The organism is Ponticaulis koreensis DSM 19734 (assembly GCF_000420665.1).
Classification (GTDB): Bacteria; Pseudomonadota; Alphaproteobacteria; order Caulobacterales; family Hyphomonadaceae; genus Ponticaulis; species Ponticaulis koreensis.
The window spans coordinates 1-44,675 of sequence record NZ_ATVJ01000004.1; the positions used below are offsets into that span (position 1 = coordinate 1).

Annotated in this window: 39 protein-coding genes, 3 tRNA genes, 1 rRNA gene and 1 riboswitch; of the genes, 24 read left to right on the top strand and 19 right to left on the bottom strand. The window is 55.5% G+C overall.

All coding sequences use genetic code 11. The annotated features are described in order from the left end of the window. From G523_RS19870 to G523_RS19875, 4 genes are all read right to left on the bottom strand, one after another. The coding region (locus G523_RS19870) for a GTP-binding protein (protein ID WP_022695278.1) at window positions 1-457 on the bottom strand (457 nt) is incomplete at its 3' end. A 262-nt stretch (window positions 458-719) separates the two neighbouring features. Continuing rightward, complete coding sequence (galU, locus tag G523_RS0116960) at window positions 720-1,589, bottom strand: UTP--glucose-1-phosphate uridylyltransferase GalU (protein WP_022696262.1); 870 nt, start codon at window positions 1,587-1,589, stop codon at window positions 720-722. A gap of 204 nt (window positions 1,590-1,793) precedes the next feature. Continuing rightward, window positions 1,794-1,867 (bottom strand) — tRNA-Gly (locus tag G523_RS0116965). 101 nt (window positions 1,868-1,968) lie between these two features. Further along, entirely contained in the window at window positions 1,969-2,577 is a 609-nt protein-coding gene (locus G523_RS19875; RefSeq protein WP_022696263.1) for an energy transducer TonB, read from the bottom strand. Window positions 2,578-2,928: 351 nt separating this feature from the next. On the opposite strand from G523_RS19875, the gene G523_RS21375 reads away from it, so the two are divergent. Continuing rightward, on the top strand, window positions 2,929-3,279 hold the full coding sequence (locus G523_RS21375; protein ID WP_022696264.1) for a hypothetical protein: 351 nt from the start codon (window positions 2,929-2,931) through the stop codon (window positions 3,277-3,279). A 92-nt stretch (window positions 3,280-3,371) separates the two neighbouring features. Then, entirely contained in the window at window positions 3,372-3,983 is a 612-nt protein-coding gene (locus G523_RS0116980; RefSeq protein WP_022696265.1) for a hypothetical protein, read from the top strand. A gap of 562 nt (window positions 3,984-4,545) precedes the next feature. Here the strand turns inward: G523_RS0116980 and G523_RS0116985 are convergent. Then, window positions 4,546-4,630: transfer RNA gene (locus G523_RS0116985), tRNA-Tyr, on the bottom strand. Between the two features lie 94 nt (window positions 4,631-4,724). Here G523_RS0116985 and rlmB point away from each other — a divergent pair. The 3 genes from rlmB to G523_RS19885 all read left to right on the top strand — a co-directional run bounded on the left by rlmB (window position 4,725) and on the right by G523_RS19885 (window position 8,195). Continuing rightward, on the top strand, window positions 4,725-5,504 hold the full coding sequence (gene rlmB, locus G523_RS19880; RefSeq protein WP_022696266.1) for a 23S rRNA (guanosine(2251)-2'-O)-methyltransferase RlmB: 780 nt from the start codon (window positions 4,725-4,727) through the stop codon (window positions 5,502-5,504). Window positions 5,505-5,586: 82 nt separating this feature from the next. After that, on the top strand, window positions 5,587-6,504 hold the full coding sequence (locus G523_RS0116995) for an SDR family NAD(P)-dependent oxidoreductase (protein WP_022696267.1): 918 nt from the start codon (window positions 5,587-5,589) through the stop codon (window positions 6,502-6,504). Between the two features lie 284 nt (window positions 6,505-6,788). Further along, window positions 6,789-8,195, top strand: coding sequence for a DEAD/DEAH box helicase (locus G523_RS19885; protein WP_022696268.1), 1,407 nt, complete (start codon window positions 6,789-6,791; stop codon window positions 8,193-8,195). A 44-nt stretch (window positions 8,196-8,239) separates the two neighbouring features. On the opposite strand, the gene G523_RS0117005 is transcribed toward G523_RS19885, so the two are convergent. Both G523_RS0117005 and G523_RS0117010 read right to left on the bottom strand, forming a co-directional pair. After that, complete coding sequence (locus tag G523_RS0117005) at window positions 8,240-8,836, bottom strand: HD domain-containing protein (RefSeq protein WP_022696269.1); 597 nt, start codon at window positions 8,834-8,836, stop codon at window positions 8,240-8,242. Window positions 8,837-8,907: 71 nt separating this feature from the next. Beyond that, window positions 8,908-9,198, bottom strand: a complete 291-nt coding sequence (locus G523_RS0117010; protein ID WP_022696270.1) for a putative quinol monooxygenase — start codon at window positions 9,196-9,198, stop codon at window positions 8,908-8,910. A gap of 161 nt (window positions 9,199-9,359) precedes the next feature. On the opposite strand from G523_RS0117010, the gene G523_RS0117015 reads away from it, so the two are divergent. Continuing rightward, the gene (locus G523_RS0117015) at window positions 9,360-9,767 is read left to right on the top strand and encodes an MAPEG family protein (RefSeq protein ID WP_022696271.1); all 408 of its coding nucleotides are present in this window, start codon (window positions 9,360-9,362) and stop codon (window positions 9,765-9,767) included. 24 nt (window positions 9,768-9,791) lie between these two features. On the opposite strand, the gene G523_RS0117020 is transcribed toward G523_RS0117015, so the two are convergent. Then, window positions 9,792-10,763, bottom strand: a complete 972-nt coding sequence (locus G523_RS0117020) for an alpha/beta fold hydrolase (protein ID WP_022696272.1) — start codon at window positions 10,761-10,763, stop codon at window positions 9,792-9,794. 101 nt (window positions 10,764-10,864) lie between these two features. Here G523_RS0117020 and G523_RS0117025 point away from each other — a divergent pair, with 101 nt between their 5' ends. Next, the gene (locus tag G523_RS0117025) at window positions 10,865-11,191 is read left to right on the top strand and encodes a PilZ domain-containing protein (protein ID WP_022696273.1); all 327 of its coding nucleotides are present in this window, start codon (window positions 10,865-10,867) and stop codon (window positions 11,189-11,191) included. 63 nt (window positions 11,192-11,254) lie between these two features. Here the strand turns inward: G523_RS0117025 and G523_RS0117030 are convergent, their stop codons facing one another. Both G523_RS0117030 and G523_RS0117035 read right to left on the bottom strand, forming a co-directional pair. After that, window positions 11,255-12,454, bottom strand: coding sequence for an acyl-CoA dehydrogenase family protein (locus G523_RS0117030; RefSeq protein ID WP_022696274.1), 1,200 nt, complete (start codon window positions 12,452-12,454; stop codon window positions 11,255-11,257). A 14-nt stretch (window positions 12,455-12,468) separates the two neighbouring features. After that, window positions 12,469-13,584, bottom strand: coding sequence for an acyl-CoA dehydrogenase family protein (locus tag G523_RS0117035; protein WP_022696275.1), 1,116 nt, complete (start codon window positions 13,582-13,584; stop codon window positions 12,469-12,471). A gap of 190 nt (window positions 13,585-13,774) precedes the next feature. Between G523_RS0117035 and G523_RS0117040 the strand changes: the two genes are divergently transcribed. From G523_RS0117040 to G523_RS19895, 5 genes are all read left to right on the top strand, one after another. Further along, a complete protein-coding gene (locus tag G523_RS0117040; RefSeq protein WP_022696276.1) occupies window positions 13,775-14,344 on the top strand; it encodes a hypothetical protein in 570 nt (189 codons plus the stop codon). 58 nt (window positions 14,345-14,402) lie between these two features. Beyond that, window positions 14,403-14,867 carry a DUF6265 family protein gene (locus G523_RS20565; RefSeq protein ID WP_022696277.1) on the top strand — a complete coding sequence of 155 codons (465 nt, stop codon included), beginning with the start codon at window positions 14,403-14,405 and terminating at the stop codon, window positions 14,865-14,867. An 88-nt stretch (window positions 14,868-14,955) separates the two neighbouring features. Beyond that, window positions 14,956-17,595, top strand: coding sequence for an aminopeptidase N (pepN, locus tag G523_RS0117050; RefSeq protein ID WP_022696278.1), 2,640 nt, complete (start codon window positions 14,956-14,958; stop codon window positions 17,593-17,595). Between the two features lie 95 nt (window positions 17,596-17,690). Continuing rightward, complete coding sequence (locus tag G523_RS0117055) at window positions 17,691-18,212, top strand: response regulator (protein WP_022696279.1); 522 nt, start codon at window positions 17,691-17,693, stop codon at window positions 18,210-18,212. Between the two features lie 125 nt (window positions 18,213-18,337). Beyond that, window positions 18,338-20,764: a PAS domain-containing sensor histidine kinase gene (locus G523_RS19895; protein WP_155802888.1), complete on the top strand. Its 2,427-nt coding sequence runs from the start codon at window positions 18,338-18,340 to the stop codon at window positions 20,762-20,764. Here G523_RS19895 and G523_RS0117065 read toward each other — a convergent pair whose 3' ends face one another. Together G523_RS0117065 and G523_RS0117070 are read right to left on the bottom strand one after the other, a co-directional pair. Beyond that, the gene (locus tag G523_RS0117065; protein WP_022696281.1) at window positions 20,765-21,469 is read right to left on the bottom strand and encodes a hypothetical protein; all 705 of its coding nucleotides are present in this window, start codon (window positions 21,467-21,469) and stop codon (window positions 20,765-20,767) included. A 31-nt stretch (window positions 21,470-21,500) separates the two neighbouring features. Next, window positions 21,501-23,504, bottom strand: a complete 2,004-nt coding sequence (locus G523_RS0117070) for an acetyl-CoA carboxylase biotin carboxylase subunit (RefSeq protein ID WP_022696282.1) — start codon at window positions 23,502-23,504, stop codon at window positions 21,501-21,503. A gap of 281 nt (window positions 23,505-23,785) precedes the next feature. Between G523_RS0117070 and purB the strand changes: the two genes are divergently transcribed. The 6 genes from purB to G523_RS0117100 all read left to right on the top strand — a co-directional run bounded on the left by purB (window position 23,786) and on the right by G523_RS0117100 (window position 30,449). After that, window positions 23,786-25,090 (top strand): adenylosuccinate lyase, encoded by a 1,305-nt coding sequence (gene purB, locus G523_RS0117075; RefSeq protein ID WP_022696283.1) that lies wholly within the window; start codon window positions 23,786-23,788, stop codon window positions 25,088-25,090. 43 nt (window positions 25,091-25,133) lie between these two features. Continuing rightward, on the top strand, window positions 25,134-25,628 hold the full coding sequence (locus G523_RS0117080) for a thioredoxin domain-containing protein (RefSeq protein WP_022696284.1): 495 nt from the start codon (window positions 25,134-25,136) through the stop codon (window positions 25,626-25,628). Window positions 25,629-25,651: 23 nt separating this feature from the next. Continuing rightward, window positions 25,652-25,831, top strand: a riboswitch (cobalamin riboswitch). A 149-nt stretch (window positions 25,832-25,980) separates the two neighbouring features. Then, window positions 25,981-27,861, top strand: coding sequence for a TonB-dependent receptor plug domain-containing protein (locus tag G523_RS0117085; protein WP_022696285.1), 1,881 nt, complete (start codon window positions 25,981-25,983; stop codon window positions 27,859-27,861). Between the two features lies 1 nt (window position 27,862). Next, window positions 27,863-28,699: an ABC transporter substrate-binding protein gene (locus G523_RS0117090; RefSeq protein ID WP_022696286.1), complete on the top strand. Its 837-nt coding sequence runs from the start codon at window positions 27,863-27,865 to the stop codon at window positions 28,697-28,699. Next, window positions 28,696-29,691 (top strand): FecCD family ABC transporter permease, encoded by a 996-nt coding sequence (locus G523_RS0117095; RefSeq protein ID WP_022696287.1) that lies wholly within the window; start codon window positions 28,696-28,698, stop codon window positions 29,689-29,691. The genes G523_RS0117090 and G523_RS0117095 overlap by 4 nt, the downstream gene beginning before the upstream one ends. After that, entirely contained in the window at window positions 29,688-30,449 is a 762-nt protein-coding gene (locus G523_RS0117100; RefSeq protein WP_022696288.1) for an ABC transporter ATP-binding protein, read from the top strand. The genes G523_RS0117095 and G523_RS0117100 overlap by 4 nt, the downstream gene beginning before the upstream one ends. On the opposite strand, the gene rfbA is transcribed toward G523_RS0117100, so the two are convergent. The 4 genes from rfbA to G523_RS0117120 form a co-directional block, all read right to left on the bottom strand. Continuing rightward, window positions 30,446-31,321 carry a glucose-1-phosphate thymidylyltransferase RfbA gene (rfbA, locus tag G523_RS0117105; protein WP_022696289.1) on the bottom strand — a complete coding sequence of 292 codons (876 nt, stop codon included), beginning with the start codon at window positions 31,319-31,321 and terminating at the stop codon, window positions 30,446-30,448. The two genes, G523_RS0117100 and rfbA, sit on opposite strands and share 4 nt — an antisense overlap. Continuing rightward, a complete protein-coding gene (rfbD, locus tag G523_RS0117110) occupies window positions 31,314-32,174 on the bottom strand; it encodes a dTDP-4-dehydrorhamnose reductase (RefSeq protein WP_022696290.1) in 861 nt (286 codons plus the stop codon). Before rfbD ends, rfbA begins: the two co-directional genes overlap by 8 nt. After that, complete coding sequence (gene rfbB / locus G523_RS0117115; RefSeq protein WP_022696291.1) at window positions 32,171-33,211, bottom strand: dTDP-glucose 4,6-dehydratase; 1,041 nt, start codon at window positions 33,209-33,211, stop codon at window positions 32,171-32,173. Before rfbB ends, rfbD begins: the two co-directional genes overlap by 4 nt. An 83-nt stretch (window positions 33,212-33,294) precedes the next feature. Further along, window positions 33,295-34,296 (bottom strand): NAD-dependent epimerase/dehydratase family protein, encoded by a 1,002-nt coding sequence (locus G523_RS0117120; RefSeq protein WP_022696292.1) that lies wholly within the window; start codon window positions 34,294-34,296, stop codon window positions 33,295-33,297. Window positions 34,297-34,624: 328 nt separating this feature from the next. On the opposite strand from G523_RS0117120, the gene G523_RS0117125 reads away from it, so the two are divergent. Beyond that, on the top strand, window positions 34,625-37,264 hold the full coding sequence (locus G523_RS0117125; RefSeq protein ID WP_022696293.1) for a M14 family metallopeptidase: 2,640 nt from the start codon (window positions 34,625-34,627) through the stop codon (window positions 37,262-37,264). Between the two features lie 50 nt (window positions 37,265-37,314). Here G523_RS0117125 and G523_RS0117130 read toward each other — a convergent pair whose 3' ends face one another. Further along, a complete protein-coding gene (locus G523_RS0117130; RefSeq protein WP_022696294.1) occupies window positions 37,315-38,196 on the bottom strand; it encodes a LysR family transcriptional regulator in 882 nt (293 codons plus the stop codon). A gap of 114 nt (window positions 38,197-38,310) precedes the next feature. On the opposite strand from G523_RS0117130, the gene G523_RS0117135 reads away from it, so the two are divergent. From G523_RS0117135 to G523_RS0117155, 5 genes are read left to right on the top strand one after another with little or no spacing between them, the layout of a single operon-like run. Then, window positions 38,311-39,462: an isovaleryl-CoA dehydrogenase gene (locus tag G523_RS0117135; protein ID WP_022696295.1), complete on the top strand. Its 1,152-nt coding sequence runs from the start codon at window positions 38,311-38,313 to the stop codon at window positions 39,460-39,462. After that, the gene (locus G523_RS0117140; RefSeq protein WP_022696296.1) at window positions 39,459-41,060 is read left to right on the top strand and encodes a carboxyl transferase domain-containing protein; all 1,602 of its coding nucleotides are present in this window, start codon (window positions 39,459-39,461) and stop codon (window positions 41,058-41,060) included. The genes G523_RS0117135 and G523_RS0117140 overlap by 4 nt, the downstream gene beginning before the upstream one ends. Window positions 41,061-41,064: 4 nt before the next feature. Then, entirely contained in the window at window positions 41,065-42,969 is a 1,905-nt protein-coding gene (locus G523_RS0117145) for an acetyl/propionyl/methylcrotonyl-CoA carboxylase subunit alpha (protein WP_022696297.1), read from the top strand. Between the two features lie 2 nt (window positions 42,970-42,971). After that, on the top strand, window positions 42,972-43,424 hold the full coding sequence (locus tag G523_RS0117150; RefSeq protein WP_022696298.1) for a MaoC family dehydratase: 453 nt from the start codon (window positions 42,972-42,974) through the stop codon (window positions 43,422-43,424). A gap of 1 nt (window position 43,425) precedes the next feature. Next, window positions 43,426-44,277, top strand: a complete 852-nt coding sequence (locus G523_RS0117155) for an HpcH/HpaI aldolase/citrate lyase family protein (protein ID WP_022696299.1) — start codon at window positions 43,426-43,428, stop codon at window positions 44,275-44,277. A gap of 71 nt (window positions 44,278-44,348) precedes the next feature. Here G523_RS0117155 and G523_RS0117160 read toward each other — a convergent pair. Both G523_RS0117160 and rrf read right to left on the bottom strand, forming a co-directional pair. Further along, window positions 44,349-44,425 (bottom strand) — tRNA-Met (locus tag G523_RS0117160). 146 nt (window positions 44,426-44,571) lie between these two features. Continuing rightward, window positions 44,572-44,675, bottom strand: a 5S ribosomal RNA gene (gene rrf, locus G523_RS0117165); the annotation flags it as partial.

Sequence of the window (44,675 nt, forward strand, 5' to 3'; positions counted from 1 at the left end):
CCATTTCTACGAGCTCGAGAAGCTCTTCGTCGTCAACCTGGTCAACTTTGTTCATGAAGACAACAAGCGCTGGTACACCAACCTGACGTGCGAGCAGAATGTGCTCACGTGTCTGTGGCATTGGACCGTCAGCTGCGTTCACAACCAGGATCGCGCCGTCCATCTGAGCCGCACCCGTGATCATGTTCTTCACATAGTCAGCGTGGCCCGGGCAGTCGACGTGTGCGTAGTGACGGTTAGCCGTCTCATACTCAACGTGCGCGGTGTTGATCGTGATACCACGCGCTTTTTCTTCCGGCGCGGAGTCAATGTCAGCGTATGAACGCTTCGCGCCACCTGTTACTTCCGCAAGTACCATAGTGATCGCCGCTGTAAGCGTCGTCTTGCCGTGGTCAACGTGACCAATCGTGCCAATGTTTACGTGAGGCTTATTGCGCTCAAACTTTGCCTTAGACATGTCCGCAGTCCTTAATTTGCAGTCTGTATCGTTGGATCAGTCGGTTCCGATGCGGACTCGCCCGGGGCCTCCCGATCTACGACTCTGTTTCCAGTCGAACCGGCCACATACACGGCACTGCCCCTATTGAGCAAGACCGAAAACACGCAGATTTGCGGTTAAATGCGGTTCACAGGCAGAATTTTTCAGTGAGATGACCGGGACGACACGAACTCTCCTCTTTTCTATGAGGAAAATCCCTGTCGCCCCGAACTTTCAGGCCTCAGGAAAGCGCCTTGCGCGCAAGCGCCTGGACGAGCGCTTTTGTTTCCGGATGATCCATAGCGTGCGCGAACACTGCCTCGAAATACCCCGGAATAGATCCGCAGTCGAAATCCTGTCCCTCATACTCAAAGGCATAGAATTGCTGCGTCTTCATGAGACGTTCCATGGCGTCCGTCAGCTGGATCTCGTTACCGGCGCCCGGCCCCTGATCTTCAAGTAGATGGAAGATTTCAGGCTGAAGAATATATCGCCCTGTAATTTTGAGATTTGACGGTGCATCCTCACGAGGCGGCTTCTCGACCATGCCGCTCATTTCGATCAGCTTACCGTCGCGGGATTTCGGCGCGATCACACCATATTTAGAAACCTCTTCTTCAGGCACCGCATCAACCGCAATAATATTGCCGCCGACGTTATCATAGGCCTCAACCATCTGAGCGAGACAGCCCTTGCCTGCCTTGATGATGACGTCTGGCAGCAGAACCGCAAACGGCTCATTGCCCACTACAGCGCGGCCACACCAGACGGCGTGGCCAAGGCCAAGCGGGAATTGCTGCCGCGTGAAGGTCGACTTGCCTGCAGGGATACGCAGCTTCTCCAGCTGCTCTTTGATCTCGATTTTGTTCTTCTTCTCGAGCGTGTCTTCCAGCTCATACGCAGAATCGAAATAGTCTTCGATAGCGCTTTTATTCCGCCCGGTGATGAAGACAATGTGCTCAATGCCAGCTTCAAATGCTTCGTCGACAACAATCTGCAGCGCCGGACGGTCTACAATTGGCAGCATTTCCTTAGGAATAGACTTGGTCATCGGCAGAACCCGCGTACCAAATCCCGCCACCGGAAGAATTGCTGTTTTAATAGAACCCATAAGACGCCCCTTCTGCAGTCGCGACAATTTACGCGCATATGGCAAACGCGTCATTGTCTAAGCAGTTCAGAAATACATTGCCAAGTGCCAACACCTTCGCAAGCCAAAGCCTGACGCTTCAGATTGCGAAACCAGCAGCTCTGCTTAAGCAGAAGCCAGAACACACTTGCGTCGGCAAAAAAAGTTCAGAATTTTCAGGAAGATTGGAGCGGGTAGACGGGATCGAACCGACATATGCAGCTTGGAAGGCTGCCGTTCTACCATTGAACTATACCCGCTGAGAGGCGCAGTTACTGCCCAAAACATATGGGAACGTCAAGTGACTCTGTGAAGCGGGCGCAAGATATTTTGCCTTAAAGCGCGCCCGCCATCGGTAAGCCTATTCAGGGCCGTGAATATCCACCGTCTCCGGCGCGCCCTCATGATTGGACCTCAACTCATAAACAAGCGGGTAGACGACATTCTCGACGCGCTTCGGGGTTCCGTCATCGCCAGTCACATCAAAACGGATCGCAGAAACCGCCGTTACAGCCGACTCAGCGAATCCCGGGTGCGTGCAATTGGCTTGAATATCTGCTTCCACAACGCCGGCTTCGGTAACGCTGAAGGTCACATTGCAGCGTGCGCTCAAACCCTCCGCCATCATGTCAGCCGGATAAACCGGGCTTGGCAGGTTAAGCGGTCGCAAGGTCGCTTCAGAGACGGCAGGCGCCGCAAACACTAGCGACGCCGCAACAATGCCCGCGCCCACACTGCTTGCGCTCACGGTCGCCTTCACCGGATTTTTGATCAGTTTCATCGTGATATCCTTCACAATCTGTTTGAGTTTCTCAGACCGTGAACGAGCAAGATAAGCGTCGACAAAAGTGCGAACCGCGTCACTGGCCGTCGTGCCATTGCGCTCACACTCCCGCATGAAGGCATCTTTGGTTGCAGGAGAAATCCTGACTTCCAGATGAGTTGTCTTCTTGTCGCGTCGTCGGCTCATGCCTGTTTTCCTCGTTATCAGGTCTTCAGATTGGATATCGGGACGTGAGACACAAGATGAAGCAAAACCGTGCTCATGCGCCAGAACTTTCGTGTCCGGCCATGGAAGACGCTGATTTTATGTAGAAATGTTTGGAGTTGCGAACAAGCCTAGGTTGTTCGTTGAGGTGGCGCAAACGCAGAAACTCTCGGATGTATTCAATCAAGTAAACAAACGTGCTCGTCACCAGCCCCATAGCCGTACATCGTCCAAAGGCATTTTTTCTGGTGCATTCGCTTCGCTTAATGCACCCTACCTCGGAACGGAGACCTGCTTTCCATTATTCCTTGGTATCATTTTTGAGAATTAGAAATGTTAGTTGTGCCTCCTATCTATTCGACCCAGCAGATTGACAAATCGAAGATTGTTTCTCTCGAGACTTTGAATAAAAGCGCATCTGCGCAGATGGTGGTCCAGTGCCCTTTGGTAGATCATCTTTTTATTCGCGAAGGAGAATGCTACGAGTACCAGACGTTTGCTCTGGGGTCGGACAACCAAGGATGGCAAAAAGCTACAGAAAAACATTACGTTAAGCTGCATGGCCATGATGTGCGCTCGTGTCAGAGAAAATGTTTGGAACATCAGATTGAGATTGCCCAAGAACAATATTCTGAGCACAGTTGGTTACAACTTCTCAAAAAGAGACTCAAAGAGCTTGAATAATCCAATGCCTCGCACTGGGTAGGGTGTACTGAGGGACGAAGCGCACCAGAAAACTTATCCCACCGCACCACTCACCACCCTAAACTTGGCGCATGATCCCCGCGCCATCATCTGCCCCTGATTATACATCGCTGACCATTGGTCAGCTGATCGGGCTGAACCTTGCGCGGCTTTATGCCTGGTGCATGCGGCTTCAGGCCTCACGTGAAACACGCGCGCCGCGTGACCTCACGCAGATGGTGATCTCAACCGACGCTATGGTACATGCTTATGTGCGCATGCTGGCTTCGAACCAGCTGGAGAGGGCCGGTTTCGCCTATGCTGCAAACGCCATGCGTACGCCCGTCTGGCAACGGGCTGATAGTCTTGTTTGCTCTCGCGCCCCTTCGGCACGCATAGAGCGCGCTCAGGGCTGTCGTGTTGGCTCTCATGAAGCAGAGGTTCACACAGAACCCGCTCAGGGCTGTGACCTCAATTCAATGGCCGAGCTGTCTGACCGGCTTCAGACGACTATCGAGAACTTTGAACGCGCCGAAATACTGGCGAGCCATCTGGCCCGTGTCATCGTCTGCGCGCTGGCGTATCTTGAGCCTGCGGAACGCACATCCCCCGTGTTCGATGAGCAGACGGAACCGGCAGTCCCTGCTTCTCCTCACATCGCGACACTGCAAGAGCCGTGGCCACCGCCTGTCGGTATCCCGTAGCGCCAACGTGCATTCGAGAACCATTAAATCTTAAACGCCATTCATTCGTGTGAATCACAAGCGACCGCGCTGGGTTCGGAGGATATGGAATTAATCCAGTGAGTTAATTCCCCGACGAACGGTGCGAGAGCGTAAGCTGACACAGCACCGAGCAATCAAAAGCAAGAACGCGGCAGGGAATTCCTTGCGGCGATAGAAGTGTATGTACTTTTTTGCTCGCCTTCGCGTTGCTCGTGGGACCAGCTTCTTCCCACGAAGGCGGGAAACTGGACCAGCCATGTCGCACCAGATCCCTGCCTGCGCGGGGATGAGCGAAAATCCGTCAACTCCGCAGATGCCCACGAAGGTGGGTATCCAGGCTTAGATTGATCAACTCAAAACGTAGCCAGATTTAAGCATGGGTTCCCGTCTTCACGGGAACCTGCGCACCGCGTGACCTAGCTTCCAATGAGAGAATGAACAGCCTTGAGCGCGCTCTATGTGAGCGAAGCGACACGAGAGCCAAAAAAAAACACGATTTGCGTGGAAAATTGATCCCCCGGATCAATTTTACCGTCGCAAATGGTGGAGGGGGCTGGATTCGAACCAGCGTACGCTATGCGGGCAGATTTACAGTCTGCTGCCTTTAACCACTCGGCCACCCCTCCGCCTGCTCAACCAATCAGTTTGACGACGGTGAATTGCCGGTCCACAGAGGAGCAAAATCGCTCTTCAAAATGGATCGGAAGCGGCCTTATAGTCATGAAGAATTCCGTAGGCAACCGCCGAAATCGCAAGAATGTCACAAAACATGAAAAACATGACCCAAACGCCCCTGTTTGGCTGTGGGGAACCCACGCTGTCATGGCTGCGCTCAACAACCCGGATAGGGTTTGCCAGCGCCTCTGCGTGACCAAGAATGCGGCTACTAAATTAAATGAAATCAAAACTCTAAAAGCAACGCCGGAAGAGATGCTGCCCAAGGACATCGACCAGATTCTACCTCGGGATTCAGTGCATCAGGGTATCGCAGCACTTTTTGCGCCCCTGCCAGATCTTTCAGTAGAAGATGCGCTCGACCACCGCCGTATCGTCGTATTCGACCAGCTGACAGACCCGCATAATATCGGGGCAATCTTCCGGTCCGCAGCCGCATTCGGTTTCACCGCAGCGATTCTTCAGACGAAGAATGTGCCACCAATTACCGGCGTTGCCGCGAAAACGGCGGCCGGCGCTATTGAAACCGTAAAAGAAATTCGCGCCGTGAATATTTCTCGCGCCATCGATTCGCTCAAAGAGGGTGGCTTCCACGTGGTCGGTCTGGATGGTGGAGGCGATTCGGATATTGCTGACGCTGTGAACGGTGCTGAAAAGCTTGCAATCGTCATCGGTGCGGAAGGGTCAGGGCTTCGACCGGGTGTGGCAAAATCCTGTGACCAGATTGCCAGCATTCCTATCGAGCGGACGATGGAGAGCCTCAACGCCTCCAACGCTGCCGCAATCGCCTTTTATGCCGCGAGCATGACGTTACGTCCGTCTTGACCCCTGCCCGAAGCAGTGGTCCCTAGCCAGTGATGCCCTGCCCCGCGCGGGCCAAAGAAAAAGCGTTCAGAGGGAAATTGAGATGTCAGAAATTCGTTTTGATGGAAAAACGGCAATCGTAACCGGCGCAGGCGGCGGTCTTGGCCGTTGTCACGCACTTGAACTTGCACGTCGCGGCGCGAATGTCGTCGTCAACGATCTGGGCCCGGCAATGGATGGCTCACAGGGCACATCAGACGGCGCAAAAGCTGTCGTTGAAGAGATCCGCGCAATGGGCGGCACGGCTATCGCCAACGGGTCTTCCGTTGCAGACGATGCGGGCGTCAAAAAAATGATCGACGACACAATGTCGGAGTTCGGTCGCATCGACATCATCATCGCAAATGCAGGCATTCTGCGCGACAAATCCTTCGCGAAGCTCACCGTTGGCGACTTCGATATCATTCTCGACGTCCACCTGATGGGTACCGTGAAACCATTCATGGCGGCGTGGGACATCATGAAAGGGCAGCAATATGGCCGCCTCGTCGTGACGACCTCCTCTACCGGCCTTTACGGCAATTTCGGTCAGGCAAACTATGGCGCGGCGAAGCTCGGCCTTGTTGGTCTGATGAATACGCTGAAGCAGGAAGGCGCGAAATATAACATCAAGGTGAACGCGGTCTGCCCTGTCGCGGCGACGGCGATGACCGAAAACCTGATGCCGCCTGCACTGCTCGAAGCACTCAAGCCGGAGTATGTGACGCCTGGCGTCATGAACCTCGTCAAGGAAGATGCGCCAACTGGCACGATCCTGTCTTGTGCGGCTGGTGGCTTCTCGATCGCACAAATCCGCGAAACCAAAGGCGCGTTCGTTGGTACGGGTGATGCGCTTACGGCGGAAGCCGTTGCCGCGAAGTGGGACGAGATCGCTGACGATTCAGTACTTCAGGCTTTCGACAACGGATCCGGCCACACAGGCCACTTTATCCGCATGATCCAGGAAGCTCAGAAGGGCTAAGCCCCTTTACTCTGCCGGGGAGGCTCGCCCTCCCCTGCAAAACTCCAAATGCAATACTCTTTGACTTTTGCTGCAGCGCAACGTATAGGCTGCGGCATCCTGCATTTTGCAGCACTGAAAGAGAGAACTGCGTGAAGCGCCGATGGCCTTGAGCCGTCTTTGGGTTTTTTCTTCAAAGGCAATTCGAGCTCCACGCCCTGGATTCACGCAGGCCGTCCAAAAATGACTAATCTTTTCGCCCGCAGTTTCTGCGCTGGCGGACGGACTCCTTTCTGAAAGTTTACATGACACAATTTATCGACTTCGGTCTCGCAGCCCCGCTCACCAAGACGCTGGACGACCTCGGCTATACAACACCTACACCTATTCAGGCTCAGGCCATTCCGATGCTTCTGGAAGGTCACGACCTTCTGGGCATTGCGCAGACCGGTACCGGCAAGACTGCGGCATTCACTCTGCCGCTGCTTCACATGCTGAACGCTTCGCAAAAAGAAGGCCAACGCCCGCCAAAAAGCACCCGCGGCCTGATCCTCGCGCCAACACGCGAACTTGCGGTTCAGATTGCGGACAGCGTACGCGAATATGGCAAACTGCTTGGCCTGCGCTCGGTTCACGTGCTTGGCGGCGTTCCGATCAACAAACAGATCCGTCAGCTGGAAAAAGGCACCGACATTCTGATTGCAACACCGGGTCGTCTTGAAGATCTGATGCAGCAAAAGGCTGTCACGCTAAATCATGTCACGCACCTCATCCTTGATGAAGCCGACCAGATGCTGGACATGGGCTTTATCCATGCACTCAAACGTATTGCGCGAGCTCTGCCTCGGGACCGCCAGACACTGCTCTTCTCTGCGACGATGCCAACAGAGATCGAAAAGCTGGCGCAGGATTTTCTCCGCAACCCGAAGAAAGTTTCCGTTGCACCCGTCTCATCGACCGCAGAACGCGTAAACCAGTCTGCCTACTTCGTGAAACAGAAGGACAAGGCTGTCCTGCTCGCACGTCTTCTGAAAGACCGCGAAGTGCAGCGCTCAATTGTCTTCACGCGCACCAAACACGGCGCAAATCGTCTGGTAGGCCAGCTGGACAAGGCTAATCTCGACGCGGTTGCCATTCACGGCAATAAAACACAGAACCAGCGCCAGAAAGCGCTCAACGCGTTCCGGGAAGGCCAGTGCCTCATCCTGGTAGCAACAGACGTCGCCGCCCGCGGCATCGACATTCCTGAAGTCAGCCACGTCTTCAATTTCGATCTACCAGAAGTGCCGGAACAGTACGTCCACCGCATTGGTCGTACAGCACGCGCAGGCCGGTCTGGCGAGGCTGTATCGCTGATCTGCGATCAGGAACGTCACCTGCACCGCGCAATCGAGCGCCTCACAAACGTCACGCTCAGCACATTACCGCTTCCGGATGGTTTCACTCAGGACCTGAAAGATGCACCGGCTGAAATGTCGACATCACCACGTGACCGTCGCAAAGCCGAGTTTAAGCAAAAAGCTGACGGCGAAGGCGGCCAGCGCCGCGATAAGAGCCGTGGCGGTCGTCCGCCTCGCGGCGGCAAATCCGGTGGTGGCAACTCATCTTCCGGTGGGCAGCCGCGCCAGAACCGTGCTCGCAATGGCAACAATCAAGGCGGCGGTCAGAACACGTCAGGCGGTGGTCGTCCGCGTCGCCAGCGCAGCTCTTAAATTCAAATCAAAAGGCCGGTCATCTGACCGGCCCTTTTTTTTTATCATTTATCTTTTTTATAGATCGACTGCTTTGGCTTCTCGAACACGCGGTGCACCATGGGTTCGAAAAATTCCAGCGTCTCACTCTCATAGTCCGGATCGAACGCCGCCTGATCGTAGAGATGGCAGAACTGCGCGGTATATTCATACCAGGGGTGCCCCTGATACTGCTCACGCATATTCTTGTTCAGACCAAGATGCTCGAAAAAGTAATAGCCTTGAAACACACCGTGGTTGGCGACCATCCAGTGGTTCTGCTCGCTGACGAACGGCTTAAGAATTGCTGCAGCTATATCCGGGTGGTTATAGCTGCCGAGCGTATCGCCGATATCGTGTAGCAGCGCACAGACAACATACTCTTCATCACGTCCGTCACGATGGGCACGCGTCGCAGTTTGAAGCGAATGCTCCAGACGATCGATCGGAAATCCACCGTAATCGCCGCGCAGAATACGAAGGTGATCGAGCACGCGGTCAGCCAGACCTTTATTGAACTCAGCGGTCTCGCGACCAATGATCATCCAGTCGTCACGCGTACTGTCCACGAAGGACTTGAACGTCGCGCGAGGTCTCATCTCGCTATCATGTCCATCAGCCATGCTTCATTCTCCCTTGGACTATTTTATCGTTTTATCGCCCGAGTTTATCACAAAACGCAGGCATTCGCCTATTAGCTCACTTCGTCCATGCGTGTGATCGTCGGGCGGCCAGCCAGGCACTCACCGAAAACAGGCTGAGCCGCGCGGAAATAGTCGGTCTTACCGTGCGCTGCGAGTGCGTCCGCATCCGTGTACTGCTCCATGAAGTAATATTCGGTCTCAGAACCTTGCTGCTTGTAAAGCGTGTACATCAGGCAGCCCGGCTCGTTCGCGCGCACCTTTTCCATCAGGTCCTTCGCCATAGCCTCGAAGTCAGCCTGCTTGCCTTCTTTAATCGGCAAATGCGCAATAATTCCAATCATCTTGTGTCTCCCCGGCGGTTATATTTTTAGATTTTAGAGTGAGCTAACACTAAAGCAGATCACAGCGCGAGCAAGCCTTCACCTTACGCAAAGTTTCGATTGCATCTCCAACGCAGTGAGATGAAGATCACCGCCGCATTTGAAAGAATTAGGGGGAAGAAATGCATACTTTGCTGATTGTCGCGGTCGCCCTATTGGCGCTTCTGGTCCTGCTGCTTGGCTTCAACGTATCTCTGCAGCGTAACAAGACGAAGACGAGCATTTCGCCGGGAACTGATCCTACCAGTCCTTTGATGAAAGCGGTTCGCGCGCACGCCAACGCATCTGAGTATGTTCCGCTGATCATCGGTCTCTTCATCACAATGGGATTTGTGTATCAGGGGCGCGACCTGGGGATTTTTGCGACCAGTCTTGTTGTTGCGCTCGTACTGGCGCGTTTCACACATGCTGCCGGCATGCTGACGTGCCAAACGCTTGAAAAGCCTAACCCGCTTCGGTTTATCGGAGCGCTTCTGACCTATATCGCCGGCATTGTCTTATGTGGTCTGCTGCTCGCCAAAGCATTCTGACGAGCAGCCAATAAGACCAGATCGTCACGCCTGCTTCTTCAACCAGTCGGTCAGAAGATCATTCACCGCTTCAGGGCGTTCCTGCTGCGTCCAGTGGCCCACGCCTTCCAGCACGACGCCCGTCTGCAGGTTTGGAACGTATTTGCGCATGCGCTCCACGACATCCAGTCCCGGCACCATTTTAAGAACCAGATCTTTATCGCCGCCGATGAACAGAGCTGGCTGATGGATTTTCAGGTCGTCTCTGGAGCTTAAATAGGCGTGGTCGCGCGGATGGTTCCGGTACCGATTGAGCGGCCCACGAAAGCCTGAGGCTTTGAATTCGGCCTCATAATAGTCGAGATCTTCTTCTGAGAGCCATGCGGGGAACGGATCAGGGTCTGGCAGACGATCCAGAACTCCCATCGTGTTTGGTTTGTCTTTAGGCCAGGTCCCTTCAGGCGCATCACCGGAGATAGCATAATAGAAACGACGGATCGTATCGCGCGGGTCACGCTCCAGCTCGGCTTCTGCAACGCCCTCTTTCTGAAAGTAAATCTGGTAGAAAAACAGTCCTCTTTTGGTGAAAACATCATCCATAACATCGAGGAACATACGCTCACCAGGCGGCGAGTAAGGCACTGAGAGAGCGCCCACCGCTTTGAACACATCCGGATGCAACAACGCAGAGTTCCACGCGATTGGCGCTCCCCAGTCATGGCCCAGCACGATCGCGTGCCCGTCATCGGAGAGTGCTTTAGCGATTTCGGCCATATCACTTGCCAGATTTTGCATCGAATACCGCTCGATCTCATGCGGTTTGTCTGAACCGCCATAACCCAGCACGTCCACTGCCGCGGCTTTAAAGCCGGCCTGCGCGATCACGGGGATTTGATGGCGCCATGAATACCAGCTCTCCGGAAACCCGTGAACCATAAGCACCACAGGGCCCTTGCCTTCTACGGCTACGCGGTAGTTTACGCCGTTTACCGGCACATTCTGAAACTGGACTGACATTTTGTAGATATCGCCTCCCCGCGAAAATTTTGATGTCTTTAGTAACTAAAACAAAATCTGATTAGGCTAATTTCAGGCAGAGGTGAAATGGGTGATCGGAAATGTTCGGACTCTTTAAGAATAAAAAACGCGAAGAAGACGATGCAGATGCGCTCCCACCACGTGAGCCAGCAGAACCACTGCGCGCAGTGCTTCCGCGGGAAGAACGGGTGAGATCCTACAAAGAGGCGCATATTACGACGGACACTGGATATAAAGTCCGCGGCATTGTCGTTGACCACAGCCCTTCAGGGCTGCGTATACGCTTTCAGTCTTACGAGACGCTGCCTGAAATCATTCAACTGCGCGTGCCAGATTTGTCCATTAAGGGCATGGGCCGCATTGTCTGGCAGGATCAGTCTGACTTCGGCGTTGAAATGATCGGCTGATCTTTCCGCCTTCCCGACAATCTGAAACGAGCGCCCGTGAGGCGCTCTTTTTCGTTTTGCCGGTCAGCCTGACTTCATCTGATCGAAAGCGATATCCTTATCAACGCGGACATCCTGCGGCAGACCGAGAACCCGTTCGGCGATGATATTCTTCAGAATCTCATCCGTACCACCCGCAATACGCAGGCCCGGCGCCCACATAAAGCTCGACTGGAAAATCGCCTTCATTGGTGCCAGTTCCTCGTCATTGATCAGGCCGTAATGGTCCTGCAGCTCAATGCCAGAATTACAAATATCCTGCAGCTGGTTTGCCGTGAGGATTTTACCAATGGAGTTCTCCGGCCCCGGCGTATCCCCTCGCGAAAGCGCTGTCTGGGTGCGGAACTTAGTCAGTTTGTAGCCTTGCGCCTGAATGTACCAGTCGGCCAGCTTCTCACGGAACGCCTGATCGGACATCAGCCCCATTTCCGTGCCAAACTTCATGATCTCATCATAGTCAGGGCCCGGAGACCCGCCCACCGCCAGACGCTCATTCATCAACGTAACCAGCGCGACTTTCCAGCCTGCACCGACTTCACCGAGGCGGTCTGAATCCGGAATACGAACGTCCGTGAAATAGACTTCGTTGAACTCGCGTCCACCGGATGCCTGGTGGATCGGGCGTACTTCAACGCCAGGGTCTTTCATGTTCACGATGAACATTGTCAGGCCCTTATGCTTTGGAACGCTCGGGTCCGTTCGGGTCAGAAGAATGCCATAGTCAGAGAACTGTGCGCCGGTCGTCCAGACCTTCTGACCATTGATTACCCAGTCATCCCCATCACGAACTGCACGCGTTTTCAGGCCTGCAACGTCCGAGCCTGCCGCCGGCTCAGAGAAGAGCTGACACCAGATTTCCTCACCGATCAGAGCTTTCGGCACATAGCGCTTTTTATGCTCGTCAGAGCCGAATGCGATCACGGTCGGAATGCACATGCCAAGACCGATCTGGAATGGCCCCGTCGGCGCCGCAAATGACGACTCTTCCTGATTCCAGATAACCTGCTGCATAGGCGTGCCACCGCGACCGCCCACGGCTTTCGGCCATGTAATCTGGGCAAAGCCGCCTTGCGCTTTGGTTTTCTGCCACGCCTTCGCGCGCTTCAGAAATTCTTCTCCGCGCTCCCGGCCACCGGCTTGCTTCTTTTCAGGCAGATTGGCTTTGAGAAAGGCGCGCGCCTCTGCTCGGAACGCTGCTTCTTCTGGCGTATCATTGAAATCCATCTTGTGTTCCTCCCTTACGCGGCAGCTTTGTTTTCAAGCGCGCTGATAAGTTTCTCTTTCCAGATTTTCGGCGAACCGACCTGCACCGCGAGCAGTTTAGCGCGTCGGTAGAACAGGTGGCAGTCGACTTCCCACGTGAAGCCCATGCCGCCATGGGTCTGGATGTTCTCTTTCGATGCGAACCAGAAGGCCTCGCTTGCCGCTACACGTGCTGCGGCAGCCGCTTCAGGCAGCTCACCAGCGTCTGTGGAGAGCGCCCACGCGCCATAATAAGCATTAGAGCGAGCTACCTGATTTTTTACCCAGCCATCAGCCAGCTTGTGTTTGATGGCCTGATAGCCACCGATAGGACGACCGAATGCGTAACGGGACTTGGCGTAATCTGTTGCCATCTCCACGGCGCGGTCTGCACCGCCCGTTTGCTCGAAAGCGATGAGAACAGCAGCGCGGTCCATCAACTTATCGATCAACGGACCGGCCCGCCCCGCTTCGCCAATACGCTCACCAGCCACGTCAGTGAATTCCAGCTCAGCGTGCGAACGTGTCGGGTCCAGTGTCTTAACCACAGTGCGCTTTACGCCAGCCTGATTAAGATCGACCAGAACCAGAGACACGCCGCCATTCTCAGCAGCCGTAACCAATGCATGGGTCGCGATATCGCCGTCCAGCACCGGAATTTTCGTGCCGTTCAGCTTACTGCCGTCAAACGTTGTTTTCAGGGCTGAGAGGTCTGGTGCGCCCGGACCTTCTGATGACGCGTAGGCGCCGATCACCTTACCGGCGGCAATCTCTGGCAGGAGCGCCTGCTTCTGAGCCTCTGAACCGCCAAGCTTCAGAGCCTCCGCGAGCATGTAAACGGTCGACGAGAACGGCACCGGAGCGAGAGCACGACCAATTTCCTCCGCCAGCACGCAAAGTTCCAACATGCCGAGCCCAAGCCCCCCATATTCTTCCGGGATAGCGGTGCCCAGCCAACCCATTTCAGCGATGCCGTTCCACAGGCTTTCATGGCAGGCCATGCCATCATCATTCAACACTTTGCGGACTTCCGCTGTGGTGCATTGTTCGCTCAGATATTTTCGCGCCTGGTCACCCAGAAATTTCTGATCTTCCGAAAAGTCGAAATTCATGGCGTCTCCTCTCTACCTTTTACGGCGAAGCATGCGTTGGCGTCGCCCGTTTTACGGAGAGGTTATCAGCCCTTTCAATCGAGAAAAGTCCTGTCGTTACGGCAAGTCTGACGGATTTTGATAGTTTGTATTCACCGTAATCTAACGACCTTCTGGCCATAGTGTCGCAAAGTTGGAGGATGATGACGCAATGGCTAAGGCCCTGTTCCATAAAAACCAGAAAGTCTACGTGAAACCTGTAGGCACCTGGGCAATTGTTGAACGTGTACTCCCTCAGTGGGTTAAGGGCATGGATGAGCCATTGCGCGTTCATTACGATGTCGGTCTGGGTCGTGAGTTCTCTGCAAACGATCTGGTCGCTGAAGACAAGCTGGAAAAGCGCCAGTCTCAGGCTGATGCGATGCTTATGGAAAACTGGCGTGTTTGCCGCGCGAAAAGCCGCTGGGGCGCTGATGACGACAACTCACATCATCCGTTCCCCGGTACGTTTCCTGTTGTCGTCACAGACGAAAACGACTGGGGTGGCTGGCGCGTACCTGGCGCGGAATATGACCGCGACCCAGAGAAAATCGAGTATCAGGCCCGCCTGATCTCTAACAGCCCGCAAATGCTGAAGCTTCTGAAATCTCTCGTGGATCAGGTGTCTGATGCTCCGGAGAATGCAAGTGCTGAAGTTCGCGAACTGGCACGCACCGGCATCTACATTCTGCGCGACGTTTATGACGTTCCAGACAAGCTACCTGCTGAAGCGGCAGAATAGGCTCGTTTACCGATTTCAATGAAACAGCGTATCCTCGCTCAAAAGAACGGGGATACTGATGCGCTCACTGACACTGGCAATTTTACCGGCAACCGCTTTTCTCATAGCAAACTGTACGACGGCGCCCAACGCCCCATCACCCCAATCTGATCTGGGTTGGCTGCTCGGCTGTTGGGCCACGCCGACCGGAACGGTAGAAGAATGGATCGTCTGGGATGAAGAGCGCCTGATGGGCGAAGGCCGCAGCCCAAGACGCGACGGGACCACCTTCAACGAGTTTCTGACCATTACCAGCACCGCAAACGGGTATGTCTACACAGCTGAACCAGAAGGTATGGGGTCAACTGATTTCCATGAAAGCGATCGTGACACGCTTCAAATCACCTTCCTGAATGCGGACCATGACTACCCGCAACGCATTCAATACATGCGCGACGGCGATCAACTGACCGCAACCATCTCATTAGCCGACGGTTCCAGACCTGCGAGTTGGGCGTTTTCGCGCTGTCCCTCAGAGAATTGAGAACTTCTCGCACTTTTAAGCCGTAGACACCTTTCGGCATGCCAACTCACGCCTTAGATTAGGGCCAGAAAATTTCATCGGAGCCGACATGCGCACTGACACGCCACCACCAGTCCTTCTGCAGGACTATAAGCCTTATCCATTCGAGATTCCGAATGTCCGCCTCGTTTTCCAGCTGGACACAGCTCGTACGCACGTTCTGTCCACCATGCAGGTGAAGCGTACCGGCGAACCGGGCGACAGCATGGTTCTGGACGGCGTTGCGTTTGAAGAAACGGGTAAGATCCTGATCAACGGCACGCCTGCAGAAGACCATCAGGTCGAGTTCACTGAAACTGGCGTGACGCTGCACGCCCTGCCGGATGATTTTGAACTCACCACCGAAGTCTGGATTTCACCGGAAAAGAACACCGAACTCTCGGGCCTTTATATGTCCGGCGGCCGCTTCTGCACACAGTGCGAAGCTGAAGGCTTCCGCCGCATTACATATTGGCCGGACCGTCCGGACGTCATGTCGACCTTCTCAGTCCGCATCGAAGCCGACGTAGAGTTTGCACCGACGCTGCTCTCTAACGGCAATCCGGGCGAAGCTGGCGCCATCGACGAAACGCGCCACTATGCCGAATGGGACGATCCGCACCCGAAGCCGTCTTACCTCTTCGCGCTCTGCGGCGGCGACTATGACGTCTTCACTGACCACTTCATCACCATGTCCGGCAAGGAAGTTGCGCTGTCTATCTTCGTAGATAAGGGCGACGCTGAACGTGCCGCGTACGCGATGGATAGCCTGAAGCGCTCTATGAAGTGGGACGAGGATACATTCGGCCGCGAGTATGACCTCGACGTCTTCAACATTGTTGCCGTTCGCGACTTCAATTTCGGCGCGATGGAAAACAAAGGCCTCAACATCTTCAACTCGGCCTATGTTCTGGCAAACGCAGAGACCGCCACCGATGGCGATTTCGAAGCGATTGAGAGCATTGTCGCCCACGAATATTTCCACAACTGGACCGGCAACCGCATCACCTGCCGTGACTGGTTCCAGCTGTGCCTGAAAGAAGGCCTGACCGTTTTCCGCGATCAGGAATTCTCTGCCGACATGCGATCGCGCCCGGTTCAGCGCATTAAAGACGTAATCCGCCTGCGTGGCCGTCAGTTTGCCGAAGATGCGGGCCCGCTTGCCCACCCTGTGCGTCCGGACCGTTATGCGTCCATCGACAACCTCTACACCGCTACTGTTTATGAAAAAGGTGCAGAGCTTATCCGCGCGCTGAAGACTTATATCGGTGCAGATGCCTTCAAGCGCGGCATGGACCTCTACTTTGAAAAGTATGACGGCACGGCGACGACCATCGAAGCATTCTATGAAGGCTTCGAGGAAGCTGCGGGCTTTGATCTGTCTCGCTTCCGCACATGGTATAGTCAGGCCGGCACACCGACGGTCACCGTTGAACGCGTCGACGTTGAAGGCAGCAATGCCCCGCGCCTGCGCCTCACTCAGGCCAACGGCCCGACGCCAGGCCAGACAGAGAAGAAGCCGGTTCCGATTCCTCTGCGTATGACAGCTTTCACCGCTGACGGCACAGAGATCAATCCGGAGACGGGTGAGCCTCGTGACGGTCAGGACGAAGATGTCGTTCTGCTGATTGATGAAGTCACCGAACTTCAGCTCGCACCGAACGCCGCAGATGCTCTTATCTCTGCAAACCGTAATTTCAGCGCGCCGGTTCGTATTAAAGACGAGCTAACGATGGAAGACCGTCTCAAGCTCGTGACGGTTGAAACGGATGCGTTCGCGAAATGGGAAGCGCTGCAGACAGTCGCCCGTGCAACACTTTTGGAAATGGCGCATACAATCGTCGCTGGTAACACGCCGTCTATTCCGGACGAGCTGGTGGCTGCGATGGTGACTGCGGTCAAAGACACGCACGAGACCGATCCGGCGTTTGCGTCACTTCTTCTGACACTGCCGGGCGTTGGCGAGCTGTTCATGGAAATGACGCCAGCCAACCCTGCTGCCATCTACGAAGCCAAGCGTCTGGTCCGCACAGCTATTCTGAAGCAACTCTGGCCGATCATTGACGAAGTCATTCATGAGAACCTCACCGATGAAGGCGAGTTCACACCGGATGCAGTGTCCGCTGGGCGTCGCTCTTTCTACGCGGCCTGCATTGATCTGCTGTCTGCGGAAGGCGACAAACACAGCGCCAAGCTTCTGTCCTGCTTCCGTGCGGCTAAGAATATGACCGACACTATGTCTGCGCTCCGTGCGCTTTCAAATGTCGGCGGACCGGACTTTGAAGCTGCTGTTCAGGCCTTTGAAGCTAAATGGAAGCATGCACCGCTCGTCATGGATAAGTGGTTCGGAGTTCAGGCTCTGCAGGCGAGCGATGATGCGATTGCCCGCGTTCGCGGCCTGATGGAGCATGAAGACTTTGACTGGAAAAACCCGAACCGTGTTCGCTCCGTCGCCGCGACGTTTGCCATGGGCAATCTCGTCGCCTTCCACAGCGAAACCGGCGAAGGCTATAAACTGCTCGGAGAAGTGGTCCGCAAAGTCGATCCGCTGAACGGTGCCCTCTCTGCGCGTCTTCTGACAGCGTTCGAGCAATGGCGCCGCGTCAGTGAGACTGCACAGGCACATGCCCGCGCTGAACTGGAAGCTCTTCGCGAGTGTGACCTGTCGAAAAACGCGATGGATATCGTTCAACGCGCGCTTGCAGATTAGTGCATTGAAAACTCTCCCGTCCCGATAAAGACGGTATTAATTTTGACCCGCTATGGTCTGATCTCTTGAGTGTATCAGGCCGTGCGGGTCAATTTATGTCGAATTCTAACATGAACCGTCTGAGTGTGCTGATTGTCGATGACAATAAGCACATGATTACAATCGTGAAGACCTTGCTTCGCGGTTTCGGCATTTCACATTTCATCGAAGCCAATGACGCCGCTGAAGCCTTCGACATGGTGCGTTCGGAGCATATCGACTTCATCATTGTCGATTATCTGATGGAGATTCTCGACGGCACGGATTTTGTCCGTCTGGTGCGCACCGGCGACGACAGTCCGAACCCTTTTGTCCCGATCATCATGCTCACAGCCTATTCAGAACGTTCCAAAGTTATAGCAGCGCGCGATGCCGGTGTAACCGAGTTCTGCTGCAAGCCGGTGACCGCGAAAGAGCTGTTTCGCAAAGTACGCTCCATCGTGAACACCCCTCGCCCGTTCGTCCGCACGGCCAGTTATTTTGGCCCGGACAGACGCCGCATCAAATCGGAAAACTATCGTGGTCCGGAACGCCGAAGCGAAGAAAACGAAGCATCTGAATTACTTAATGAGGGCTAGGTAGAGAGCGCATTCCCTCAAGTCCTGGTGATTCCTTCACAGCTATAAGAGTATTAACAGCACCTTAACATTTTGTGCCGTATCAGAATCGTGGGCTTTATGCCTTGAACGGTCGAGGCACTTCAGTGAAGACGAATAACGGACATAAGGACGCTATGCATGCCGGAGCGCAAAGCACGCGCGCCCGAAGCAACATGTCTACGTCGCTGTCGCGCCTCAGCTTCCTTACCGGTGTTTTCCTGACAATTCAGATCGGCATACTTGGCGTTAAAGGCTGGGATGACATTAAGCGTGAAAGTGAGCTTCAACAGGCGCGACTCCAGACAAACATGCAGAGCATGCTGGATCGTTACGACCTGCAACGCGATATCATTGGCGATGCTCTTACAGTCGGACTGAACTCGGGCAGCTCCGTTCTGGAAATTGAAAGCCAGATTTCATCTGTTCAACGCATTTTCCGCATTTCACCTGAGGGCAGCCGCGCCTCCCTCACCGATGAGCAAACGCTCCAGACCGCGCGCTGGATGTCAGAAAACGGTGTCGCGATTGCGGCAAGCCCGAGCAATCTTCTCATCATGTCGACTGTCGGGCGCACCGAGTTCATCTCGACCATTCCGCTCCACCAACTTGCATCCGACCTCCCGCAGAACGAAGCCCTGCGCTTTTCTATGGGGCAAGGTGCGCCGCAGGGCGGCTCTGTCGGCTCCCAGGACGTAATAGGCTGGCTCGACAGACAAGATGTTCTTCAGGATCTGACCAGTTTCGACCGTTACTGGGTACGCCACACCTCAACCTGCGTCGCGCATAATGGCGGCCCGCTACAGGTGTGTCAGGTTCAGACAGAACCGTGGTTCACCGCGCTCGGCACCGGCGCGATTCTTCTGTACTCTCTGCTATTCCTCTCACCGACGCTGGCCGTACTCAGCCTACTGGGCGCTGCGCGGTCTCGTCTGGGAGGTGCAAAACCAGCAGCGAAACCGAGCAAAAAGCAGAAAGCGACAGATGCAGGGTTTGCAGAAGCTTCTGAAGGCCTGACACTTCTCGCTGCAAATGTTGGCGTCGGTTCATGGAAGATTGATCGCAACATCCAGTCCCTGACCGTTTCAGGGGCTCTGGCCAAATCGCTCAACCTGGAACCGGGCAGCGATATTCCTCTCAATGCGCTGGAGCCATATTTTGGTGCGCAAAGTGCTCGCAAGTTTGTAAACGCCGTTGCAAAAGGCGCGGTCGAAGGCACGTTGAAAGGCACGCTCAATATCCGCGGGCGCCATTTCGAATTCAGAGCGCTGCGCCCCCAATCGCGCGCCGTTGCCGATCAGATCGCGCTCGAAGGCATCGCAATCGATGTATCGGATCGCCGTCTGTTCGAAGAACGTATGCGCGCCTCTGAAATGCGGCTGCGTAACGCATTCGAAGGTTTCTCCATGCCCATTGCGCTCTGGGATGAGCGCAAGCGACTGATGTTCTGGAACCCTGCTTTCGCGAAAGCATTCGCGCTAGATGAGGAAGTGCTGCGCCCCGGCGTCAGCCATGACATCATCAACGTCGAAATCAGCCGCGCTGTACGCTTCGATCGCGCAACGGAAGACGTCGGCGAAGAGCGTGAAGTTCTAATGCGTGACGGCCGCTGGTTCCACCTTGCAGAGCGCGAAACCTCTGGCGGACTGATGCTCACCATTGCATCCGACATTTCCAAGCTCAAGAATCAACAGGACGAGCATCTTCGCAATGAGAAGAAGCTGAAACGCCTCATCTCCGAGCTTGAACGCTCCGAAGGGCGCGCGCGTGAGTTCACTCGCAAATACGCAGAAGAGAAAACCAAAGCCGAGCATGCAAGTCAGGCCAAGGGCAGCTTCCTTGCAAATATGAGCCACGAACTTCGTACGCCGCTTAACGCTATTAACGGCTTCTCGGAAATGCTCGTGAAAGAGATATTCGGCCCACTCGGTGACGAGCGCTACAAGTCTTACGCGCATGATATCCTTCTTTCCGGCCAACATCTGCTCGACATGATCAACGACATTCTTGACATGGCGAAAATCGAATCCGGCAAGATGACGATCAATACCAAGCCAATTGATCCGGTCGAACCTGTCGACGCCGCCATCCGCATGATCCGTCGTAAGGCTGACGAGAAGAACATCAAACTCGAGCTTGTGCACGCTGATGATGTTCACGATATCGAGGCCGACCACCGCGCAGTGCGTCAAATGGTGCTGAACCTTGTTTCAAACGCCATCAAGTTCACACGCGACAATGGCCAGATCACTGTAACGATCCAGAACGAGTACGACTTTATTTCGATTGCCGTAAAAGATACCGGCGTGGGTATTTCCAAGGATGACCTGCCACGCCTCGCCAACCCGTTCGAGCAGGCAGAGTCCAATCAGGACATGAACCATAACGGCACCGGCCTTGGCCTTGCTCTCACGCGCTCACTTGTCGAGCTGCATGGCGGCCGGTTCGCGATCGATAGTGAATTGAACGTAGGAACGACTGTAACGCTCTACCTGCCGGTTCAGCAGCCAGACGAAGACATTGAAGCTGCCTGATCAGCCGTGAAGGCTGGTCCGCCTGTCTTCTACACGTTCAGCCCGGGGTCGACGCGAGACATAGACCAACGAATAAACCATAGTGAACAGGCTCAGAAACAGCCACATAAAAACGCCCCCCTGAATCGTACCTGCAAGGATTTGCTCAGCTGTTGGAGGAGGCCCGCGTCTGCGCATTTGCGGGCGTGGCGCAGATGCTTCTGCCTCTGGTGCATCGGCTTCGTTGGCTTCTTCTGCTTCGGAGCCATTTAATTCCGCTTCAACCGCAGCGCGGAACGTTTCGGCATCCAATTCAGCCACAGCAGGTTGCGGGGAAAGCGCCTGAATTTGCACCACAGTGAAGCCCGATGCCAATAGGAACGGAAGAGCGACAAATAGAGCCAAAAAAGCTGGACGCCCCGCATGCGCAAGACGCCGAATATGGCTTACCAAGGACATCAGCATTGGAATTCCAATGCCGAAAGCCGCAACCGCTGCTCCAACTCTAGGTGCGCCGGATAGAATACCAAATGCAGCTACCAGAATTGCGAGCCGTGCGATCGCGAGGAACATCTGTCCACGAAGAAAGACCGGTTTCGCGGTCTCCCCCGTCGGATCAAAATATTCAGCTACCCAGTTCGCACGATTAGGGTCTTCGTCAGGACCAGAAATCCATGGACGGTCAGGATCATACATAGTTTCAACTGACGCGGACTGTTCGGTCATGACTTACCCCACTTACACCAGAATTGGCTGACTACTCGAATTCAACCATGATTTCGTCAGCAGCAACACTGTCGCCAGCGCCAACATTGATCGCTTTCACGACGCCGTCAGCTTCTGCACGGATGATGTTCTGCATCTTCATGGCTTCGACGACACAGACAGCTTCACCTGATTTCACTTCCTGACCAAGCTCAACATCCATGGAGACGACGAGACCCGGCATCGGGCTCATGATCAGTTTGGAAAGGTCTGCCGCTTCTTTCTCAGGAAGCTTGGCGTGAAGCTCTGCAGAACGTGGTGTGCAAACCAGCGCACGGAGTGCAACGCCGCGGTGGCGGAAGAGGTATCCTTCAGTGCGGTCGGCAAACTTAACGGCAAACGGCTTACCATCCAGCGTACCTTCGAGAAGGTGCGTGCCCGGCTTCCATTCTGTTTCCAGAACGTGGACCTTGCCCTCAATCTCGATTTCGCTGCGGCCTTCAGCAAAGCGCAGTTTGATCGGATAATGCGACTTATCAAGAATGACGACCCAGTCTTCGCGAACAGTCTCAGGCGGAGACAGGCGACCTGATGTCAGCGCTGCACGGGCAGAATAGACGCCGTGCACATGAGCTGCACTTGCTGTCAAAATCAGAGTCTGTTCTGCGGTCGGCTCAACACCGTTAAAGCCGTCAGGGAACTCGTCTTTGATGTAAGCCGTGGTGATGTCACCAGAACGGAAACGCTCTTGCTCGTACACAGCGGTTACGAACGGCATGTTATCCTGAATACCTTCAATGTGGTAACGGTCCATCGCCGCGAGCTGCGTATCAATCGCCTCGTCACGTGTCTTACCGTGTGTCACCAGCTTGGAGATCATCGGGTCATAGAACATGGAGATTTCGTCGCCCTCACGGACGCCGGAATCAACACGCACGACGCCCGGTGCACCGGTCGCTTCACCTTCTACAGGCGGGATGTAACGCTTCAGACGTCCAATGCTTGGCAGGAAGTTGCGGTATGGATCTTCCGCATAGACGCGGCTTTCAACTGCCCAGCCATTGATAGAGAGATCGTCCTGCGCAATCGCAAGCTTTTCGCCCGACGCCACGCGAAGCATCTGCTCAACAAGGTCGACACCCGTAATCATCTCTGTGACCGGGTGTTCCACTTGCAGCCGGGTGTTCATCTCAAGGAAGTAGAAGCTCTTATCGACGCCTGAAGCGACGAATTCCACTGTACCGGCACTGTCATAGTTCACCGCTTTAGCCAGAGCGACAGCCTGCGCGCCCATCTTCATACGGGTCTCTTCGTCCAGAAGCGGAGATGGTGCTTCCTCAATGACTTTCTGGTTACGACGCTGGATGGAGCACTCACGCTCGAACAGGTGAATTGCGTTGCCATGCTTGTCGCCAAGAACCTGAATTTCAACGTGGCGCGGGCTCAGAATGAATTTCTCGATGAAGACACGGTCATCGCCGAATGCTGTTTTCGCTTCGGCCTTAACGGCCGGGAAGCCTTCGCGGACTTCTGCGTCGTCATAAGCAACGCGGATACCTTTACCGCCACCGCCAGCAGACGCTTTGATCATAACCGGATAGCCGATCTCGCCAGAGATGCGCACAGCTTCTTCAGTTTCTTCGATCAGGCCCATATGGCCCGGAACTGTAGAAACGCCTGCCTTGGCGGCGAATTCTTTAGAGGTGATCTTGTCACCCATGGATTCGATCGCGAACGGGTTCGGGCCAATGAAGGTGATTTTCTCTTCTTCAAGGCGGCGGGCAAAAACAGGGTTCTCAGACAGGAAACCGAAACCAGGGTGGACAGCTTCTGCGCCGGTCTTGCGAACTGCGTCGATAATCTTGTCCTGAACCAGATAGGACTCTGAAGCAGGCGCGCCACCGATAAAGACGGCTTCATCTGCCATTTCAACCGCGAGGCTGTCTGCGTCGGCCTCGGAATAAACAATGGCTGTTTTTACGCCCATCCGCTTGCACGTCTTGATGACGCGCACACCAATTTCACCACGGTTCGCAATGAGGATTTTCGAAAACATGCTTATTCTTGCCCCTGGACGCTGATTATTTTGCAGACCGGATTAGACGCGGACATTCAGATTGGCAAACCCTTCCCGGAAAAAACCGCATAGTAAATTGGCCGCAGTGACAAAAAAGTGCCGTGTCTTCGATGTCCCTGCCCTCAATTCATCACCTTCCCCAAAGTAAGCAGGCAGCGATTAATGTTAAGCCCGAGCCCGTAGCTCAGTAGACAATCGAATTTGTAACGCCTAATCAGCGCGTAGTTTCAATCAATTCTTGTACTGAGATAGGCCCGACCATGATCCCTCGTTATGCCCGCCCGGAAATGAGCGCCATCTGGAGCCCGGAAAGCAAATACGCAATCTGGCTTGAAATCGAGACGCTTGCTTGTGAGGCCATGGCCGAACTCGGCGAAATCCCGCAAGAAGCCGCGCAGGCAATTCGTGAACGCGGCAATTTCAGCGTCGAGCGCATTGACGAGATCGAACGCGAAGTGAAGCACGACATTATCGCCTTCACGACAAGCGTTGCAGAATTCGTTGGCGAGGAAGCCCGCTTCCTTCACAAGGGCCTGACATCTTCAGACGTTCTAGACACTTGCCTTGCGGTTCAGTTGTCCCGCGCAAGCGACATCCTGATCAAGGACATGGAAGAGCTTCTGGAAAGCATCAAGAAGCGCGCTGAAGAGCACAAATGGACGATCACAATCGGCCGCAGCCACGGCATTCACGCAGAGCCGACAACCTTCGGCGTGAAACTTGCCACTTATTATGCAGAGTTTGACCGCAACCTTCAGCGCCTGAAAACAGCGCGCGAAGAAATCGCAACCTGCGCCATCTCTGGCGCTGTCGGCACTTACGCCAATATCGATCCGCGCATTGAAGCTTATGTCGCCAACGCACTCGGCCTCGCGCAGGAACCAGTTTCAACTCAGGTCATCCCACGTGACCGCCATGCAGCCTTCTTCTGCGCACTCGGCGTCGTCGCAAGCTCTATCGAGCGTCTCGCCACCGAGATTCGCCACCTGCAACGTACAGAGGTTCTGGAAGCCGAAGAGTTCTTCTCTGCCGGTCAGAAAGGCTCCTCCGCCATGCCGCACAAGCGTAACCCTGTCCTCACCGAGAACCTGACAGGTCTTGCGCGCCTTGTTCGCTCATCTGTCGTTCCTGCGATGGAGAACGTAGCCCTGTGGCACGAGCGTGATATCTCTCACTCGTCTGTAGAGCGCGGTATCGGCCCTGACGCGACAATCCACCTCGACTTTGCTCTGGCGCGCCTGAAAGGCGTTATGGACGGCCTCGTTGTGTATCCTGAGAACATGGAGCGCAACATGAACCAGCTAGGCGGTCTTCATAACTCGCAGCGTGTGCTTCTCGCACTTGTCGAAGCCGGTTCAAGCCGCGAAGATGCTTACCGTCTGGTCCAGCGTAATGCGATGGTCACATGGCGCGAAGGCAAGCCGTTCAACGAGCTTCTGAAAGCAGACACTGATATCAAGACGATGCTGACAGACGAGAAGATCGACGAGCTGTTTGATCTGGGCTACCACACAAAGCGTGTCGACGAGATTTTCGACCGCGTGTTTGGCAACGCTCTTGCTTGAGACAGCACCAAGCTGAACTCATTGTGCCAGAAGGAGGAGTGATATGAGACTTACAGCACTTCTTTTTCTCATTCTGGTCGGGGCGCTCAGCCGCCCCGCTCATGCTGATACACCGGGCATCCAGATCATCAACTTCACCGCTGACTGGTGCCCGACCTGCCATATCTTCGATCCCGCACTCCATGATGCCGTAGATGGTTTGAGTCATCAGCCGGTGGAATGGATTTCTGTTGATCTGACGCACGCGCGCACCGGCACACAGCAACAGAAAGACGAAATGTGGTCGGGCTTTCTGAACCGCATGCAGTCTGCGGGTATTGAGCAAATCTATCACGCCTATAACCAGTACCCTTACACCGGTTATGCCGTGGTAATCGCCTCTGATTCCAAAGAGCCTCTGGTCTGTATGCAGGGCGTCATGAATTCGCGCGAAATCACCTTCCGTCTTCGCCGCGCCCTGAATGAAGTTCAACGCCGCGCACCCGGTCGCCGCGCACCGGAAGGCTCCGGTTGTCCGGAACCATTTCTGTCCAACTGATTGACATCACCCACAATTCAGAGAAATAACGCCCTTCAGATGGTGCCGGGAGACCGGCGAAGAGGGAAGCAGGTGTAAATCCTGCGCTGTGCCCGCAACTGTAAACCGGGAGCATTCGTCCCACACGCCACTGGATTTTCCGGGAAGGCGGGCGAATGTGAAGATCGGTAAGCCAGGAGACCTGCCATCGCGTCGTTCGTCCGTCGGCCGGGTCCAGCCAATGACAGACGGGACAGGGTTTCCCTTCCTTTGAAGCGACACGCCACCCCATTGCGACGCCGGGCGCAGTGCGGGTTACTCATGTCGTTTCCAGGTCCGTCTGCCGGCGCAGACCGGCCTATAGGGATATCGTATGAAATCGATCCTTTTCTCGGGCTGCGCCGCACTGTGTTTTATCGCGCCAGCTCACGCACAATCAGCTGACACAGAAGAAGCACGTCAGGACACGATCAGCGTTGTTGGTCTTCGTCCTGTCGCTGCTGAAGATGTAACAGCGAGTGTGTCTGTTCTTTCCGCTGCTGATCTCGCCGTCCGCGATTCAGAATTCATCGCTGATCAACTCCGCGCCGTTCCGGGCCTCGGCATTTCCCGTTCGGGCACTCAGAGCGGCCTCACCCAGATCCGCATCCGCGGTGCAGAGGCAAACCACACACTGGTTCTTCTGAACGGTATTGAAGTCTCCGACGCCGTGAATGGCGAAACGGATTTCGGCCTGTTCTCAGGCCTAAACCTGTCACGCATCGAAGTTGCCCGCGGCGAGCAATCTGCGCTCTACGGCTCTGATGCTGTGGGCGGCGTGATCAATCTTGTCACCGCAGACTCGACTGAACTGAACGCAGCCGCAGAGTATGGCACGTTCGATACACTGCTCGGACATGTCTCCGGCGGTCTCGATTTCGGAAATGGAAACCTCTCAGCTGCGGCGTCAGCATTCAGCACAGACGGCGTCGATGTCTCCGGCAATGATGGCGAAAAAGACGGTTCTGAGAGCTATTCCTTCCTCATCACCGGCAATCAGCAGGTCGCCGGCTCCATCGATCTGAGCGGCCTCCTCACATACCGTGCAACTTCCAGCCAGACCGACCCTGACACTGACTTTGACGGCCTTCTGGACAATGCAGACCGCGAAACAGAAAGCGACCAATGGCTGTTCGGCGCACGCGCATCCACCACCGCATTCGGTCTCGATCATGTTCTGACGGCGAGCTTCAACTCTGTTGTCCGCGAGAACTTTGCAGACGGTGCCTCCACGGACGAAACCACCGGTGAGCGTACGAAAATCGCCTACTCTCCTGCGACCTCATTTGAATTCGACGGCGCAGTCCTCGATCTCGCCGGTATTCTGGACTGGGAGCAAGAAGATTACACGCGCGAAGGTCAGGCGAGTCTCTTCGGCGATCCAAACCAGTCCCGGACTTTTGAGACGCTCGGCGCAGCTACTGAAGCGCGCCTGTCTGTTGGCGATCTCGCTCTGACGGCTTCAGCGCGCCATGATGATAATGACGGCGTGTTCGACGACGCGGATACATGGCGCATTGGTGCCGCGTATAACGTCTCACCTGCGTTCCGCGTTCGCGCGAGCGCTGGCGAAGGCGTAAAGAACCCGACCTTCACTGAATTGTTCGGCTTCTATCCGGGCAGTTTTGTCGGCAATCCGGATCTCGAGCCGGAAACGTCGTCCAGCTGGGAAATCGGCTTCGACCATGTCCATGGCCCATTCGACGTCTCACTCACCTATTTCGAAGCAGAACTCGAAAACGAGATCTACACCTCGTATGCACCGCCGCTCTTCCTCGCTACGCCGATGAACCGCACGGGCGAATCTGAACGCTCAGGTGTCGAAGGCGCGTTCGGCTTGACGATCAGCGAGACGCTCCGCCTGAATGCGAGCGCAACGAAAATCGACTCCACAAGCGATAGCGGCATTCAGGAAATCCGTGTGCCCGAATGGACCGGTAGCGTGTCTGTCGATTGGCAGTCCTCAACGGTTGAAGGCATGCGCGCGGGCTTTGCTCTCGACTATATCGGTACGCAGCTGGACACAGACTTCGGTACATTCACAACCGTTTCCCTTGGCGATTATCTGCTCGCCTCAGGCACGTTCGAATACCCGGTCACGGAACGCTTCTCCGTTACACTGCGCGGCGAGAACCTGTTCGACGTGCGCGTAGACGATGTCTTCGGTTATCATGCGCCGGGCGCAACAGCCCTTATCGGCGTAAAACTGAGATAACATGAAACGACTGATCATCCCGGTACTCTGTTTAATGACAGCCTGCTCACCTGAGCAGGATGCCGGGGTGGTTGAACCGTCACCTGAAGGCTATCAGCGCATTATCAGCATGGATTACTGCGCGGATCAGTATGTGCTGGCACTCGCCGAGCGTGAGGATATACTTGCCCTGTCACCGGACGCCGATAAAAAGTTCTCCTATCTTCGAGATCAGGCAGAGGGTATCCCTCAGATACGCCCTGTCGCTGAGAGCGTACTCGCGGCGCAGCCAGACCTGATCGTCCGCTCTTATGGCGGCGGCCCTCTTGCACCGCGGTTTTTCTCTCAGGCCGGTATAGACGTGGTTCAGATTGGCTGGACGAGCGACTTTGAAAGCATTCGCACCGTCACTCGCGATATTGCCGCGCAAATGGGGGTATCAGAACGCGGCGAAGAGCTTATCGCAGCTTTCGATGCGCGGCTTGCGGCCATAAACCCACGCTACGATGATCAGAACGTCCTCTATGTCACGCCAGGCGGTGTCACCAGCGGCCCGAACGGTCTTATCAATGACGCCTTCGAGACTGCTGGCCTGACCAATTATGAAACGCGGGCCGGCTGGCATGACCTGCCGCTTGAACAGATCGCCACCGATGCGCCGGATGTACTGGCCGTAGCCTTCTACGACTCGATTCACCAGAACCCGTCCATCTGGAGCCCCAGCCATCATCCAGTGACACTGAACGCGCTGGAGACAGCCGAGACGGTCCCCCTTGATGCATCATGGACATCCTGTGGCGCCTGGTATCTGATTGATGCAATCGAAGCGCTCGCCGCTTCCGGAAGCGAGGCTTCATGATCCGCGACCTGCAATTGAATGCCGGTCTGTTCACAGCAGGCATCATTGCCATCTTTCTGGCCTGCCTTCTTGGCTCCACGTCACTCAGCATTGCTGATGTGTTCGGCGGACTGACAGCCACCGGCGCGGACGAACACAGCGTGATCATCTGGCAGATCAGACTGCCTCGCGCCTTTGCCGCCTTCATCACGGGCGCTGCGCTGGCTATGTCGGGCGCTGCCCTTCAGGGCTTGCTTCGCAATCCGCTCGCAGAGCCGGGCGTGCTTGGCGTGTCAGCGATGTCGGTTCTGGCAGCGACGCTCGTTCTTTATTTCGGTCTCGCCACCGCAAGCAGTCTCATCCTGCCTGCCGCCGCTATTTTTGGAGCATTGCTTGCCACTGTACTCCTAGGCTTTGCCGCGCTCCGCACTGGTTCAGTCGTGACGCTCATCCTGATCGGCGTGGGGATTTCGAGCTTTTCCGGAGCGCTCATGTCTCTGCTTCTGAACTTTGCGCCTAACCCGTTTTCACTGGCCGATATGGTAAACTGGACCCTTGGTTCGGTTGCCAATCGCAGCCTTACTGACCTGGCCTACAGCCTGCCTTTTATTATCGCTGGCCTCAGCCTTCTTCTGGCGTCCGCGCGCGGCTTGTCTGCGCTGACACTGGGCGAAGAGGCTGCGGCAGGTCTGGGCCTCAATCTGATGCATCAACGAATTCTGGTGATCGTGGGCGCAGGCCTCGCCACCGGTGGCAGCATCGCCATTGCAGGCGCAATCGGCTTTGTTGGCATTATCACGCCGCATGTCATGCGTCCGCTGGTTGGACATGATCCGGGACGTATTCTGCTGCCATCGGCACTGGCTGGCGGCGTATTGCTCGTCTCCGCCGATATCCTCATCCGCATTCTGCCAACATATGCCGAGCTAAAGCTCGGTGTGGTAGCCGCGCTGATTGGCGCGCCTGCGTTTGTCTGGATTGCAATCCAGAAGCGTTCGGGAGGCCTGTCATGACACAGCTTACGGCAGACAGCATCTCGCTCAATGCAGGGCAGACAGAACTCTTCGCCAAGGTGAACCTGTCCCTCTCGCCCGGTAAATTAACTTGCCTTATCGGCCCTAACGGCGCGGGAAAGTCATCTCTTCTGACGTGTCTGGCGGGACTGAAAAAGCCTGCCACCGGAACCGTACTTCTGAACGGTCAAAGTCTCACCGGAATGACCTCATCAGAGCGTGCAAAGCAGCTCAGCTATCTGCCGCAGAACCGGCAACTCAGCTGGCCAGTAAGCGTAGAGGACGCTGTGGCGCTCGGTCGGTTTGCCTATGGCGGCACACCTGCCCGCCTCTCCGAAGCTGACCGGTCTGCCGTCGATGAAGCGCTGGACATTTGCGAACTGAACGAGCTGCGCAGCCGAGCTACAGACACACTTTCAGGCGGTGAGCTCTCGCGCGTCCACTTTGCCCGCGCCTTTGCAGGTAAGACTCCGCTTCTCATTGCCGATGAACCGCTGACCGCACTGGACCCGAAGCACCAGATCCGCATTATGCGCCTCATACAACGCTTCACGGAAAACGGCGGTACAGCGCTCGTCGTCCTGCACGATATCGCGCTTGCCGCTCAGTTTGCCGATGTCCTGCTCTGGATGCGTTTCGGCAGACTTGTAGACGAAGGGTCACCCGCAAAAACGCTCACCGAACAGAATATGTCTCGCGTATTTGATGTTTCCGCCCGTATCGAAGACGGACGATTGATCTCTATCGCGGATGATTAAGGCAGCAATAAACGCTGCAGATAGCGCCCATACTCAGACTTACCAAACCGTGTAGCACGGGACATCAGCTCTTCCGGACTGATCCACCCCTGGTGATAGGCGACCTCGTCCGGCGAGCCGACCAGCTGCCCTTGTCGTTCTGACAGCGTTCTGACAAAATTCCCAGCGTCGAGCAGACTTGCATGCGTGCCGGTATCGAGCCATGCAAAGCCGCGCCCAAGCTGCTCCACAGACAAAACACCATCTTTCAGATAGGTTTCCAGAAGAGAGGTAATCTCCAGTTCTCCGCGCGCAGACTTCTCGATGGAGCGCGCGCGATCCGGCGCAGAGGCATCCAGATAATACAAACCGGTCACGGCGTATTGTGAAGGCGGGATCTCCGGCTTTTCAATGATCGATGTCACCATGCCCTCACGGTCGAAACCGATCACGCCATAGCGTTCAGGATCTGCGACGCGGTACCCGAAGATCGTACCACCAGTTTTGCGCGCGTCAGCTGCTTTCAACTGGGTCGGAAGGCCGTGACCAAAGAAGATATTATCTCCGAGCACCATGGCCGATGGCGCACCGTCCAGAAATTCCTCCGCAAGGATGTACGCCTGCGCGAGACCATCCGGTGACGGCTGCTGGATATAGGTGAAGCTCACACCCCATTGCGATCCGTCGCCCATAGTGCGCACGAACTGCTCTTTATCCTCTGGCGTGGTGATGATCGCGATATCACGTATGCCCGACAGCATGAGAACGCTGGTCGGATAGTAAATCATCGGCTTGTCATAGACAGGCAGCAACTGCTTGGATATTCCCAGCGTGATGGGATGGAGGCGTGAGCCTTTACCGCCCGCCAGAATAATACCTTTTCGCTCAGCCATTGGCCTTGAGCTCCCCCATCTCTTCAAGCACTCGCGCGAGAGATTCGCGCCAGTCTGGCCGTTCTATCCCGAAATCCTTTTCAATTTTAGAACAGTCCAGCCGCGAATTTAAAGGGCGCTCGGCCGGTGTTGGATAATCCGTGGTCGGGATCGGCAGGATTTCGGGCGCGCGGCCGCTCAGCCTGAATATCTGCCTCGCAAACTCAACGCGGCTAACATCCGGTCCACCGGCATAGTGATAAACATCCGGTTCACCAGGCGTGGCGCAGCGCGTGCGCACAATATTGAGCGCGGCCACAGCAATATCTCGCGCGGAGGTCGGCCCGCCAAACTGGTCCTCCACCACTCGCAATATGCCCCGCTCGTCTGCCAGGCGCATCATGATGTGGACGAAATTGCTGCCATTGGGAGAGAACACCCACGCCGTTCGTAAAACAACCGAATTGCCACCGGCTTCCAGAACAGCCTTTTCACCATCAAGTTTGGTCTGGCCATAAACACTTTTCGGCTGTGGCACGTCTTCCTCGGTGTAAGGCCCGGTCTTGGTGCCATCGAAAACAAAATCGGTCGAAATATGTACCAACGGAATTTCGCGCGCACGGGCCTCACGCGCCATGATGCCGGGCGCGACAGCATTGACCAAATGCGCCGCTTCGGTGTCGGTTTCCGCCTTATCCACCGCCGTATAGGCAGCTGCGTTTACGATCGCTGTCGGCTTCATCACCTCGATCGCTGATACAATATCAGCTTCCTTGCGGACATCCGCCTCTTCGCGGCTTAGCGCTCTGACATATCCTACCCGTTGTAGCTCGCGGCCCACCTGACCATTTGCGCCGAAAACCAGAACGGTCATTTGATCTGTCCCAGACGCTGTCCCACCCCGTGACGCGCCATGAGCGGCTTCCACCAACTCTCATTATTCAGATACCAGTCCACCGTCTGCGCAAGTCCCTGCTCCAGCGTGACTGACGGACGCCAGCCCAGCTTTTCACGGATGTGAGACGGATCAATTGCGTAACGCTGATCATGGCCGGGACGATCTGACACGAAGGTGATGAGATCAGCATAAGGTGTTGCACGCGGTCTTCGGTCATCAAGCGCACCGCAGATCAGTCGCACAAGGTCGATATTCCGAACCTCATTTTCGCCACCGATATTATAGCTTCCGCCCAGTTCGCCCTCGCCCAGCACGAGCAGAAGCGCGTCGGCGTGATCTTCCACATGTAGCCAGTCTCGTACCTGCTCGCCGGTGCCATAGACAGGGATCGGGTCTCCGCGCAACGCATTCAGAATCACCACCGGAATGAGCTTTTCCGGAAACTGATACGGCCCGTAATTGTTAGAGCAATTGGTCATAACCACCGGCAGACCATAAGTCTCAGACCACGCTCTTACGAGATGGTCGGCTGCAGCTTTTGAGGCAGAATACGGGCTGTTCGGTTGATATGGAGAAGTCTCAGTAAAAAGTCCTTCCGAGCCGAGACTACCAAACACTTCGTCCGTAGAAATATGATGGAAGCGGAAACTCTCCGGTCTGCCGCTCTTCATCCAGTAGCCGCGAGCCGCTTCCAGCATGTTGAACGTGCCATTGATATTCGTCGTGATAAAATCCGCTGGCCCGTCAATCGAGCGGTCTACGTGGGTCTCAGCTGCCAGATGCATGACGGCGTCTGGCTGGTGCAGATCGAACAGTTTGTCGAGCGCGACACGATCACGGATATCAACGCGTTCGAACTCGTATTTTGAATTGCCCTGAACCGCCTCGAGGTTCGCCTCACAAGCCGCATAGGTCATCGCATCCAGATTGACGACGTGATAGCCCCGCAAAATCGCAAGCCGTACAACAGCAGAACCGATAAAGCCGGCACCTCCGGTTACGAACAGCTTCAATTGCAGGTCCCTTCATTCTGGTACTGCAAATACATGCCTGAAAACTAACGGGGTTTCAAACCACAGACCGCAGATTGTCGCCTCTAGCGATTATAATAGTCCCGATACCATCTGACGAAGACGTCCACACCATCCTTGAGGTCGGTCTCAGGCTTATAGCCTGTCAAACGTTGCAGCAAAGTTGCGTCTGCCCATGTCGCCTGCACATCGCCGGGCTGCATTGGCATATAATTGCGGACTGCTTTTTTGCCGATGCTGGTCTCGATCGCCTCGATGAAGTCGAGAAGCTTCACTGGATTGGAATTGCCGATGTTCACCACGCGGAATGGCGCCACCGGCGAAAGCGAGTCACCCTCAACGCGTGCATCCTCAGACGGGATGGCATCCATCAGCAATCGAATACCACGCACCAGATCTTCCACATAGGTGAAATCACGCGCCATATCGCCATGGTTATAAATGTCGATCGGCCGGTCGTTCAGAATGGCGTCTGTAAATTTAAAATAGGCCAGATCAGGCCGCCCCCAGGCACCGTAGACAGTAAAGAAACGGAACATTGTCGTCGGAACGTTCCACAGATTGGCGTAGGAATGCGCCATGCTCTCATTTGCCTTCTTGGTAGCGGCATACATTGAGAGCTGGGTTTCAGTCTGGTCGGTTTCCTTGAACGGCATCTGCGTGTTCGCACCATAAACCGAGCTCGATGACGCCATGAGCAAATGCTGCACGCCGCTTTTCTGGGCAGCGTCCATCACATTGAACGTGCCCATGACATTCGAATTGATATAGTCGCGCGGCTTCTCAATAGAGTGACGCACCCCAGCCTGCCCGGCCAGATGGGCGATCATATCCGGTTTGAAGTCCAGAATGGCAGGAACAAGAACGTCTTCGTCTTCCAGAAGTCCTTCGCTGCGCGAGAACGCCGGATAGGCGTCCAGCTGCGCATTGCGATTTTTCTTCAGCTGGACGTCATAATAGTCGGTCATGCCGTCGAAGCCGTGAACTTCCACGCCCTCCTCAAGCAGCAATTTTGCGAGGTGGAAACCGATAAAGCCTGCTGTGCCGGTAACAAATACGCGCTTCAACAAGGATGTCCTTCTTCAATGACCGTTTTGAGGCGGGACAGCGTCATGCCATTCCTGCACCCAATGGGCAATCACTCCGACTGCTATGGACCATGCTTCGCGAGCATTGTGAATGCCTGCGCTTATCCTGTCCGTTTTTGCCCGGCGATATCCCGCAATCCCATACGTCGAATTATCCTACTCAAATATGGACAATCTGAATAAGAATTGGTCAGCTCGCTTAAAAGCAGAAAATTTAGGCTCGCCGCTATTCAGTTCGAGGCCAAAAAATTTCAAAGCAGGTCAGCGTCAGCGCGTATTGCTGACAAGCATGGGAACAGGAACAAAAATGCAGCGTCACATCCGGACTATTCTGGCTGCCACGTCGGTAGTTGCTCTTTCAGGTTTATCGCAGGTCGCCTCCGCGCAGAGCTACCCGCAGGTTCGCTATACAGATACTACGCCGACACTCGAATCTGTCGTCGGGCACGACCATGGCGCCGACGTGTCCTCAATTCCGGAAATCCATGAGTTCTTCGATGCGCTCATGGAAGCCAATACGGATCGTATGGAAGTCTTCAAATATGCTGAAAGTTGGCAGGGCCGCGATCTGATCTACGCAGCGATTTCATCAGCTGAAAACCTCGCGCGTATGGAAGAGATCAAAGCTGACATGGCCCGTCTCGCATCCGGCACGCTCAGCGAATCTGAAGCCTCAAACATTGCTGCATCGATTCCGGCTGTAGTCTGGATTTCTGCAGGTGTACACGGCGACGAGATTTCGCCGCCGGACAGCGCTGCTTTCCTCGCCTACCACCTGCTCGCAGCAGAGGGTGACGCGCTCGTAGACCAGATCCTCGAGAATACAATCGTCATCATCGACCCAAGCCAGAACCCTGACGGTCGCATGCGCTTCCACCACAGCTTTGATTCCTCTGTGGGTATGGAACCGTTCTCCGACCCAGCCGCCGCAGAGCACGACCAGCCATGGCCGGGCGGACGCTATAACCACTATCTGTTCGACCTGAACCGTGACTGGTTCGCCATGACCCAGCCGGAAGTTCAGGGTCGTGTTGCATCCGTACTCGACTGGCATCCTGTCGTGTATGTCGACAGCCACGAAATGGGGCCATCCAGCACGTATTATTTCCCGCCACCGGCGAACCCGCTCAACCCGAATATTCCTCAGGAGCAGGTTGATCGCCTCTATGAAATGGGCCGCAACCATGGTCGCTGGTTCGACCGTTTCGGCGTTGCCTACTACACCCGTGAAGTCTTTGATGCCTTCTATCCGGGCTATGGCGATATGTGGCCGATGCTAAACGGTGCGACGGCTATGACCTTCGAGCAATCCAGTGCGCGCGGCCTTCTGCAGGACCGTGACGACGGATCAGTCATCACCTATGGCGAAGGTGTCCGTAACAACGCACTGGCGATGATCTCCACTCTGGAAGTCGTTTCCCGCGATTCCGAAGGCTATCTGCAGGCTTATGCTGGGTACCGCCGTGATGCGATCGCAGCCAATCGCGGCGCGTCCGACCGCTATATCGTTATGGACCTGTCTGAGAACACATATGAGGCAGAGAGCCTCGGTCGCCGTCTCGCCCAGCAAGGCATTGCGGTAAACCGTATCGGCGAGAATGCGCGCGTTTGTGGCACGACCTATCAGGATGGCGCACTGGTCGTTGACCTCGCACAGCCTCAGGGCCGCCTCGCACGTACGCTTCTGGTTGACGACACACCACTGCCACCAGACTTCATCGAAGAAACAGAAGCTCGACGTGCGCGCGGTGCAACGCCGGAACTCTATGACGTGACCGCATGGTCGCTTCCACTCATGTTCGGCGTAGATTCAGCGACATGTGGCTCAGTGAATCTCAGCAATGCGATCTCTGTCAGCGCAGATGACCCGATTGCTTCAGACGTCGAAACAGGCGGCAGCTTCGGCTACGCAATCCCATGGACAGATGGCGGTCAGGCGCGTCTCGTAATTGCAGCCATGCGCGAAGGGCTTGTTGGCCGCACAACCGACCTGCCATTCGTGCAGGACGGCGTGACCTATCCGATTGGTACGGTTGTTTTCGCCGCGCAGGATAACCCGCGTGACTATGAAACTACCCTGCTCTCTCTGGCCCGTGACATTGGCGCGGAAGTCGATGCGATGGAATCAAGCTGGGTGGATGATGGTCCGAACTTCGGCAGCGATAACTTCCATCGCCTGAGCGTTCCAAGCGTCGCAATCGCATGGGATAGCGGCACAAACCCGATCTCAGCCGGTAACACTCGCTTCGTGATCGAGCGTCAGCTTGGCCTGCCGGTCACACCGATCCGAACATCAAGCTTCGCACGCGCAAATCTCAGCGCATATGATGTTGTCGTTCTGCCAACCTCTTACGGCCTCGGTGCAGAGCTCGGTACATCAGGTGCAAACGCGCTTCAGACCTATGTTCGCAATGGCGGCACGCTGATCGCGTTTGAGAACAGCGCTTCGATGCTGACCGGCGAGAATTTCGGCCTGCTGTCTACCAGCTCCGAAGGCGCGGCGGGCGCTTCAGGTGATAATGGTGCGGCGGGTGCCGGTACGGTCATCACTTCTGAAGAAGCCTATCGTGAGATCATTGCCGATCACCATGCCCGTCCGGATGGCGTACCTGGTGTGATCGCCCGCGTGGTGGCAGACACAAACCACTGGCTCGCTGCCGGCTATGATGAAGCGAGCGCGCTTTATACAGGCAGCCTGATCTTCAGCCCGTTGAACGAAGCGGCTGGCGAGAACGTGTTCCGCTTCGCAGACAGCGATACGCTTCTGCAAAGCGGCTATCTCTGGGCTGAAAACCTGGAGCAGCTCGCCTACAAACCGTTCGTTATGTATGAGCGCACCGGCCGTGGGTCTGTCATTGCTTTTGCTCAGAGCCCGACGACACGTGCGTATCTGGACGGCCTGAACCTCGTTCTTGCGAACGCACTGGTTCTGGCACCTGCGCACTAAGCAAGTGCCAATATCTCAAACAGAAAAGCCCCCGCAATCGGGGGCTTTTTTTATGTGCGGCTTTCAACATGCCGGGCGAGCAGTTTCACCCCTTCTTCCACTTCAGGCGGCAGCTGCCCCGCCTCCTCTTCCGAGCGAAAAACAAGACCAATCTGGCGTTCAACAGCAAACCCTTTGAGGGGGCGTAGAACAATGCCTGACGACTCATAACTGGCTGGCATGATGGTGATTCCGAGCCCGCATGCGACCATCTCCATCACGCGCTCATCATTCGATGACCGGAAAGAGAAGAAGGGGCGGACGCCCTGCTCTGTGAAGAACCGACTGGTCTCCGATAGCGCCTCACAGTGGCGTCGAACCATCATGACACTTTCGGCGACATCCTCGACGGTTACGACATCATAGCCTGCCGCGGGATGCTCCGGCATCAACGCCATATGATAGGGCTCGCGATAAAGATGCTGCTCGACATACCGTTCACCGCCGCGCCCTACTACGGTGAGCGCCGCATCAATCCGCCGTCGGGCCAGCGCATTGGACAGTTCCTTCTCTGAGCCCTCCACGATCTCGATCCGAAGTGTCGGATTGGAGAGGTGCAGTCGCCCGAACGCCTGACCGACGAGCCTTGCCGGAATGGTCGACAGAATGCCCAGCCGCGTGACTTCTGGCGCTCCCTCGGACCTTACGGAAATGGCTGCCTGATTGAACTCGCTTTCAATTCGCCTCGCATGCGGCAGGAATCGCGCCCCAGCACTCGTCAGGCTGATACGTCGCGTGGACCGCTCGAACAGGGTTTCACCCAGAAGGCTTTCAAGCTTGGCAATGCCAACAGACAGCGTAGGCTGGGATACGTTCGCCTGCCGTGACGCCCGTGAAAACGAGCCCTGATCCACGACAGCGAGGAAGTAGCGAATAAGATAGCGGTCGATCATCGGACGATCCTATTTATAGACAGGACCTATATCTAAGGCAAAAATTTTTCAATTTCATCTATTCAACGTGTTTTGCTAAAATCCGCAAAAAATACAGTTAGGGAGACTGAACAGATGAGCGGCCTCGATTTCTCACTTGGTGAAACAGCGGACATGCTCCGCGAGACCTGCGAGCGTTTTGCGCGAGACAGGCTGGCCCCTATCGCAGCCGAGATCGACAGCACCGACGAATGCCCGCGCTGGGTATGGACGGAAATGGGCGAGCTTGGCCTGCATGGCATAACCGTGGAAGAAGAAGATGGCGGACTTGGCCTCGGCTATCTGGAACACGTTGTCGCTATGGAAGAGATTTCCCGAGCGTCCGCCTCTATAGGTCTCTCTTATGGTGCACACTCTAACCTGTGTGTGAACCAGATCCGTCGCTGGGGCACGCCCGCACAGAAAGCAAAATACCTTCCAAAGCTGATTTCTGGTGAGCATGTCGGCGCGCTCGCTATGTCTGAAGCCGGATCAGGTTCTGACGTAATGAGCATGAGCCTACGCGCTAAGAAAGCTGACGGCGGCTATGTTCTAAGCGGAACCAAATTCTGGATCACCAACGGTCCGATTGCCGATACGCTTGTCATCTACGCCAAGACTGATCCGGAAGCCGGCTCAAAAAGCGTGACAGCCTTCCTGGTCGAGAAAGACTTCAAAGGCTTCTCCTGCGCTCGCAAGCTCGACAAGATGGGTATGCGCGGCTCTTACACGGGTGAGCTGGTCTTTGAAGACTGTTTCGTGCCGGACGAGAACGTGATGGGCGAAGAGGGTCAGGGCGCCGCTATTCTGATGAGCGGGCTCGACTATGAGCGTTCCGTGCTTTCAGGCGGCCCGCTTGGCATTATGCAGGCCTGCATTGATACCGTCCTGCCATATATTCGCGAGCGTAAACAGTTCGGGCGCCCGATTGGTGACTTCCAGCTAATGCAGGCGAAGATCGCAGACATGTATGTCGCGTTGAACTCCTCACGCGCCTACGTCTATGCCGTCGCCAAAGCCTGCGACAATGACCAGACGACGCGCTTCGATGCGGCGGGTGCAATCCTGATGTCGAGCGAGAACGCGGTGAAGTGCTCCCTCGAAGCCATTCAGGCCCTTGGCGGCGCTGGCTACACAAAAGAATGGCCGGTTGAACGCCTTTTGCGTGACGCTAAACTCTATGACATTGGCGCAGGAACGAACGAGATCCGTCGCTTCCTGATCGGACGGGAGTTGATGAAAGGATGAGTACGCCTCAACTGAAAACCAAACTCCTGCCGGATAGCGATGACGCGAAAACCTTTAAAGCGGCTAACCAGTCGCTGGTCGACCGTCTGAAAGCAGATGTCGCTCAGGCTGCGCTCGGCGGGAATGAAAAATCCCGCGCACGTCACACCTCACGTGGAAAGCTTTTACCTCGCGACCGCGTACGTCATCTTCTTGATCCGCGCGCCCCGTTTCTGGAGCTTTCCCAGCTTGCCGCGAATGGCCTCTATGGCGAGGATATTCCGGGCGCGGGCATTATCACAGGCATTGGTCAGGTCCATGGACGCCCTGTCATGATCATAGCCAATGATGCGACGGTTAAAGGCGGCACTTACTATCCGATGACGGTGAAGAAGCATCTGCGCGCACAGGAAATTGCGCTGCAGAACCGCCTGCCTTGCATTTACCTCGTCGACTCCGGCGGTGCGAACCTGCCCCATCAGGATGAAGTCTTTCCCGACAAAGATCATTTCGGCCGCATCTTCTTCAATCAGGCCAATATGTCGGCAAAAGGCATTCCGCAGATTGCCTGCGTGATGGGTAGCTGTACGGCGGGTGGCGCTTATGTTCCGGCCATGTCGGACGAGACGGTGATCGTGCGCAATCAGGGCACAATCTTCCTTGCTGGTCCGCCTTTGGTGAAAGCCGCTACAGGCGAAGAAATCTCCGCCGAAGACCTTGGCGGCGGCGACCTCCACGGTTCCAAATCCGGTGTCGTCGACCATGTCGCGGAGAGCGATGAGCACGCGCTCTCAATTGTCCGCAGCATTATTTCGACTCTGCCACCAGCTGCCGATCCGGGCCTCAATATGAAGCAGGGCAATGCGCCGCTTTATCCGGCAGAAGATTTATACAGTCTCATTCCTACTGATCTGCGCATGCAGATGGACGTGAAAGAGATCATTGCACGCCTGGTAGACGGCTCTGAATTTCACGAATTCAAAGCCAATTATGGCAGCACGCTCGTTTGCGGCTTCGCGCATATCTGGGGCATGCCAGTCGCCATTCTCGGCAATAACGGCGTCCTCTATTCAGAGAGCGCACAGAAAGGCGCGCACTTCATTGAGCTCGCCTGCCAGCGACGCATTCCGCTTCTCTTCCTGCAGAACATTTCCGGCTTCATGGTGGGCGGCAAGTATGAGGCAGAAGGCATTGCCAAGCACGGCGCGAAGCTGGTGACAGCGGTCTCTACAGCACAGGTGCCTAAAATCACGGTTCTGATTGGCGGCAGCTTCGGCGCGGGTAATTACGGCATGGCCGGACGCGCCTACGAGCCGCGCTTCCTCTTTTCATGGCCAAACAGCCGCATCTCCGTCATGGGCGGCGAACAGGCTGCCAGCGTCCTGGCGACCGTGCACCGCGATGCGGACAAATGGAGCGATGAAGACGCCGAGAACTTCAAGGCACCTATCCGTGAGAAATACGAGACCGAGGGCAATCCATGGTATGCAACGTCCCGCATCTGGGATGATGGCATTATCGATCCGGCACAGACACGAGATGTGCTCGGCCTCGCCTTCGCTGCAACGCTGAACGCGCCGATACCGGAACGCGCTCAATTCGGCATTTTCAGGATGTAATGCCATGATCAGTTCTATTCTAATCGCAAACCGCGGCGAGATTGCCTGCCGTGTCATTCGTACTGCCCGTGAACTCGGCATCCGAACGATTGCCGTCTTTTCTGATGCAGACGCAAATGCTCTTCACGTTCTGGAAGCAGACGAAGCCGTGCATATCGGCCCTGCCCCGGCGAGTGAAAGCTATCTCGTCGGCAGCAAGATCATCGAAGCTGCAAAACAAACCGGCGCAGATGCCATCCATCCGGGCTATGGTTTCCTGTCAGAAAACGCGGCCTTCGCTCAGTCAGTTATTGATGCCGGCATCATCTTGGTAGGTCCCAAGCCTGACAGCATTAACGCAATGGGTCTGAAAGACGCCGCCAAAAAGCTGATGCAGGACGCAGGCGTACCAACAACGCCGGGATATCTCGGCGAAGACCAGTCATCTGACGCGCTGAAATCAGAGGCGGACAAAATCGGCTATCCGGTGCTGATCAAAGCGGTCGCTGGCGGTGGCGGCAAAGGCATGCGAAAAGTCGAGAGCAGCGAAGATTTCCTCGAGGCGCTCGGCTCCTGCCAGCGTGAAGCGAAATCAAGCTTCGGTGACGATCGTGTTCTGCTCGAAAAATTCATCACCAATCCTCGCCATATCGAGGTGCAGGTGTTTGGCGACAGTCACGGCAATGTCGTCCATCTGTTCGAGCGCGACTGCACGCTGCAACGCCGCCATCAGAAAGTCATCGAAGAAGCCCCTGCCCCAGGCATGAGCCATGAAGCCCGCGAAGCCATTTGCGCAGCCGCTGTTCGTGCAGCGCAGGCGGTGAACTATGTCGGCGCTGGCACGGTTGAGTTTATCGCCGACGGATCGGGTCCCTTGGCCGCAGACCAGACATGGTTCATGGAAATGAACACCCGCCTTCAGGTAGAGCATCCCGTCACTGAAGAGATCACCGGCGTAGATCTTGTAGAATGGCAGCTGCGCGTCGCTGCTGGCGAGGCCCTGCCACTTAAGCAGGACGAGATTGAAATCAATGGCTGGGCGATGGAAGCCCGTCTCTATGCCGAAAATCCGGAAACCGGCTTTCTGCCATCGACGGGTAAACTCGAGATCCTCGACCTTCCGTCTTTCGTTCGCGTCGACACCGGCGTTTATCAGGGAAGCGAAGTCTCACCGTTCTACGATCCGATGATCGCCAAGCTCATTGCCTATGGCGAAACGCGGGATGATGCCCGCGAAGCACTCGCCAGCGCCTGCGGCGCTGTAGCGACATGGCCGGTGCGCAATAATGCCGGCTTCCTGACGACGCTCCTTCGTGAACCGGCATTTGCCGAGGCTGAAGTCACCACGGGCTTCATCGAAGCAGAAGGCGCTCGTCTGACAGACAAGCCGACACCTTCGCCAGAAGGCATAAGCGTAGTCGCACTCCATCTGGAGCAGGAAATTACGCTTGTAAGCTTCTCCGGCACGACACTCAATCCATGGGGCCAGCTGGAAGGCTTCCGCCTCAACGCGGATCAGGATGTCGAAAGCTGGTTCTCAGTGGACGGTGAAATCGTATCGGTGATCCGCAGCGAAGATGAAGACTATTTTGAAGATAACCTGCTCGGCACGCCAGAAGGCTATCTGCTCATCGAAAACGGTTGGCCTTATCATGTAACCTGGCCGCAATTTGATGCTCAGGGCGCAGCTGGCGCAAGCGATGGAGCCATCATCTCACCAATGCCCGGCAAAGTGATCGGTCTGTTCGTTTCTGAGGGCCAGAGCGTGACGTCAGGCGAAAAGCTGGTCACGCTGGAAGCCATGAAGATGGAGCACAATCTGACCGCGCCGTATGATGGCATAGTAGCAACAGTATCCGTTGCACAGAACGATCAGGTTGAAGAAGGGGCAGCCCTCATCACAATCGAACCTAAAACGGACGAGGCATAAGCATGGCCGGAAAACATTTCGACGAATGGACTGTAGGCGAGCGTATTCAGCATGATTTGCGCCGCACAGTGACAGAGACTGACAATCTCATGATGTGTACGCTGACACACAACCCGCAGCCGCTGCACCTTGATAAAACCTACGCTGAATCAACAGAGTTCGGTCAGATTGTAGTGAATGGCATTTTCACATTCGGCCTGATGGTTGGTGTAACTGTTGGCGACACGACACTCGGCACGCTCGTAGCAAATCTGGGCTATGACAAGCTGGTCATGCCAAACCCGGTCTTTATCGGCGATACGCTTCGTTGCGAGACAGAAGTTGTCGAGCTACGTGAGAGCCGTTCGCGCCCGACCGCAGGCATAGTCACATTCAAGCACATCATGCTCAATCAGGATGATAAGATCGTCTGTGAATGCCTTCGTATGGCCCTGCTCCACAAGAAGCCGAACTGACATGGAATTCCGTTCTCTGCTCTTCGTTCCGGGTGATCGTCCAGAGCGCTTCCAGAAAGCGCTAGACAGTTCTACTGACGGTCTGATCCTTGATCTTGAAGATTCGGTTGCGCCATCCCGAAAAGCAGATGCGCGACAAGCCGTTATAGAATGCCTATCTCTACCTCGGTCCAAGCCGGTGCTTGTGCGGATCAACCCAATTCCTGCTTGCGGGCTTGAAAGCGACCTTCCTGCTATCCTCAAGGCGAGCCCGAACGGCATTGTTCTTCCCAAAGCCGAAGGCGCGAAAGACGTACGCGATCTGACTGACGCGATGGGCGACACACCTGTCCCTGTCCTCCCTATCGCGACCGAGACGCCACGTGCGCTGTTCAAACTGGATACTTATGAAGATGTGAGCTCAAGCCTGTGTGGCCTCACATGGGGCGCAGAGGATCTTCCAGCTACAATCGGTGCGTCCAGCTCACGTGAGACTGATGGGAGCTACACGCCACCCTTCGAATGGGTGCGTAGCATTGCCCTCTTCGCAGCCCACGCAGCAGGCGTTAAAGCCGTCGAGACTGTGTATCCCAATATCAAAGATATAGACGGGCTCACTGCGTATGCTTCGCGTGCCCGACGCGACGGATTTACTGCGATGATGGCGATCCACCCGTCCCAGTGCCAGATCATCAACGACGCTTTTACGCCATCAGATGATGAGATCGCGCACGCAATGAAGATCATCGAGGCTTTTGAAGAACGTCCCGACGCTGGCGCACTTCAGATCGACGGGAAGATGGTCGATGCGCCACACGAAAAACAGGCCCGCAAACTGGTCGCACAATGGAAACAGCTTACCGGCCAAGCCTGATACTTCACCTTTGCAGCTTTGCTTCTGGGCAACAAAAAAGCCCTCGGCTGTTATAGCTGAGGGCTTTTTGTTGGGTGCGGGAGTAGGATTTGAACCTACGACCTTCAGGTTATGAGCCTGACGAGCTACCGGGCTGCTCCATCCCGCGTCACTGATATATGTCTCTTGGTTTAGAGACAAAAAAACCGCAAGGACGGGTGTCGATGCGGATTTTGTTACACCCGAGGGTGAAGTCGTATTGATAGAAGGGTTTGTGTTTCCTGCTGACTTTGAGTGCACCATTCTTCTTTGCGGACCCGGCAGCGACCTACTCTCCCACGTCTTGAGACGCAGTACCATTGGCGCAGGGGGACTTAACGGCCGAGTTCGGGATGGGATCGGGTGGGGAACCCCCGCCA

Coding starts and splice junctions, on each gene's coding strand:
- galU (WP_022696262.1), bottom strand. CDS start 1,589: ATGGGTTCTATTAAAACAGCAATTCTTCCGGTGGCGGGATTTGGTACG.
- G523_RS19875 (WP_022696263.1), bottom strand. CDS start 2,577: ATGAGCCGACGACGCGACAAGAAGACAACTCATCTGGAAGTCAGGATT.
- G523_RS21375 (WP_022696264.1), top strand. CDS start 2,929: ATGTTAGTTGTGCCTCCTATCTATTCGACCCAGCAGATTGACAAATCG.
- G523_RS0116980 (WP_022696265.1), top strand. CDS start 3,372: ATGATCCCCGCGCCATCATCTGCCCCTGATTATACATCGCTGACCATT.
- rlmB (WP_022696266.1), top strand. CDS start 4,725: ATGAAGAATTCCGTAGGCAACCGCCGAAATCGCAAGAATGTCACAAAA.
- G523_RS0116995 (WP_022696267.1), top strand. CDS start 5,587: ATGTCAGAAATTCGTTTTGATGGAAAAACGGCAATCGTAACCGGCGCA.
- G523_RS19885 (WP_022696268.1), top strand. CDS start 6,789: ATGACACAATTTATCGACTTCGGTCTCGCAGCCCCGCTCACCAAGACG.
- G523_RS0117005 (WP_022696269.1), bottom strand. CDS start 8,836: ATGGCTGATGGACATGATAGCGAGATGAGACCTCGCGCGACGTTCAAG.
- G523_RS0117010 (WP_022696270.1), bottom strand. CDS start 9,198: ATGATTGGAATTATTGCGCATTTGCCGATTAAAGAAGGCAAGCAGGCT.
- G523_RS0117015 (WP_022696271.1), top strand. CDS start 9,360: ATGCATACTTTGCTGATTGTCGCGGTCGCCCTATTGGCGCTTCTGGTC.
- G523_RS0117020 (WP_022696272.1), bottom strand. CDS start 10,763: ATGTCAGTCCAGTTTCAGAATGTGCCGGTAAACGGCGTAAACTACCGC.
- G523_RS0117025 (WP_022696273.1), top strand. CDS start 10,865: ATGTTCGGACTCTTTAAGAATAAAAAACGCGAAGAAGACGATGCAGAT.
- G523_RS0117030 (WP_022696274.1), bottom strand. CDS start 12,454: ATGGATTTCAATGATACGCCAGAAGAAGCAGCGTTCCGAGCAGAGGCG.
- G523_RS0117035 (WP_022696275.1), bottom strand. CDS start 13,584: ATGAATTTCGACTTTTCGGAAGATCAGAAATTTCTGGGTGACCAGGCG.
- G523_RS0117040 (WP_022696276.1), top strand. CDS start 13,775: ATGGCTAAGGCCCTGTTCCATAAAAACCAGAAAGTCTACGTGAAACCT.
- G523_RS20565 (WP_022696277.1), top strand. CDS start 14,403: ATGCGCTCACTGACACTGGCAATTTTACCGGCAACCGCTTTTCTCATA.
- pepN (WP_022696278.1), top strand. CDS start 14,956: ATGCGCACTGACACGCCACCACCAGTCCTTCTGCAGGACTATAAGCCT.
- G523_RS0117055 (WP_022696279.1), top strand. CDS start 17,691: ATGTCGAATTCTAACATGAACCGTCTGAGTGTGCTGATTGTCGATGAC.
- G523_RS0117065 (WP_022696281.1), bottom strand. CDS start 21,469: ATGACCGAACAGTCCGCGTCAGTTGAAACTATGTATGATCCTGACCGT.
- G523_RS0117070 (WP_022696282.1), bottom strand. CDS start 23,504: ATGTTTTCGAAAATCCTCATTGCGAACCGTGGTGAAATTGGTGTGCGC.
- purB (WP_022696283.1), top strand. CDS start 23,786: ATGATCCCTCGTTATGCCCGCCCGGAAATGAGCGCCATCTGGAGCCCG.
- G523_RS0117080 (WP_022696284.1), top strand. CDS start 25,134: ATGAGACTTACAGCACTTCTTTTTCTCATTCTGGTCGGGGCGCTCAGC.
- G523_RS0117085 (WP_022696285.1), top strand. CDS start 25,981: ATGAAATCGATCCTTTTCTCGGGCTGCGCCGCACTGTGTTTTATCGCG.
- G523_RS0117090 (WP_022696286.1), top strand. CDS start 27,863: ATGAAACGACTGATCATCCCGGTACTCTGTTTAATGACAGCCTGCTCA.
- G523_RS0117095 (WP_022696287.1), top strand. CDS start 28,696: ATGATCCGCGACCTGCAATTGAATGCCGGTCTGTTCACAGCAGGCATC.
- G523_RS0117100 (WP_022696288.1), top strand. CDS start 29,688: ATGACACAGCTTACGGCAGACAGCATCTCGCTCAATGCAGGGCAGACA.
- rfbA (WP_022696289.1), bottom strand. CDS start 31,321: ATGGCTGAGCGAAAAGGTATTATTCTGGCGGGCGGTAAAGGCTCACGC.
- rfbD (WP_022696290.1), bottom strand. CDS start 32,174: ATGACCGTTCTGGTTTTCGGCGCAAATGGTCAGGTGGGCCGCGAGCTA.
- G523_RS0117125 (WP_022696293.1), top strand. CDS start 34,625: ATGCAGCGTCACATCCGGACTATTCTGGCTGCCACGTCGGTAGTTGCT.
- G523_RS0117130 (WP_022696294.1), bottom strand. CDS start 38,196: ATGATCGACCGCTATCTTATTCGCTACTTCCTCGCTGTCGTGGATCAG.
- G523_RS0117135 (WP_022696295.1), top strand. CDS start 38,311: ATGAGCGGCCTCGATTTCTCACTTGGTGAAACAGCGGACATGCTCCGC.
- G523_RS0117140 (WP_022696296.1), top strand. CDS start 39,459: ATGAGTACGCCTCAACTGAAAACCAAACTCCTGCCGGATAGCGATGAC.
- G523_RS0117145 (WP_022696297.1), top strand. CDS start 41,065: ATGATCAGTTCTATTCTAATCGCAAACCGCGGCGAGATTGCCTGCCGT.
- G523_RS0117150 (WP_022696298.1), top strand. CDS start 42,972: ATGGCCGGAAAACATTTCGACGAATGGACTGTAGGCGAGCGTATTCAG.
- G523_RS0117155 (WP_022696299.1), top strand. CDS start 43,426: ATGGAATTCCGTTCTCTGCTCTTCGTTCCGGGTGATCGTCCAGAGCGC.